Here is a 55,545-nt window from a genome sequence, read left to right as displayed (position 1 = left end):
ACACCACCGCCGCCAGGGGGACGGACGCCAGCCGCTCCCCCACCGCCCGCGCCTGGGCGCGTCCCCGGTCGTTCAGGGACACCCCGGGAGTCCAGCCGGCCAGGACGGGGCCGGTCAGCTCGGTGAGGCCGTGCCGCACCAGCAGAAGCGTGGTCACGGTCCCGACTCTACGCAAGATCCGGTGCGGACGATCACCCCGGCCCCGCGCGCCCGCGGGAGCCCGCCGCGCCGCGGGGCGGCGAGAGGGCCGCGGGACGACCGGGCGCACGGCCCGCCGCACCGACGTCGCAGCCGGTGACCGCTAGTCTGCGCAGCTATGGAATTGCGTCACCTCGGGCGGAGTGGGCTTGTGGTCTCCCGGCTGGGACTGGGCACGATGACCTGGGGGCAGGACACCCCTCCCGAGGAGGCCGCCGCGATGCTGACCGCCTTCGTGGAGGCCGGGGGCAACCTGGTGGACACCGCCGACGTCTACGGCGACGGCGCCAGCGAGCTGGTGCTGGGCCGGCTGGTGCGGGAGGTGGTGCCCCGCGAGGACCTGATCATCGCCACCAAGGCCGCGATCCGCCCGGACGGCCGTTACGACGGGTCCCGCCGGCATCTGCTGGCCGCCTTGGACGCCTCCCTGGACCGGCTCGGCGTCGACCACGTGGACCTGTGGCAGCTGCACGCCTACGATCCGGCGACCCCGCTGGAGGAGACCCTGTCCGCGTTGGACGAGGCGGTGGCCTCCGGCCGCACCCGCTATGTGGGGGTCTCCAACTTCGCCGGCTGGCAGCTGGCCAAGGCCGCCGCCTGGCAGCGGGCCTGGCCGGGCCGCGCCCCGATCGTGTCCACCCAGATGGAGTACTCGCTGCTGCACCGGGAGATCGAGCGGGAGGTGCTGCCGGCCGCCGAGGACGCCGGGGCGGGGGTGCTGCCGTGGTCCCCGCTGGGCCGCGGCGTGCTGACCGGCAAGTACCGCACCGGGATCCCGGCCGACTCGCGCGCGGCCACCGCCCGGTACGCCGAATTCGTCCGCCCCTATCTGGGCGAGCAGAGCCGGCTGATCGTGGAGTCGGTGGTCACGGCCGCCGAGGGGCTGGGCGTGTCGCCGCTGGCGGTGGCGCTGTCGTGGGTACGGGACCGTCCGGGGGTGACCGCCCCGATCGTCGGCCCGCGCACCCCGGCCCAGCTGACCGCGATCCTGGCGACCGAGCAGGTGACCCTGCCGGAGGAGATCCGCGATGCCCTCGACGACATCTCCGATGTCTGAGCCGGCTCTCGACCCCGCCCTGGCGGAGCTGTTCGCGATCGCCGGCGCTCCGGAGGGATATGCCCGGCGGGCCGCCGACCGGCTCGGCGCGCGGGCGGCCGAGCTGTTGCGGGAGGACCCGTGGCGGCTGCTGCGGGTGCCGGGGGTGCGGCCCGACCAGGCCGACCACTTCGCCCGCCGGGTGCTGGAACGGCTGGGCGAGCGGCCGCGCCCCGACGATCCGCGGCGCGGCCGGGCGCTGGTGGTGCACGTGCTGACCGAGGCGGCGCGCCGGGGGCACACCGCGATGACGCCGCAGGCGGTCCGGTCGGCGCTGGGCGCGCTGCGGGCGCCCGACGCCGACCGGGCGATCGAGGCGGCGCTGGACGGGGCCGAGGTGGTGCCGCTGCTGGAGGAGCCCGACTTCGACGCGCCGGAGGGGGAGGAGCCGCCCGAGCCGGAGGAGTCGCTGGGACTGGCCCGCTACGCGCTGGCCGAGGAGGCCGCGGGCGAGGGGCTGCGGCGGCTGACGGCGACCGCCGGGCCGCTGCTGCCGGAGGAGACGGTCCGGTCGCTGCGCGCGGAGCTGCCCGAGGACCGGGCGCTGGCGTTCACGGCGGCGGACCGGACGGGTGTGAGCGTGCTGCACGGCGCCCCCGACGACGTGGAGCAGACCGCCCTGCTCATCGCGCGGGGGTTCGCCGGGCAGGGGGTGGACGTCGCCGTCGTCTCCGCCACGATGACGGCGGCGCGGCATCTGGGCGCGGGCACCGGGCTGTACGGCCTGCTGGAGGCCTCGTGTCCGCCGGGGGCCGCGGCCGGGACGGTGGCGTTCGGGCGGGACGGGCGGCGTCCGCTGGAGGCCGGACTGGTGATCGTCCCGGACGCGCAGGCGCTGGACGTGGAGGCGGTCGGCGCACTGGTGGAGGCGTGCGCCGACGGGACCCATCTGGTGCTGGGCGGGGATCCGGCGGCGCTGCCGTCGGCGGGGCCGGGCCGGGTGCTGGCGGATCTGGCCGCCTCCGAGACCGTCCCGGTGATCGACCTGGCGCCGGGGGACGGCCCGCTGGCCGAGTTCACCGGCGCGGTGCGCAACGGCGGGCTGGCGACGGTGGAGGCGCCGGACCGGGAGGTCGTGGTGGTCCCCACGCGGTCGGAACGGGAGGCGGTGCACCGTGCGGTCCAGCTCGTCACCGACTCCATCCCGCGGGCGCTGGGCATTCCCGCCCGGGACGTCCAGGTGGTGACGCCGCTGACCGGAGGCGAGGCGGGGGCCGGGGCGCTGAACGCCGCCCTCAAGGCGCGTCTCAACCCCGGTCCCGGGGTGTGCGGCGGATTCGACCCGGGGGACCGGGTGATCGTCGCGGTGCCGGTGGAGGGGGTCGCGGCGGGCGAGATCGGCACCGTGGCCGACGCCTCCCCCGCCGGGCTGCGGGTGGCGTTCGGAGCGGACGGGGACCCGGTGGCGGTGCCGGCGACGGCGCTGTCCCGGCTGCGGCACGGCTGGGCCGCCCCGATCGCCCTGGCACGGACGGCCCGTCCGCCGGCGGTGGTGGCGGTGCTGCCGCAGGAGGCGGCCGGGGCGCTGTCGCGCCCGCTGGCGGTGACCGCGTTCGGCCTGGCCCGGCGGCATCTGTCGGTGGTGCACAACGCCGGAGCGGCCCTGGCCCGGGCGGTCCGCGAGGAGACCGGCGCGCCCCGCGAGACCCGGCTGGTGCGGCTGCTGCGGCAGTGAGCCGCCGGCCGGGGCCTCGGGAGCCCGGGACCCTGTGGAGCTCGGCGCGGGGACGCCGCGACCGGGCCGCCGATGAGCCCTCAGCGAGCCCTCAGCGAGCCGTCGATGAGCCCTCGATGAGCATGGCCTTTCTCCGATCGCTTCTTTAGACTTGTCGTCAACAGCGGCCTCGCAGAGGAGGGCGATGTCCCAGCGCACGCGGTTGCGGCGGATCGGTACGGTGGCCACGGCGATGTCGGCGGGGGTCATGGCGATGGCGATCGGGGCGGCCCCTGCTCTGGCGGCCGACCCGTGCCCCCCGGGGACCGACCTGGAGAGCACGCTGAAGAACTGGGAATGCCAGTGGAACAACTTCTGGAATCCGCGTCCCACGGCCTCCCCTTCGGCCCCCTCCCCCGCCCCGGCGAAGACCACGACCACCGCGCCCAAATCGAGCGCGTCGACCGGGCCGCGCACGTCCGGCTCCGGTGAGAAGACGACCACTCGGTCGCAGCGCAAGGGCGCCCGGAAGCCCTTCCGGGCGCCGAGCCGGACGTCCGTCGGCGGCCTCGCGACCGACATCCCCACGGTGAACGGCGACCTGCGCTCGTACGAGGCCCCGAAGGCGCCGAAGCTGTCGTCGGCGCTGCCCGCTCCGCAGGTGGCGCCCGATGCCCCTCCGCCCGTGGACCGGACGCTGGAGCAGACCCGGATCGCCCCGCTGGCCGCCGCCGGACCGCGGCAGGGCGACCGGATGACGTGGGTGGCGATCGCCTCCGGCGCCGCCGGCATGGTGGGGGCGCTGCATCTGAGCGTGCTGTCCCGCAGCCTGCGCCGCCGGGCGCTCGGCTAGCCGGCGGGACGCGGCGAGGCCCCGTCCGCGCATCGGGCGGAGCCGGGGAGAGGACGGGGAAGAAGGCGGACGCGCCGGCGCCCCCGAGCCTTGGGGGAGGGCGCCGGCGAACGCCCGGGCGGCACCGCTCGGGCGTTCAGGCGCCGACCGCGTGGACGCCGCCGTCCACGTGCACGATCTCCCCGGTGGTCGCGGGGAACCAGTCCGACAGCAGCGCCACGCACGCCTTGGCGGCCGGCTCGGCGTCGGCGACGTCCCAGCCGAGCGGGGCGTGCTTGGGCCACAGGTCGCGCATCTCGTTGAAGCCGGGGATGCTCTTGGCCGCCATGGTGCCCAGCGGGCCAGCGGCGACCAGGTTGACCCGGATGCCCTGCGGGCCGAGGTATTTGGCCAGGTAACGGGCGGTGGACTCCAACCCGGCCTTGGCCACGCCCATCCAGTCGTACACCGGCCAGGCCACGCTGGAGTCGAAGTCCAGCCCGACCACCGACCCGCCGTCCTTCATCAGCGGCAGACAGGCCATGGTGAGGGACTTCAGCGAGTAGGTCGACACGTGCACCGCGGTGGCGACGTCCTCCCACGGGGTGTCCAGGAAGTTGCCGCCCAGCGCGGTCTCGGGCGCGAACCCGATCGCGTGGACCACCCCGTCCAGGCCGTCCAGGTGCTCGCGGACCCGGTCGGCCAGCCCGGCCAGGTGGTCGGCGTCGGTGACGTCCAGCTCGATGACCGGGGGCGGGTCGCCCTCCAGCCCGGACGGCAGCCTCTTGGCGATCCGCTGGGTCAGCGTGGGCCGCGGGTAGGCGGTCAGCACGATCTGCGCGCCTTCCAGCTGGGCCAGCCGCGCCACGTGGAAGGCGATCGAGGCGTCGGTCAGGACGCCGGTGACCAGGATCCGCTTGCCTTCGAGAATGCCCATCTCAGTGCCCCATCCCCAGTCCGCCGTCCACCGGGATCACGGCCCCGGTGATGTAGGAGGCGTCGTCGCTGGCCAGGAACCGCACCGCCTTGGCGACCTCCTCCGGCTCGGCGATCCGGCCGAGCGGCACCAGCGACTTGATCGTCTCCCGGCGCTCCTCGCTGAGCGCGCGGGTCATGTCGGTGTCGACGAAGCCGGGCGCGACCACGTTCACGGTGACGTTGCGGGAGCCCAGCTCGCGCGCCAGCGATCGGGCGAAGCCCACCATCCCGGCCTTGGCGGCGGCGTAGTTGGTCTGCCCGGCCGATCCCATCAGGCCCACCACCGACGACACCAGCACGATCCGGCCGTAGCGCTTGCGCATCATCTGCTTGGCGGCGCGCTTGGCGACCCGGAAGGCCCCGGTCAGGTTGGTGTCCAGGACGGCGGTGAAGTCCTCCTCGCTCATGATCGCCAGCAGGGTGTCCCTGTTGATCCCGGCGTTGGCGATCAGCACCTGCACCGGGCCCTGTTCTGCCTCGACCTTGCCGAACGCCTCGTCGACCTCTTCGGCGCTGGTGACGTCGCACTTGACCCCGAACAGGCCCTCGGGCGGCTCCCCGGAGCGGTAGGTGACGGCCACCGCGTCGCCGGCGGCGGCCAGCTCCCGGGCGATCGCCAGGCCGATCCCGCGGTTGCCCCCCGTCACGAGGACGGACCGACTCATCTGCTACCTCCTGGATGTCCCCGCGCGGCGCACGGCCCGCGGAAGGCGCTGCATGGCAGGCGGGCCGGTGCACGGACCGGCGCTCATCAGCGCTCGAGACTAGTGGCGGGGCCGCTCGCGAGGAGATGTGGCATCCCGACAAGAACCCTCCGGTGTCTTTGTACGCCGGTAAGTTCGAGGGCGTGCACGAGATCGATCCTGCCTTCACCGCGCTGCCGTTGCGCGCGCTGGCCGACGCGGCGCTGACCCGCGCCCGCGAGCTGGGCGCCGCGCACGCCGACTTCCGTCTGGAACGCATCCGCAGCCAGACGCTGCGGCTGCACGACGCCAACCTGCAGACCGCCTTGGACGCCGACGACCTGGGATTGTCGGTCCGCGTGATCAAGGACGGCACCTGGGGGTTCGCCGCGGGGGTGGACCTGACCGCCGACGGGGCGGTCAAGGTCGCCGAGCAGGCGGTCCGGGTCGCGGAGGTGGCCCGCCCGGTCAACCGCGAGCCGATCGAGCTGGCCCCTGAGCCGGTGCACGGCGAGCGGACCTGGGTCTCGTCCTATGAGATCGACCCGTTCACGGTGGCCACCGCCGACAAGGTGGCGCTGCTGGAGGAGTGGAGCCGGCGGCTGCTGGCCGACGAGCGCGTCGACCACGTGGACGCCGCGCTGCTGCAGGTGCGGGAGAACAAGTTCTACGCCGACCTGGCCGGGACGGTCACCACCCAGCAGCGGGTGCGGCTGCATCCGGTGCTGGAGGCGGTGGCGGTCGCCGACGGGCGGTTCGACACGATGCGGACGCTGGCCCCGCCGGTCGGCCGCGGATACGAGTGGCTGACCGCGGGTCCCGAGTCGGGCGCCTGGGACTGGGACGGGGAGCTGGCGCGGTTGCCGGAGCTCCTGGCCGAGAAGCTGGCGGCGCCGTCGATCGAGCCGGGCCGCTACGACGTGGTGATCGACCCGTCGAACCTGTGGCTGACCATCCACGAGTCGATCGGGCACGCCACCGAGCTGGACCGGGCGCTGGGGTACGAGGCGGCGTACGCGGGCACCTCGTTCGCCACGCCCGACAAGCTGGGCGAGCTGCGCTACGGGTCGCCGGTGATGAACGTGACCGGGGACCGGACCGCCGAGCACGGGCTGGCCACCATCGGCTACGACGACGAGGGCGTGCAGACCCAGGAGTTCCCCATCATCACCGAGGGCCTGTTCGTCGGCTACCAGCTCGACCGGCGGATCGCCCACCTGGCCGGGCGGGAGCGCAGCAACGGCTGCGCGTTCGCCGACTCGGCCTCCAGCATGCCGCTGCAGCGGATGGCGAACGTGTCGCTGCAGCCCGCCCCGGACGGGCCGTCCACCGAGGAGCTGATCGCCGGGGTGGAGCGCGGCCTGTACATCGTCGGCGACAAGAGCTGGTCGATCGACATGCAGCGGTACAACTTCCAGTTCACCGGGCAGCGGTTCTACCGGATCGAGGGCGGGCGGCTGGCCGGTCAGGTGCGGGACGTGGCGTACCAGGCCACCACCACCGACTTCTGGAACTCCCTGGAGGCGGTGGGCGGCCCGCAGACCTACGTGCTGGGCGGGGCGTTCAACTGCGGCAAGGGCCAGCCCGGGCAGGTCGCCCCGGTCAGCCACGGATGCCCGTCGGCGCTGTTCCGCGGCGTCAACATCCTCAACACGATGAAGGAGGCCGGCCAGTGACCCCGCAGGAGACCGTGGAGAAGGCGCTGTCGCTGTCGCGGGCCGACGAGTGCGTGGTGATCGCCGAGGAGTCCGGCACGGCCAACCTGCGGTGGGCGGGCAACACGCTGACCACCAACGGCGTCACCCGGTCGCGGCGGCTCACCGTGATCGCGATGCGCAGGTCGGGGGACGGCGTGGCGGCCGGGGCCGTGTCGCGGTCCGCGGTGCAGGACGCGCAGATCGAGGACGTGGTGCGCGAGGCCGAACGGGTCGCCGCCGCCAGCGGTCCCGCCGAGGACGCCGCGCCGCTGATCACCGACGTCCCCGCGGAGATCGCCGACGGCGGGTCGTGGGACGAGCCGCCCGCCGAGACCGAGATCGGGGTGTTCTCGGACCTGGCCCCGGCGCTCGGCGAGGCGTTCGCGGAGGCCGAGGCCGCCGGGCGGCGGCTGTACGGGTTCGCCAACCACATGGTGACCTCGACCTACCTCGGCACGTCCGGCGGGCTACGGCTGCGGCACGATCAGCCGACCGGGCTGGTGGAGCTGAACGCCAAGCTGGCCGGGGCCTCCGGCGGCGGATCGGCGTGGGCGGGGGTGAGCACCCGCGACTTCACCGACGTGGACGTGCACGCCCTGACCGGCGATCTGGCCCGGCGGCTGGAGTGGAGCCGCCGCCGGGTGGACCTGCCGGCGGGGCGCTATGAGACGATCCTGCCGCCCAGCGCGGTCGCCGACCTGATGGTCTATCTGTACTGGAGCGCGGGAGCGCGCGACGCCCACGACGGGCGGACGGTGTTCAGCGCGCCGGGCGGCGGCACCCGGGTCGGCGAGAAGCTGGCCGATCTGCCGGTCACGCTGTCCAGCGACCCGACGGCGGCGGGGCTGGAGTGCGCCCCGTTCGTGATCGCGCACGCCTCCGGCCCGACCGCCTCGGTGTTCGACAACGGGCTGCCGATCGGCGCCGTCGACTGGATCAGCGATGGCACGCTGGCGGCGCTGATCCAGACCCGGCACTCGGCGGGCCTGACCGGGCTGCCGCTGACCCCCGGCGCGGACAACCTGATCATGCGGGGGCCGGCCGGCGCGTCGGCGTCGCTGGAGGAGATGGTGGCGCGCACCGAGCGCGGGCTGCTGCTGACCTGCCTGTGGTACATCCGCGAGGTGGACCCGCAGACGCTGCTGCTGACCGGGCTCACCCGCGACGGGGTGTACCTGGTGGAGGACGGCGAGGTGGTCGGCGAGGTCAACAACTTCCGGTTCAACGAGAGCCCGGTCGACCTGCTGTCGCGGATCACCGACGTCGGCGCGACCGAGCGGACCCTGCCGCGGGAGTGGTCGGACTACTTCACCCGGGCCGCGATGCCGCCGGTCCGGGTGGCCGACTTCAACATGTCGACGGTCAGCCAGGCCTCCTGACCGGATCGGACGGGCCGCCGCGGGCCCCGCCGTCGAAGGCGCCCGCGGCGGCCCGTCCGGCGTTCAGGCGTCCTCGAGCCGGAAGCCGACCTTCAACCCGACCTGGAAGTGCGCCACCCGGCCCTCATCGATCTGTCCGCGGATTTCGGTCACCTCGAACCAGTCCAGATGCCGCAGGGTCCGGGCGGCCCGGGCGACGCCGTTGCGGATGGCCTGCTCCACCCCTTCCGGTGAGGTTCCGACGATCTCGGTCACCCGGTACGTGCGGTCGGTCATGAGTGCTCCCCGATGTCGTGGTGCGCACCGCCTGCGCCTAACGTGGATGTGTGAAGGTGTTTCCCCGCAGACGCGCCGACGTGTACACCGTCACCGACGCCCCGGTGCCGTTGTCCCAGGACATCGGGTACCGCCAGCGGCGCTATCTGCTCTCCATGGGCGTCCGCACGGTGTGCTTCGTGACGGCCGTGATCGCGGCGGCGGCGGGGGCCCCGTTCTGGGTGGCGCTCCTGCTGGTCGTCGGGGCGACGGTCCTGCCGTACGTGAGCGTGGTCATGGCCAACGGCGGGCGGGAGCCGCAGCCGCGGATGGAGCCGACCGACGATCCGGCCGGCTCGGCCCCCCGTCTGGGGACAGACCGAAAGCAGATTTCCGGACCTCCTCCGGAAATCGGTGCATGACTTTTCCTTGACTAACCGCAGGGGGATCGGGTGTACGATTTATTCCGGCGCTCTGGTCCCCCGTCGGAGCGCTCATACCGGTGTTCCGGGCCCCCGTCGGAACACCGATGATGATGCGACGCCGGGTGGATTGCCCCCGTATCCACCCGGCGTCGCCTTTCCTGCCCGGCCCTCCGCCCCGCTCCGCGATCGACGCGCGGCATGCCGTCCGCAGGGCGCTCCATGGTCCGATCCGGCGGAGGATTTTGCTCGGATTTCACCGGCCCGCTACCCCGCCACCGCTCGGCGCAGCTCCTCGCGCAGCACCGCCCCCTGGAGCAGCAGCTCCCGCTGCACGGCGGCGGCGGGCACCTCGCGGGGCGGCCTCCCGGTGCGCACGGCCAGCGCCGCGCAGACGCCGGCGGCCTGACCGGTGGCCATGGAGATCGGCATGATCCGATAGGACGAGTGCGCCACATGGGTGCCGGAGATGCAGCGCCCGGCCACCAGCACGCGCTCCACCCCGGCCGGCTGCAGACACCGCAGCGGAATGTCGTAGAACTCCCCCAACGGCAGCCGGCGCAGCGTCGTCCCGCTCCCCCGGGGGTTGTGGATGTCGACCGGATAGGCGCCGTGGGCGATCGCGTCGTCGAACTTGCGGGCGCCCAGGACCTCCTCGCCGGTGAGCACGTGATCGCCGATGATGCGGCGGGTCTCGCGCACGCCGATCTGCACCCCGCTCTGGACCACGTAGGCGTCCTCGAACCCCGGCACCCGCCTGCGCAGGAAACGGGCGATCTGCTCCATCTGCCGACGTCCCGCGCACTCGGCCCGGGTCAGGTCCCACACGCTGGTGCCCAGCGCCCCGGTCACCCGGGTGCTGTTGACGCTCACCTCCCGCGGATGAGGGGTGGCGAAGAACAGCAGATCCTCTCGGGGCAGCTCCAGCTCGCCGGCGGCGGCGGCCTGCTCGATGAGCTCCCACAACCCGTGCACGCCGCGCCACTGGTCGGGGTGCTCGCGCACGTACTCGGCGAACCGCGGCCGGGCGAACTCCACCATCCGGAACATCAAGGTCATCGGCTGGACCAGCCCGTCCTCGGGGCGGCCCACCTCGTACCGGGCGCCGGCCGCCGCGGCCACGTCCCCGTCCCCGGTGCAGTCGATCACCACGTCGGCCTCGATGACGATGGGGCCGGACTTGGTCTCGAACACCACCTGCCGGGTGTCGGGGCCGGTCAGCACGTCCGAGGCCAGCGAGTGCAGCAGCAGCTCGACGCCGGCCTCGTCCAGCAGCTCCAGGGCGACCAGCTTGAACTGCTCGGGATCGAACGGCACCGTGTAGCCGGTCCGCACGGTCGGGGCGACGGCGCCGCCGCGCCCGGCGAGCCGCTCCAGCAGCCGCCACAGCGCTCCCCCGACCAGCGGGTCGCCCTCGCCGTGGTCGGTGGGCAGCAGCCGGACCTCCTCGCCGGGGGTCTGCTGCCGCTTCTCGTTGTGGAACGACATCAACGGCATGACCAGGGCGGCGGTGGCGTTGCCGCCGAGGAATCCGTACCGCTCGGCCAGCACGACGCGGGCTCCGGCGGACGCGGCGCCCAGCGCGGCGCCCAGTCCGGCCGGTCCCCCGCCGACCACGAGCACCTGGGTGCGGGCGCCGTAGCGGGCCCGGCGGGGAGGCAGCGTGACGTGCACCGCGTCCGCGGGCGGTCGCAGGGGCGGCATGGGGGGTTCTCCTCGGGATCAGTCAGCCGATCTTGTCGATGAAGTCCCCGAAGCGTTCGCAGGTCGCCCGGGCCCGCTCACGGAGTGCGGCGACCCGCTCGCGCAGCACGGGCATCCGCTCGTCGTGCTCATCCCACAGCCGATCCACCTCGGCCAGCAACGGTCCGGCCTCCGAGCGCGCCACGCCCGTCAGCGCGGGAGCGCCCACGACCTGCGCAAAGTCGAAGACCTTCCCAGCGTACGGCAGGGGCAGGAACGGTACGCCCGCCAACGCCATGAAGATCAGGAAGTGCAGCCGCATCCCCACCGCCAGATCCAGGTGCCGGGCCAGCCCGAGGATCTGCGCCGGGCGGTAGCGGCCGTACAGGATCCGCCCGCGGCGGGCGGCGGTCATGTGCGACAGCACGGCGTGAGAGTGCCGCACGTCGTCGGCCTCCATCGGGACGAACAGCAGATGGGCGTCCAGCCTGCGCACCAGGAAGTCGCCGACCTCGCCGAGCAGCGCGTGGTAGCTGTCGACGTCCAGATGCTCGGCGGCGCGGCCCGGCTCGCGCACCGACATGCCGATCAGCCGGCCGCCCGGCCGGACGCCCTCGTCGCGGAGCATCTCGTGGGTGAACGGCTCCGGCTCCAGCAGCATCGCCGGGTCGGCGGTCACCGTGATGGCCCGAGTGACCCCGACGTCCTCCAGGACGAGCTTGGACTCCTCGTCCCGCACGGTCAGATCGGTCAGGTCGTTCATCACCTCGCGGACGATGCGCCGGTCCTCGGCCTCCCGCAGCGGCCCGACGCCGATCGCGTAGGCGAAGGTGGGGACGCCGTGCTCCTGGGCGTCGCGCACCAGGCGCAGATAGCCGGCGGCCTCGCCGTCGTAGATGATGCCGCCGCCCCCGATCACCAGCCCGTCCAGCCGCCGGATGGAGCCGAGCGTGTGCTCACGCCCCACCCGCTGCCAGGCGACCGTGGCGGCGACCCGGTGGTGGGCGCGGGTGTGCTCGGGATTGCGGCTGAACACCACGGGCCGCCCGGCGGGCCGGTGACGCCGCAGGCAGCCCAGTACGCATTCCAAGATGGCCTCATCACCGAGGTTCAGGCCCCCGTAGGAGCCCAACAGACCGATCGCGGGAGACCGGTCGTGGAGCGTGGGCTCGGTCATCGTCCTCCACGGGGTCCTCTCCGTGCTCCGGGAGGCGGCCGTGATGCTCGGCGGCCGAACGCGCGGTCGACCGGCCGCCGGGAAGGTCCGCCCCGCCGCCGCTCGTGCTCCGGGCCTCGCTCAGCCCCTGGTGCCCGCGGTGACCAGCTGGCGGATGTCCGGCGGCAGGCTTTCTTCGACCTTCTCGGTGATCCGGCCCTCGGTGGCCTGGTGCACGATCTCCAGCACGGCGCGGATCAGGTAGGCGGCCCTGGGTCCGTCCACGCCCGCGCGGGCCGCGACCCGCTCGACGAAGTCGTGCCGGTCGAAGCGCTCGCCGGTGCCGGCCCCGCCGTACACCTCGGTGCGGCGCAGATGCTCGCCGATCTCGTGGGGCAGCTGCGCGGCGAGCTTGTCGGCCAGTCCTTCGGGCACCCGTTCGCCGAGCGTCTCCAGGACGGCCCGGCACGCCCGCTCCGACTCCCCTCGGCTGGCCAGCCGGGCACGGTGCTGCACCAGGCCGATGAACTGGTCATGCTGCATCTCGACCGCTCCCTTCCGGATTGGTCCTCGGCGAGTTGACTCGGTGCCCGCTGCCGGCCGGAACTAACCGGCTTCCTCCGGGCCGCCGAAGCGCCCGCCGGCTCGCGCGAAGGGGCGGCGTCCCGACTCCGCACGCCGGGCGATCCGGCGGAACGGCCTCCGGGCGACGGTCTTCTCGTCCTTCCGGCGGGCGGGGCGGTCACGGCGGTCCCCTCCGGCCGAGGAGCCGCTCTGCCTCCGGCCGCGGACGGACAGCGCCCCGGGGGCGGGGGCGGAGGGCCCGGGCCGCCGGCGGGCGTCTGTCGCACGCGACGCGGAGACGACGGCCCGACGCCTTTACGTTGTAGATCATTTGGTGGGCTCGGGGACTCCGATGATGTCCTCCACCGAGCGCATCCACAGCTCCTCGAGCAGCCGCGACTGCCGCTCGGCCCGCTCGATCAGCCGGTCCAGCCGCTCGCGGTCCAGCCGCCGATCATGGTCGGCGACCGTGCGCAGCAGCCGCCAGCCCGACAGTTTCCCCTCCACCCCGAGCCGCATGATCTCCAGCTCGATCACGCTGCTCAACGGCGAACGGGACAGGAAGCGGCCGTTGGGCTTGAGCCGTCCGAGCTTCTCCCCCAGCCAGCCCGCCAGCGTCATCCAGCGCCGCACCGGAACCCCCAGCGTCGTCATCATGGTCCGCAGCGTCCGGCGGTCCTCGGCGATCTCGGTGCTCAGCCGGGCCAGCTCCGGCCCTGCCGGCGTGCCCTGATGCGCCCGGGCCAGCCGCCGCGCCAGCTCGGTGCCGGCGGCCGCCCCCGCCAGATGGTCGTTGAGGTAGATCTCCAGCAGCTTCGGCTCGGCCGGCACCCCCGTCGCCCGTCGCCGGCGCAGCCGTCGCCTCACCGCCTGATCTCCCACGTTCCCTCCAACCGTCAGATCCCCTTGGCCCTGCACATGCCACCAAAACCGCCGTTCATGCATGACGTCCGCGCACGAACGTCGGGCACGAGGGGTGCGCATCGCCGCGCGCCGCAGGCCAGACTGAAGCCGTGAACGCGAGCGAACAGACCGCCGAGCCGCTGCTGTGCTCGGCCAAGGGCTGCCGGCGGACCGCGGCGTGGGCGCTGCGGTGGAACAACCCCAAGATCCACGCCCCCGAGCGCCGCAAGGTCTGGCTGGCCTGCGCCGACCACCGCGAGCACCTGTCGGCCTTCCTCGGCCGCCGCGGCTTCCTGCGGGAGGTGGTGCCGGTCGAGGAGCTGACCGAGGACGACGGCTGAGGGCCCGCCGTCAGGAGCTGGCGACGGGCCGGTCGGCCCAGCTCTCCGCCAGGTCGGTGATCCGCGCGGCGGCGTCCCGGGCGGCGTCGCCGCGGCCCACCGCCAGGCCGAGCAGATAGGCGGTCAGCGGCGCGGCGGGACGCGCCACGCCGTGCGCCACGTCCCGTGCCAGGTCCAGGACCAGGTCCCGGTCGATCTGCTCCCGGTCCAAGCCCAGCTCCCGGCAGACCGCCTCGATCCACTCCTCCAGCATCCGACCCTCCGCGATGCGTCGTGCCTGTCCCAGTGCTTCCGGTGTGTCACAGTCGTACCAGGGGGGCGGCCCCTCCGCCGCGACCCTCACCCGGGCGGGCCGCAGCGGCTCCAGCAGCCCCCGCAACGATCCGCCCGCATACCCCTCCAGCGCCGCGTGCAATCGCCCGGTGCTCCAGCACCCGATCAGCCATTGCTCCCGCCCGCCGGCGTCCACCAGCACCGCGCCCGTCCCCCGCCGGGCCGCCGCCCCGCGCAGCTCCGTCACCTGACGGCTCCGCAGGAACGGCAGATCCGCCGCCAGCAGCACCGTCCACGGCGCCGTCACCTCGGCCAGCCCCGCCCGCAGCGCCGGCACCGGCCCGCCGCCCGGCGGGTCCTCCCGGACGAACACCGCCCCGGCGGGCTCGGGGCGGTGAGGCCCCACCACCACCAGCCGGCCGGCGCCGGCGACGGCGTCGGCCGTCCAGGCGATCAACGAGCGTCCGGCGACCGTCTCGGCGGGCTTGTCCGCACCGCCCATCCGGCGGGCCGATCCGCCGGCGAGGATCACGGCGTCGAAGGCGTCGCCGATCACGCCGGTCACCCGCCGATGGCGGACATGGGGCGGGCGGGCCGGAGGAAGCCGGGGTCGTCGATGCCGTGGCCGGCCTTCTTGCCCCGGACGGCGGCGCGCCAGCGTTCGGCCAGCTCCTCGTCGGTGGCGCCGGCGCGCATGGCGGCGCGCAGGTCGGTCTCCTCGGTGGCGAACAGGCAGTTGCGGATCTGGCCGTCGGCGGTGAGGCGGACCCGGTCGCAGGCGCCGCAGAACGGCCGGGTGACCGAGCCGATCACGCCGACCCGGGCGGGGCCCCCGTCGACCAGGAACCGTTCGGCGGGGGCGCTGCCGCGGGCCTCGGACTCCTCGGGGGTCAGGTCGAACTCCTCCGACAGCAGGTCCAGGACCTCCTCGGCGGTGACCATGTCCGAGCGGCGCCAGGCGTGCTGGGCGTCCAGCGGCATCTGCTCGATGAACCGCAGCTCATAGCCGTGCTCCAGGCAGTACCGCAGCAGCGGGACCGCCTCGTGCTCGTTGAGGCCGCGCATCAGCACCGCGTTCACCTTGACCGGGCGCAGCCCCGCCTCGGCGGCGGCGCGCAGCCCGGCCAGCACGTCGGGAAGCCGGTCCCGGTGCGCCAGCCGCCGGAACGTCTCCGGGTCCAGGGTGTCCAGCGAGACGTTCACCCGGTCCAGGCCCGCCTCGGCCAGCACCGGGGCCAGCCGGTCCAGGCCGATCCCGTTGGTGGTCAGGGAGATCTGCGGGCGGGGCTCCAGCGCGGCGGTGCGGGCGACGATGTCCGGCAGCCCGCGGCGCAGCAGCGGCTCCCCTCCGGTGAAGCGGACCTCGGTGATGCCCAGCCGCGTCACCCCGAGCGTCACCAGCCGCACCACCTCGTCATCGGTGAGCAGCTCGGGTTTGGGCAGCCACGGCAGGCCCTCCGGCGGCATGCAGTACGAGCACCGCAGGTTGCACCGGTCGGTGAGGGAGACCCGCAGGTCCGTCGCGACCCGGCCGAAACCGTCGACCAGCACGGGCGGCCCCTTCCTGTCGACATGGACCGTCCCACTGTATTCGGGCGATTGACGCGCCGGCGCCGCGCGGGGCACGGTTGATCCCCATCCGGCGCACGAGGAGGATCGCGATGGACACGCCGCGGGAATGGGAGTTCGCGGGACGCAACGGCGCGATCGCCGCCCGCTCCTGGCCCCACCCCGACCCCCGCTACCTGGCCGTCCTGGTGCACGGGTACGGCGAGCACCTGGGCCGGTACGGGCACGTGGTGCGGACGCTGGCCGAGCACGGGGCGAGCGTGTGCGGGCTGGACCACATCGGGCACGGCCGGTCGGCCGGGGAGCGGGTGCTGATCACCGACTTCGAGGACGTGGTGGCCGATCTGCACACCCTGGTCACCGACGCCCGCGCCGACGCCCCGGAGCTCCCGGTGGTGCTGATCGGCCATTCGATGGGCGGGATGATCGCCGCCCGGTACGCGCAGCTGCACCGCGACCGGCTGACGGCGCTGGTGCTGTCGGGCCCGGTGCTGGGCCGCTGGGAGGCGCTGGAGGCGCTGCTGGGGCTGGAGGAGATCCCCGAGATCCCCATCGACCCGACCACCCTGTCGCGGGATCCGGCGGTCGGAGAGGCCTACGCCGCCGACCCGCTGGTGTGGCACGGGCCGTTCAAACGGCCGACGGTGGAGGCGCTGGACCGCTGCATCAAGACCATCAACGAGCACGGTTCGCTAGGGGACCTGCCGACGCTGTGGGTGCACGGCGAGGACGACCGGCTGGTGCCGCTGGAGGGCACCCGGACCGGGATCGAGGCGATCCGCGGCTCGGACCTGACCGAGAAGATCTATCCGCAGGCCCGGCACGAGGTGTTCAACGAGATCAACTCGGCCGAGGTGCTGGGCGATGTGATCGCCTTCGTCGATCGCGTTCTGCGCGCTTCAGCTCGCTGAGCAGCTCCTGTCTGCGCTCGGGCGGGAGGGCGCGGCGGTCGGTGTCGGTGAGCGCGCCCTCCATCGCCCACAGCAGGGCGTGGTCCAGATCCGGCGCACCGGCGTCGCGCAGGTCCAGCCAGGCCTGCACGACGCCGCGTTCGGCCAGGTCGTCGAGGGTCTCGATGCCGATCAGGGCGAGCCGTTCGGCGGAGCCGGGATCCAGGTTGCGGCAGTTGGCGATCGACTTGTCCCTCCCCCGTTCGATCGCGCCGCACTGCCGCCAGATCCGCACCCGCCGTTCGAAGGGGTCGGCGGGCGGGTGCGGGCGGGCCAGCACGTCGGCACGGGCGCGGCGGGCGACGCCCACGTCCCGGCGGAACGTCCGGAAGATCTGCACCTCCCCCGGAGGGCCGTATTCCCAGGGTCCGAGGTAGCAGTAGTCCATGCCGCGGGCGTTCGTCACGCGCAGGCGGTCGATCGACTCCGCCCAGCGGCGCAACTGATCGGGCCGGTGGGCGAGGAAGGAGATCAGGCCGCCGGGCATCCGGGTGACCCGGCTGCGGTCGGGGCCGGACCGGTGGTCCGGATGGCGCTCCCAGAACGGCCGCCGATCGGCCCGTGCGGCGTCCAGCCCGTGGGTGCGCCAGCGCACCGTGCCGTCGGGCGCGGAGCGCAGCGGCAGCCGGGCGGCCAGCGCGCGGGCGGCCCGCCGGTCCAGCGCGGTGTGCCAACCGGGCACGATCACGAACGGGTCGGCCGGGTCGGCGTCGAACGGGGTCGGCACCAGGAACGGCCGGTCGACCAGCACCAGCGTGCCGGGGCGGGACTGGTGGGCCAGGCCCCACATCAGCCGGGCCAGCAGCCTCGCCCCGCGCTGGTCGGACAGGACGTGCCAGGTGTCGTGGAAGCGGTTGGTGCTGAACCGCACGGCGGTGCCGGGACGCAGTCCGATCACCGTGTACTCGCGTCCGGCCAGTCGCAGGACGCGGCGGTGGAGCTTGAGGCCGTCCCCGACGGCCCGCGCGTTGGCGGGCCGCTGCCGTGCGGCGCCCCTCGCCATCTCAGCCCTTGACGCAGATCAGCTGCCGCAGGTGCGCCTCGACGCGGACCAGGTCGGTCTGGGCGGCGATCACCGACTCCAGGTCCTTGTAGGCGCCGGGGATCTCGTCCAGCACCCCCGCGTCCTTGCGGCACTCCACCCCCTGCGTCTGGGCCCGCAGGTCCTCCACGGTGAAGGTCTTGCGGGCCTTGTTGCGGCTCATCCGCCGGCCGGCGCCGTGCGAGGCGGAGTTGAACGCCCGCGGGTTGCCCAGGCCGCGCACGATGTAGGTGCCGGTCGCCATGGAGCCGGGGATGATGCCCAGGTCGCCGTTCCCCGCCCGGATCGCCCCCTTGCGGGTGACCAGCAGCCTGACGCCGTCGTACTCCTCCTCGGCCACGTAGTTGTGGTGGCAGGAGATGTGCTCGTCCCACCGGATCGTGCGGCCGCCGAAGAACCGCGTCACCACGTTCTGGGCGAGCGCCATCATCAGGGCGCGGTTGCGCCGCGCGTACTCCTGCGCCCAGAACAGGTCCCGGCGGTACTCCTCCATCTCGGGGGTGCCGCTCAAGAACACCGCCAGGTCCTTGTCGGGCAGGTCCTGGTTGTGCGGCTGTCGGCGGGCCACCTCGATGTGCCGCTCGGCCAGCTCCTTGCCGATGTTGCGGGAGCCGGAGTGCAGCACGATCCAGATCGCGCCCTCGTCGTCGGTGCACACCTCCAGGAAGTGGTTGCCGCCGCCGAGGGTGCCCATCTGGGCGCGGGCCCGGCCGAACCGGCCGCGCACCGAGGGGATCAGCGCGTCGAACCCCTTCCAGAACTCGTACCAGCCGCGCTCGCGCAGCCCGGGCACCGCCGAGGGGTCGACCGGGGTCTTGTGCGCGTTGTGGCCGACCGGGATCGCCTTCTCCAGATCGGACCGCAGCCGGGACAGGTCGTCGGGCAGGTCCTCGAGGGTGAGGCTGGACCGGACGGCGGTCATGCCGCAGCCGATGTCCACCCCCACGGCGGCCGGGGACACCGCGTCGCGCATCGCGATCACCGAGCCGACGGTGGCGCCCTTGCCGTAGTGCACGTCGGGCATCACCGCGACGCCGTGCACCCACGGCAGCTCGGCCACGTTGCGCAGCTGCTCGAGGGCCGCCGACTCGACCTGCGCCGGGTCGGTCCACATGCGGATCGGAACACGACCGCCGTCGAGGGTCGTGTACGGCATCTCCCCAGCCCCTTCCCGTATGCGGACGCCAATCGCCGCGCGGTTCCGCGGCCAGATCAATGACGCCAGAGACGCCGCCCGGAGGGCAACCGGTTTTCCCTCCGCTCAGCGGGCGCGCACGCGCCGGTGGTCGCCGTCGCGCTCGGTCAGGCCGCGCCGGTCCAGATGCTCCAGCAGCGGGATCGCCACCCGGCGGCTGGTGCCGAGCGCCTGCTTGGCCTGGGCGACGGTGAACGGCTGGGGCAGCTCGGCCAGCACCCGGGCTGCCTGCTCGTCGGCGCCGGCCGGCAGCACCACCCCTTCGTCCAACCGCAGCACCGCTCCGGCGGCCACCGCGGCGGCCAGGGTGCGGCCGGTCAGCCCCAGCTCGGCCAGCCGCCCGGCGTCGGGGGCGCGGAACGGGGCGGCGGCGACCTCGGCGCGCAGCCGCCGCACCGCCTCGACGACCTGGGGCGGCGGCCCGGTGCGCGGGCCGTGCACCCGGCCGCCGTCCAGCCGCAGCGGCGGGCGGACCAGCTCGGCCACCAGCCGCCGGGACGGCAGGCCCAGCCGCAGCCGGGCGGCCTCCAGGGTGATCCCGGGGGCCAGCGGCTGCTCGGCCGCCTGCCGGGCGACCTCCTCGGCGAGACGGCGGCGCAGCCGCTCCCAGTGGTCGGGATCGGCCAGCCAGTCCGGTTCGATCCGGATCGCGCCGGAGGGCGGCGCGCAGCCCATGATCGTCAGCTCGCGTTCGCGCAGCACCCCGTGCCGGCGCAGCAGCAGCTCGCCGCCGGGCCGATCCGGCCAGGCCGCCAGCTCCCGGGCGCGTCGGGCCCCCGCGCCGCGCCGCACCAGCGGGGGCGGCTGCACGTCCAGCACCCGGACCCCGGCGACGGAGCGGCGGCCCGGGTCGCGCAGCAGGGCCCGATCGCCGACGTGCAGCGGGATCCGGGCGTTGAGGGTGAGCCGGGCGGTGTCGGGGCCCAGCGGACGCAGCCGCACCGGAACGGCGGCCGAACCGATGTGCAGGATCATCTGGCGGGGCAGCCGTCCGGACGCCTCGGCGGAGCCGATCCGCACGTCGACGCAGGTGGTCATGGTCCATTGGTCGGGGCCGACCAGCGCCATGCCGCGCCGTACCCGGTCGTGGTCGACGCCGCGCAGGTTGACCGCGACGCGCGCCACCCCGCGGACCGTCTCGACGGGCTCCTTCAGCGACTCCAGCGCCCGGACCCGCACCCGGCGGCCCTCCGGGGTCAGCACCAGTTCGTCGCCGACCGAGATCGTGCCGGCGGGGAGGGTGCCGGTGACGACGGTGCCGCTGCCCTTGACGGTGAACGCCCGGTCCACCCACAGCCGGACCGGGGCGTCCGGGGCGGGGACCGGCAGCCGGGACGTCAGCCGGTCCAGCGCGGCGGTCAGCTCGGGCAGCCCTTCGCCGGTGACGGAGCTGACCGCGACGGTCTCCACGCCGCGCAGCCCGGTGCCCTCCAGGCGGGCCCGGGCCTGCCGCAGCGCCGGGGTGGGGTCGGCCAGGTCGGCTCGGCTGATCACCAGCAGGCCGGAACGGACGCCGAGGGCGTCGAGGGCGGCCAGATGCTCCTCGGACTGGGGCATCCAGCCCTCGTCGGCGGCGACCACCATCATCACGGCGGGGACCGGGCCGACGCCGGCGAGCATGGTGGTGACGAACCGCTCGTGCCCGGGGACGTCCACGAACGCCACCCTCTTCCCCGAGGGCAGGGCGGTCCAGGCGAACCCCAGCTCGATGGTCAGGCCGCGGCGGCGCTCCTCCTCCAGCCGGTCGGGCTCCATCCCGGTGAGCGCCCGCACCAGCGCGGACTTGCCGTGGTCGACGTGCCCGGCGGTGGCGACGACCTGCATCAGGCCTCCCCGCGGGCGACGGCCGCGACGGCGCGGGCCAGCGGCGCGTCCTCGTCGGGCGGCACGGCGCGCAGGTCCAGCAGCAGCCTGCCGCGCGCGACGCGGCCGACGATCCCGCGCTCCCGCAGCGGCCCGGCGTACTCGCCGGGCAGCGCGACGGCGGCGCTGGGCAGGGTGACGCCGGGGGCTCCTCCGCCGCCGACGGCGGCCTCGCTGTCGACGGCGTCGGCGGCCACGCCGTGCGCGGCCAGCTCCTTGGCCAGCTGCTCGGCCCGCCGGCGCAGCTCGACGACGTCGGTGCGCAGCGCTCGGGTGACGGGCGGCTCGGGACCGCGCACGGTGGCCTCCAGGGCGGCGAGGGTGAGTTTGTCGACGCGCAGCGCCCGGTACAGCGGATGCCGCCGCAGCCGGGCCACCGCCTCGGCGCGGCCGAGGATCAGCCCCGCCTGCGGGCCGCCGAGCAGCTTGTCCCCGCTGGCGGTGACCAGGTCGGCGCCGGCGGCCAGCACGGTGGCGGCGTCCGGCTCGTGCGGCAGCCGCGGCTCGGGCGCCAGCAGGCCGGAACCGATGTCCACCACGACGGGCGCCGGCAGGGCGGCCAGTTCGGCGACCGGGGCCTGGGCGGTGAACCCCTCGATGCGGAAGTTGGACGGGTGGACTTTGAGGACGAACCCGGTGTCGGGGCCGAGGGCGGCGGCGTAGTCGGCGGTGGTGGTGCGGTTGGTGGTGCCGACCTCGCGCAGCCGCGCACCGGTGGAGACCAGCAGCTCGGGGATGCGGAAACCGTCGCCGATCTCCACCATCTCGCCGCGGCTGAGCACGATCTCGCGACCGGCCGCCAGCGCGGTGGCGGCCAGCACCAGCGCGGCGGCGTTGTTGTTGACCACGATGACGTCCTGGGCCGCCGGGCAGGCCTCGCGCAGCGCCTCCAGCGCGCCCCGGCCGCGGACGCCGCGCCGACCGGTGGCCAGGTCGTACTCCACGTCGGTGCATCCGGCGGCGGCCGCGACCGCCTCGCGGGCGGCGGGCGACAGCGGGGCGCGGCCCAGGTTGGTGTGCAGCAGCACCCCGGTGGCGTTCACCACCGGCCGCAGCGTGGCGGCGTGCGGGGGCAGGGCGGCGACGGCCGCGTCGGCGACGGCGTCGGGCGGGATCTCCCCCTCCCGGGCCCGCTGCTGCGCCCCGGCGACGGCCGCCTTCACCACGGTGCGCCCGAGCCGTTCGGCGGCCTCCACCAGGCGCGGGTCGGCCAGCACGACGTCGGTACGGGGCACCTGTCGCCTGGAGCTCACGCGAGGTAACTCTATGGACCTCGTCGGGCCTTTCAAAGCGCACGGCGCGGGTGTGCGATGCTGATCCGCATCTGCCCCGCCGAGCGCCCGGCGTCCCGTATGACGGAATCGGAGTCGTTACCCAAGTTAAGCAACTTGTATGCTGCTGCGGCGATCGACCAGGGAGGTTGCCGATGACCGCCGCCGTTCCTGCGGTGTCCGACGTCGCCGGGGGACGGAGCGGCGCGCGCCGCGGCACGGTCGCCCAGCTGGCGGCGCTGTCGGCGGCCGGTCTGGTGGTGTCGGTGCAGCAGACCCTGGTGCTGCCGCTGCTGCCGCGGCTGATGGTCGCCCTGGACGCGTCGGTCACCGCGGTCGCCTGGGTGTTCACCGTGTCCCTGCTGGCCGGGGCGGTCACCACCCCGCTGCTGAGCCGGTTCGGCGACCTGTACGGCAAGAAGCCGATGATCGTGACGGCGCTGGGGCTGCAGCTGGCCGGGTCGGTGGTGTGCGCGCTGTCCGGCTCGCTGGGCCCGCTGATCGCCGGGCGCGCCCTGCAGGGCACCTCGATGGCGCTGGTCCCGCTGGCCATCGCGTTGATCCGGGACACCTTCCCCCGGGAGCGGGTGGCCACCGCGATCGGCTTCATCAGCGCCACCATGGGCATCGGCGGAACCCTCGGGATGATCGTGACCGGGCTGGTGGCGGCCCGCACCGACAGCCACCGGCCGGTGTTCTGGATCAACGTGGCGCTGTCGGCGACGGTGCTGCTGCTGGTGGCGGCGTGCGCCCGGGACGTGGGGGCCCGGGTGGGCGGACGGCCGGACGTCCTCGGCGCGGTGCTGCTCGGCGGCTGGCTGGCCTGCCTGCTGCTGGGGATCAGCCAAGGCGACTCCTGGGGGTGGTCCTCGGCGAGGGTGCTGGGCCTGTTCGCCGCCGCGGCGGCCGGGTGCGCGGTGTGGACGCTGGTGGAGCTGCGGGTCCGCGCCCCGCTGGTCGACATCCGGCTGCTGGCCGGCGCGCAGTCGCTGGCGGCGAACCTGACGGCGCTGCTGCTGGGGTTCGCGATGTTCGCCGGGTTCACCCTCACGGCGCAGTTCATCCAGACCCCGCGCACCACCGGATACGGGATGGGCGGGTCGGTGCTGGACGTGGGACTGCTGTCGCTGCCCAGCACGGTGACGATGCTGGCGGCCTCCATGCTGGCCGGGCGGGCGGTGCTGCGGCTCGGCTCGGCGTTCGCGCTGGCGGGCGGGGCGGCGTTCACGGCGCTGAGCTTCGCCTGGCTGGTCGCATGGCACGACGGCCCGGTCGACCTCATGGTGTTCGGCGCGATCCAGGGCCTGGGCCTGGGCACGGCGTACGCGGCGATGGGCACGCTGGCGGTGCAGCACGTGCCGATGCACCAGAGCGGCATCGCCAGCGGGATCAACTCGCTGGTGCGGGTGGCGGGCGGCAGCGTCGGCGGGGCCGTCACCGCCTCGGTGCTCGCCGCCTGCACCCCGGCCGGCGCGGTCGCCCCCGAGCTGCGGGGATACGTGTGGTGCTTCGCGATCGCCGCGGTGGGCGCGGCGCTGGCGGCGGGGGTGGCCGCGCTGCACGGCGTGCGGCACCGCGGCGGAGAGCGGTCCCCGGCCCGCTGACGGCCGGGTCCGGTCGCGGCCCTTGACGAACGCCCCGCCGGGGATGCCCCATGGGGGCACGTCCCCATGACGCGCCAGCCGCACCCGTCCTGGAGGACCGCATGGGCGCCTACCCGACCGTCTACCGGCGCAGCATCTCCGACCCGGCCCGTTTCTGGGGGCCGGCGGCCCGGGACGTGCGCTGGTCGGTGCCGCCGGACCGGGTGCTGGACGACGGGGCCCCGCCGTTCTACCGGTGGTTCACCGGAGGTGAGCTGAACACCTGCGACAACGCGCTGGACCGGCACGTGGAGCAGGGCCGCGGCGACCTGCCCGCGCTGGTCGTCGCGGGCCCGGGGGGCGATGCGCGGAGCTACACGTACGCGGAGCTGACCGCGCTGACGGCCCGGTTCGCAGGGGTGCTGGCAGAGCTGGGGGTCGAAGCGGGGAACCGGGTCCTGGTCCACCTGCCGCCGGGGGCGCGCGCCGTCGTCGCGATGCTGGCGTGCGCCCGGCTGGGGGCGGTCCATGTGATCCCGGCCGATGCGGATCCCGAGCCGGAGGAGCTGGCCGCGATGATCGACGCCACCGGGCCGAAGGTCGTGGTGACCGCGGCCGGGGCCGGGACCGGCAAGCCAGCGATGGCGACGGCGCTGCGGCTGGCGACGCATCGGGCGGCGCACTGCGTGCTGTGGCGCCGGCCGGGCGCGGGGGCGGAGCCGGCGCCGCCGCGTGACGTGGACTGGGACGAGGCGATGGCGTCGGCCGGTCCGGCCCGATGCGTGCCGGTGGCCGCCACCGATCCGCTGCAGATCGTGTTCGCCCCGGACCGGACGGGGCCGCTCAAAGGCGTGGTGCGCGACAACGGCGGGTCCGCGGTGGCGCTGCGCTGGTCGCTGGAGAACCTCTACGGGGTCGGCCCCGGCGAGGCGGTCGGGGTCTCCACGGCCGTGCCCCCCGCGGCGCTGCCGGGCGCGGTGTACGCGCCGCTGCTGACCGGGAGCACGATCGTGCTGTGCCCGGCGGGCTTCGCCCCCTGGCGGACGATCGCCCGGCACCGGGTCAAGGCGATGCTGATCACCCGTGCGGAGCTGGCGGCCCTCCGCGCGGCGGGCCCGGACGGCGAGCCTCCCGCCGACTGCGACCTGACGCCGTTGCAGGCGCTGCATCTGCCGGACGGCGCGCCGGGCGGGGAGATCGCCCGGTGGACGGCGCGGGCGCTGGGCCGCCCGGCGGCCGGGGCATGGCAGGAGCCGGAGTACGGCCGCCCGCTCGCCTGCGCGCCGCATGCGCTGGAGCCGCCGCCGGTCCCGGCGGACTCGGTCGGGCTCCCGGCGCCGGGGTTCGACCTGCGGGTGCTGGACCCGGCGGGCGAGCCGGTGCCGCCGGGCGGGCAGGGGGAGCTGGCGGTCCGGCTGCCGCTGCCGCCCGGGACGCTGTCCTCGTTGTGGCGCGAGGACGACCGGTTCATGGAGCGGTACCTGTCGCGCTGTCCGGGCCACTGCCTGACCGGCGTGATCGGTCGGATGGACGAGCGGGGCCGGGTGTGGGTGACGGGGCGTTCCGGCGGCTAGACGCCCCGGTGCGACCACAGCGCGGTGACCGCGAACACGCCGACGGCGGCGAGCAGGATCTGCAGCAGCACCACCGGGAAGGGGAAGGTCCGCCCCCAGCCGAACACCGCATGGCCCAGCCAGGTGCCGATGATGGCGGCGATGACGCCGACCAGGACGGTCAGCCAGATCGACATGCGCCGCCTGCCCGGCATCACCAGCCGGCCCAGCACCCCGATGAGCGCGCCGAAGACGATGGCGGTGACGATGCCCCCGATGGCCATGAACGGTCCCCTTCCGTCGCGTCCGCAGACCGGTGCCTACCCCGGCCGGGGGGCGGAAACCGGGCGGGGCGGCGTCAGCGGACGATGAGGACGGGGCCGTCCGGGTCGCGTTCGACCAGCTCGCCGATGACGGTCGAGCCGGGCACCTCGCCGGCCACCAGCAGCCCGCCGGAGGTCTGGGCGTCGGCCAGCAGCAGCCGTTCGGACTCGGCGATCCGGCCGAAGTCGGTGTGCGGGGCGACCCAGGCCAGATTGCGGCGGGTGCCTCCGGAGACGAATCCGTCGCGGACCGCCTCGCGGGCGCCCTCCAGGTAGGGCACGGCGGCGGCGTCCACCACGGCGGCGACCCCGCTGGCGCGGGCCATCTTGTACAGGTGGCCGAGCAGGCCGAAGCCGGTCACGTCGGTGGCGGCCTCGGCGCCGGCCTCCAGGGCCAGCCGGGCGGCGACATCGTTCAGCGCCGTCATCACGGCGACCGCCTGCGGGAACGACTCGCCGGTGGCCTTGTGCCGGGTGTTGAGCACCCCGATGCCCAGCGGCTTGCTCAGGGACAACGGCAGTCCGGGGCGGGCGGCGTCCATCCGCAGCAGCCGATCGGGGTCGGCCACGCCGGTCACCGCCATCCCGTACTTGGGCTCGGGGTCGTCGACGCTGTGCCCGCCGGCCACCTGGCAGCCGGCCTTGGCGGCGACGTCGTGACCGCCGCGCAGCACCTCGCGGGCCAGCTCCATCGGCAGCGTGTCGCGCGGCCAGCCCAGCAGGTTGACCGCCATCAGCGGGCGTCCGCCGACCGCGTAGACGTCCGACAGGGCGTTGGCGGCGGCGATCCGGCCCCAGTCGTAGGGGTCGTCGACGACCGGGGTGAAGAAGTCGACGGTGGACACCACCGCCCGGTCGCCGTCGATGGACAGCACCGCGGCGTCGTCGCCCAGTCCGATCAGCATCCCCTGCTCGGGACCGGAGGCGGCGCCCAGCCCGGCGACCATGCTCTCCAGCTCGCCCGGGGGGATCTTGCACGCGCACCCGCCGCCGTGGGCGTAACCGGTCAGCCGTACGGAGGTCACCCGGTCACTATCGCACCGGGCCCGCCGCCGGGCAACGTCCGCGCCGCCCCGTGTCCCGGCGTCGTGCACGCGCACGCACGCCGAGGACGAGGGCGGGCCGCGAGGCTTGTCCGAACGACGTTCTGTGTGGTGCGATACCTCCGCTGCAAGCAATCACTGACATCGAAGGGGCGCCTTATGCAGGCGGAGATCCTCGAGCAGAGAGCCGAGTTCGAGCGGTCCATCGACGGCATGACGTTGTGCACCCGGCTGCGCGACACCGCCGAACGGCATCCGGATCTGCCCGCCTACTCCGACCGGGGGACGGACGGCGAGTGGGTCACCCTCACCTGGGGCCGGGTCCGACGCAGGGCGCTGGAGGCCGCGGCCGGGTTCGTCGCGCTCGGCCTGGCGCCCGGCGAGGTCGTGGCGCTGATGATGCCCAACCGGGCCGAGCACGTACTGGCCGACTTCGGCGTCGTGCACGCCGGAGGCACTCCCACCACCGTCTACGCCACCCTGGCCCCCGACCAGGTCGCGTTCGTGGCGGGCAACTGCTCGGCCGCCTACGCGGTGCTGGACGGGCGGGACCAGCTGAACCGGTGGCTGCCGGTGCTGGACCGGCTCCCCGCGCTGCGCAAGGTGATCGTCGTGGACGCCGCCGCCTGCCCGGACGGCGAGAAGTTCATGACCTGGGACGACTTCATGGCGCTGGGCCGGGAGCGGCTGGCCGCCGACGCCGCCGAGATCGATCGGCGCTGGCAGGCGATCACCCCCGACGACACCCTGTGCGTGCTGTACACCTCCGGCACCACCGGCAACCCCAAGGGCGTGCTGATCACCCACCGGATGGCGCTGTATGAGGCCGCGGTGTCCGAGGCGCTCTCCAACCTGCCCCCGCACAGCGTCTCGGTCTCCTACCTGCCCTACGCCCACATCGCCGACCGGGTGCTGAGCATGTACCTGCCGGCGCTGCGCGCCTCCCACGTCTACATGTGCCCCGACCCCGCCCAGCTCACCACGGTGCTGCGGGAGGCCCGGCCGCACTTCTTCTTCGGGGTGCCCCGCGTCTGGGAGAAGATCATGGCGGGCGTCCAGGCGGCGCTGGGCGGGGAGGCCGACGAGGCCAAGAAGCAGGCCGTGGCCGAGGCGATGGAGGCCGGCCGCGCCTACGTGCGGGGGCAGGAGTACGGCAACACCGTCTCCGACGAGGTCCGCGAGGCCTTCGAGAAGGCCGACGCCGCCGTGCTGAGCAACATCCGCGGGCTGCTGGGGCTGGACCGGGTGGTGCAGGCCCTCAGCGCCGCCGCCCCGCTGCCGATCGAGGTCGCCCGGTTCTTCTCCGGCCTGGGGATGCGGATCATGGACGTGTACGGCATGACCGAGACCACCGGGGCGGCCACCGGCAACACCGAGGACGCCTTCAGGCTGGGCACGGTCGGCCGGGCGTTCCCCGGCATCGAGGTCAAGCTGGCCGAGGACGGGGAGATCCTGATCCGCGGCACCACCTGCACCCCCGGCTACCTGAACCGGCCGGAGGCCACCGCCGAGCTGATCGACTCCGACGGCTGGGTGCACACCGGCGACGTGGGCGAGATGGACGCCGACGGCTTCCTGAAGATCGTCGACCGGAAGAAGGAGTTGATCATCACCGCCGGCGGGGAGAACATCGCCCCGTCCCTGATCGAGAACCTGCTCAAGGAGCACCCGCTGGTCGGGCAGGCGCTGGCCTACGGCGACCGTCGCCCGTACGTGGTCGCGCTGATCACTCTGGACGGCGAGGTCGCGCCGGTGTGGGCCGCCGCGGCCGGGATCGACGCCACCGACCTGACCGCGCTGTCGCGGCATCCGGTGGTGCTGGCCGAGATCGAGAAGGCGGTGGAGGACGCCAACGCCCGGCTGGCGCGGGTCCAGCAGGTCAAGAGGTGGCGGGTGCTGCCGACCGAGTGGACCGCCGAGAGCGAGGAGCTGACCCCGACCCTCAAGCTGAAGCGGCGGGTCGTGCACGCCAAGTACGCCGACGTCATCGAGGAGCTGTACCGGTCCTGAGCGGGGACGGCGCGGCGATGACGTAAGGTCGTCGGCGGAGGCGTGCGAGCGCCTGGTGGGCTCCCCGGCCTTCAAAGCCGGCGGACCCGAGCATCTCGGGTCGGCGGGTTCGATTCCCGTACGCCTCCGTCGCCCTCCCCCGCCTCGCCTCCCGCGTCCCCGCCCGGCCGGACCCCGGGGCGGTCAGGAGGAGCACACGTACCGCCGGACCGCTTCGAGCACCCGCTCGGCCTCGTCCGGGCCGAGCCCGCCGCCGAAGCGGGCGCGCACGTCCTCCACGAGCCGCCGCGAGGACGCGCCCTCGGCGATCTCCCGGCAGAGGGCCCGGGCGTTGCCGATCGCCGTCTCCTCGTTCGCGGCGAGGGAGGGGTCGATCTCCACCAGCGTGGTCATGTACGCCATCCGCTCGTCGGGCGCCAGGCTCCCCGGCCCGCCGCTCGAGCCGCCGGCGTCCGCGGCGGCGCTCGTCGCGGGCCCCGAGGCCGCGGGGCTCCCGGCGGCGCCGTCGTCGGATCCGCCGCCGCAGCCGGCGAGCAGCACACCGCACACCACCACAGAAGTGACCATGCGTCGCATACGGGGACGATAGCCCCGTGCGTCACCGCCGTTCCGGGCGCGAAGGCGGCACTGTGGCGATTCCCAACCCGGCTCGGGGCGCCGTGTGAGCCGACCGCACGAGCGGCGGGACCCCGCCCGGACCGACGTCCCGATCGCCGGATCCCGCGCCCCGACCGCGTGGGACGCCCGCCGGACGGGACGGCCCCTTCATGGTCAAGCCGGGCTCACGGTAGCGTCACGAACGCGTCCGGCAACGCTTGTCACGGGGAGCGGGAGATGGGTCAATTGCTTTCACGGTCCGTTCACCTCCCGACGGGGGGCACGACACAGTGGAGGCGCCCGTGCGCGAAGGACCCATGGAACGGGTCCCGATGACCCGCCCCTTCTGGGAAGCGCTCACCGACGAGGAGCGGGCGGCGCTGAGCCGGGCGGGCCGGATCCGCACCTTCCGCCCCGGCGGCGAGGCGCTCACCTTCGAGGGCGACGTCTCCGCGCACATGCTCGTCATCCTGGACGGGTGGGCCAAGGTCGTCTCCCCCACCGACTCCGGCAAGGAGGTGGTGCTGGCCGTACGGGGGCCCGGCGACATGGTGGGCGAGATCTCGGCGATGTTCGACCGGCCCCGCACCGCCACCGTACAGGCGCTGGTGCCGCTCCGCGCGCTCAGCGTGCCGGCGGCCCGGTTCAAGGCGTTCCTGGACGAGCACCCGCGCAGCTGGTGGCCGCTGATGGCGACCATCGTGGACCGCATGGGCGAGCTGGGCAACCGGCTGCGGGTGAACGCCGGCGCGGACGGCACCTGCCGGCTGGCGCACCTGCTGGTGCACCTGGCCGAGGTGTCGCTGCGGTACACCGAGCCGGGGCCGGACGGCCAGATCCCGATCCTGCCCCCGCTGTCGCAGGCCGACCTGGGCAGCTGGGTGGACGCCTCCCGGGAGACCGCCGCCCGCGGCTTCGGCGAGCTGCGCGAACGCGGGCTGGTGCAGACCGCCTACCGCAAGGTCACCGTGCTGGACCTGCCGGGACTGCGGGAGTTCGCCGCCCGCTGCGCCGAGGACTGACCCCGGCCGGCCTGCTAGCGTGCCCGTCGTGAGCGATGTGAACGACGCCGTGCAGGAATACGCCCCCACGTTCCGGATGGTCGACCTCGACGGGGACGGGTTCATCTCCGTGGAGGAGCTGAAGAGCCTGATGAAGGCGCTCGGCCAGGAGATCAGCCATGCCCGCGCGGTCGAGGTGATGGTGGAGGCCGACGGCAGCCGCGACGGGAAGATGTCGCTGGAGGAGTTCGCCGCCTTCATGACCCGGAACGCCGGGCGCTGAGGCGGACCGGTCGGCACCGGCGCGGTCGCCGGCTCCGCCGCGCCGGGCTCCTCGACGCTCCCCGACATCCCCCTGGCGCCCCGGCGAGCCGAGGCGAGGGCGGTCGCGGGACGAGCCGGCCGTTCGCGCGTCGGCCGCCCGGCCCCGGAGGCCGGGCGGCGCGGCCCGTCACGACGGCCCGGCCGCCCGCACGCCGAGGGCGGGGCGCACCGCCGCCGGACCTCCTCCCTGCGCTCCGCCCGGCCTCCCGGCGCTCCGTTTGGAACGCCCCGTGCGGGTAGTCGCTCCCCGAGGAGCGCAAGGGCGGGGTGAAGGACCGCCGGGAGGGCGGCGTGTGCGTGCGGCTCCCCCACCGCCCGCATGCCGGCGTCGTCGCCGGGTCCGCGACCCCGGAAACCGCCCGCCGCCGCAAAGCCGGCGCCGCGCCGCGGAGGCCGTCTCCCCCGGCGGCGGACACGGCCCGTGCCGGGGCCCGGTCCGACGGCGGAGGCCCGACGCCCCGCGGGGACGTGGAGGAGTGCGGATGAAAGCAGTGACCTGGCACGGAAAACGCGACGTGCGGGTCGAGCGGGTGCCCGACCCCGCGCTGAAGGAGCCGACCGACGCCATCGTGCAGATCACCACCACCGCGATCTGCGGCTCGGACCTGCACCTGTACGAGGTGCTCGGGCCGTTCCTCGCCGAGGGCGACATCCTGGGGCATGAGCCGATGGGGATCGTGGAGGAGGTCGGTCCGGAGGTCTCCCACATCAAGCCGGGCGACCGGGTGGTGATCCCGTTCAACATCGCCTGCGGGCACTGCCGCATGTGCGCCATGGAGCTGTACGCGCAGTGCGAGACCACCCAGGTCCGCGACCAGGGGATGGGCGCGGCGCTGTTCGGCTACACCCGGCTGTACGGCGAGGTGCCCGGCGGGCAGGCCGAGTACCTGCGGGTGCCGCAGGCCCGGTTCGGGCCGATCAAGGTGCCCGAGGGGATGCCGGACGAACGGTTCGTGTACCTGTCGGACGTGCTGCCCACCGCCTGGCAGGCGGTCGCCTGGGCCGACGTCCCGGACGGCGGCAGCGTGACCGTGCTGGGACTCGGGCCGATCGGGCAGATGTGCGCCCGCATCGCCCGCCACCTGGGATACCGCGTGATCGGCGTGGAACGGGTCCACGAGCGGGCGGAGATGGCCCGCCGGCACGGCGTCGAGGTGCTGGACCCCGGCCGGGTGGACGCGGCCGCCGAGGAGATCCGCGAGATGACCGAGGGGCGCGGCACCGACGCGGTGATCGACGCGGTCGGGATGGAGGCGCACGGCTCCCCCGGCGCCAAGCTCGCGCAGACGGTGACCGGTCTGCTGCCGGATCGGGCGGCGGCCGGCCTGATGGAGCGGGCCGGGATGGACCGGCTGGCGGCGCTGCACCAGGCGATCGACATCGTCCGGCGCGGCGGCACCGTCTCGATCATCGGGGTGTACGGCGGGATGACCGACCCGCTGCCGATGCTGCGGATGTTCGACAAGGGCGTCACGCTGCGGATGGGGCAGGCCCACGTGAAACGGTGGATCGACGATCTGATGCCGCTGGTGACCGACCCCGCCGACCCGCTGGGCACGGAGGATCTGGCCACCCATCGGCTGCCGCTGGAACGGGCCCCGTACGGCTATGAGATCTTCCAGAAGAAGCGGGACGGGGCCATCAAGGTTCTATTGCGACCGTGAACGAAGGGTGATCGGAAGGCTTTGCACAAGTAAGCTGGGAGTGCGGTGAGGCCCTCCGCCGAGCCGCCTGCGCCGGGAGCCTGGATCCCCGCACTCCAGGAGGCCGCCGTGTCCGCATCATCCGCCCCGCCGCGCATCATCGTCGGAGTCGACGAGTCCGACGCCTCGCGCTGGGCGCTGTCCTGGGCACTCGGCGAGGCCCGGTTGCGCGGCATGGAACTGCTGCTGGTGCACGTCGCCCCGGTGCCCTCGTACGCGGCGGCGGCCGGGGTGCCCGCCCACGGCACGGCGTGCGAGCTGCGGGAGGCGGGCAGCGAGCTGATCACCCGGCTGCTCGCCGAGCTGCGCTCCAGCGGCGGCTGCGACCCGGCCCGGGTGTCGGGCATGACGCTCCTCGGCGCGCCCGGCGACGCGCTGGTGCGGCTGGCCCGCGAGGAGGACATCCTGGTGGTGGGGCGCAGCTCGCGGAGCCTGCTGTCGCGGCTGGTGCGCCCGTCGGTGCACCGGCACTGCGCCGCCCACGCCCGATCGACGTTCATCTCCGTGGCCCCGCCGAAGATCGGGTCGCTCACCGTCCCCGGCGGCGAGGAGCGCCCGGCCCGTCGCCGGCTGTGGGGGCGCCGCCAGGGGACCGACGGCTGACCGGGGACCGTTTCCCAGGTTCTTCCCAGGATTCCCCGGCCTTGATCCCAGCCTCTCCCGGTTGGCTGGGAGGCATGAGGTTCGATGTCAAGACCACCGCCGTCGCCGTGGCGGTGACCGGTCTGCTCGGCGCCGGTCTGTACGCCGCCGTCCCCGCCCCCGCGACGGCCTCCGGGAAGGCTCCGACCGCCGTCGCGCCCGACGACCGCGCCCGCCGTCCCTTCGAGCGGCTGCGCGATCGGGGCGGACGGACCGTCCGCGGCGAGACCGTGGTGCGCCGCGACGACCGTTTCGTGACGATGGCATGGCAGAACGGCGAGATCGTCGCGGCGTCCGCCGGGTCGATCACGGTCCGCAGCGCCGACGGGGTCGCCTGGCAGTGGACGCTGGACCCGCAGGCCAGGATCCGCAAGAACGGGGAGAAGGCCGAGGCGTCCGCCCTGGCCCGGGGAGACCGGGTCAAGGTCCTCGGCGTCCGGGCCGGCACGGTCCGCACCGCCAAGGGGGTGATCGCACCGCGCCGCCCATAGCACCATCTTCCTCATGAAATCCCTCATGAGCGCGGACGACGCCGGTCGCCCGCGGCGGGTGCTGGTCGTCGACGACGAGCCCGACATCCGCGACTTGGTGCAGGTGGCGCTGCGCTTCCACGGCTTCGCCCCGGTCGCCACGGCGACCGGGGCCGAGGCCCTGCGCCTGGCCGAGCAGGAGCGGCCCGACCTCATGGTGCTGGACGTGATGCTGCCGGACCTGGACGGGTTCGAGGTGTGCCGCAGGCTGCGCGCCGCCGGACGGGACGTGCCGGTCATCTTCCTGACCGCCCGGGACACCCCCTCGGACACGGTCACCGGCCTCACCCTGGGCGGCGACGACTACGTCACCAAGCCGTTCTCGATCGAGGCGCTGGTGGCGCGGATCAGGGCGGTGCTGCGGCGGGCGGCGCCGCCGCCTCCGCCGCGGGACGAGGAGAAGGTGCTGCGGGTCGGCGACCTGGAGCTGGATGAGACGAGCTGGACGGCGCGGCGCGGCGATGCGGTCGTGGAGCTGTCGGCGACCGAGTCCCGGTTGCTGGCGTATCTGATGTGCAACGCCGGACGGGTGCTGACCCGCGCGCAGCTCGTCGAGCACGTGTGGGGCTGGGACCGGGGAGGCGACACGCAGATCCTGGAGACCTACATCAGCTATCTGCGCCGCAAGCTGCATCCGCACGGACCGCCGATCATCCACACCCGGCGCGGGATCGGCTACACGCTGCGGCCGTGAGCCTGAACGCCCGGCTGGTCGCCGGACTGCTGGCGGTGACCGGCGCAGGACTGCTGATCCTGGGCGCGGTGAGCGCGCTGGTGCTGCGCGGCTACCTGCTGGACCGGGTCGACGCCCAGCTGGAGGCTGCGCGCAAGCGGGCGGTGATCCGGCTGGTGCGACCGGGGCTGCCCGCCGAGGGGCCGGCGCCGGCCCGGTACGTGGTGGTCGGGGTGCGGCCCGACGGGGAGATCCGGGTCTACAGCGGCACGGTCCTCGATCCCTCCCCCGTCCTGGAGGAGCTGCGCCGAACGGATCCTGCGGCGCTGGCGCGGCGGGCGGCCTCCGGTGGGCCGTTCGACCTGGGGGGCGCCCGGGCGGTCGCCCGGAGGGACCGGACCGGCACGGTGGTCGTGGTGGCGGCGCCGCTGCAGGAGATCGACGCGGCGGTGCGGCGGCTGGTGCTCACCGAGCTGGTGACCGGAGCGGCGCTGATGGCGGGGCTGGCGCTGGCGAGCCGGTGGCTGATCGCGCGCGGGCTGGCGCCGCTGGACCGGATGGCCGCCACCGCGCAGGCGGTGGCGACCGGCGGGGACCTGCGCGCCCGGATGCCGGTGAAACGGCCCGACAGCGAGGTGGGGCGGCTGGCAGTGGCGATCAACGTGATGCTGGACCGGATCGCCGAGGCGTTCGCCGCCCGCGCCCGGTCCGAGCAGCGGCTGCGGGACTTCGCCGCCGACGCCTCGCACGAGCTGCGCACCCCGCTGACCACCATCCAGGGGTACGCCGAGCTGTACCGGCACGGCGCGCTGGAGGACCTGCCGGACGCGATGCGCCGCATCGAGGAGGCGGCCGGGCGGATGAACCGGCTGGTCGGGGAGCTGCTGGAGCTGGCGCGGCTGGACCGGGACGCGGGCCTGCAGCCCGCTCCGACGGATCTGGTGGCGCTGGCGCGCGACGCCGTCGCCGACGCGCAGGCGGTCGGCGCGGACCATCCGGTGACGCTGCGGGCTCCGGACGAGCTGGTCGCCGAGGTCGACCAGGCCCGCATCCGGCAGGTGCTGGCCAATCTGCTGACCAATGTGCGGGACCACACCCCGCCCGGCACCGCGGCCGAGGTGCGGCTGGCGCGACGGGCGGACGAGGTCGTGCTGGAGGTCGAGGACCGGGGGCCGGGCATGGCGCCGCAGGACGCGGCCCGGGCGTTCGACCGGTTCCACCGGGCCTCCCGGACGTCCGGCAAGGGCACCGGATTGGGCCTGTCGATCGTGGAGGCGATCGCCACGGCGCACGGCGGGCGGGCGACGCTGTGGTCGGCGCCCGGGAAGGGCACCCGGGTGCGGATCGAACTGCCGTGCCGGCCCCGGACGGTCGCTCGGCCCACGGGGCGATCGTCCGCGCCGCCCCGGCAGGGGGCGGGGTAGGCGCCGGAAGGGGAGTCGTGCGGGCGGTCGCCCGGGTCCGCCGGTGGGCCGCACCGCCGGATCGTCGGTCCTCTCCGCGCACGCGACGAGGTACGGTCGCCCCATGGGCCGAGTGACCGTCCGCAGACCGGTTCTCAAACTGAAGGTGAGCGGGGAGCCGATCCGCCGCCCCGACACCCTGGCCGTCGAGGAGCCCCTGGAGATCCGGGTGGACGGCCGACCGCTGACCATGACCATGCGCACCCCCGGTGACGACTTCGACCTGGTCACCGGATTCCTGGCGGCCGAGGGGGTGATCGCCGGACCGGGCGACGTGCGGACGATGCGGTACTGCGCCGACGCCGCCGAGCAGAACGTGCTGGACGTGACGCTGGCCGAGGGGGTGGCGCCGCCGGACGCCCTGGCCGCGCGGGCGTTCCAGACCACCAGCGCCTGCGGGGTGTGCGGCAAGCAGAGCATCGAGGCGCTGCGCACCTTCGCCCGCTACGACCTGACCGCCGACCCGGTGCGGGTGGATCCCCGGGTGCTGGCGGAGCTGCCGGATCGGCTGCGGGCCGCGCAGCGGGTGTTCGACCGCACCGGCGGGCTGCATGCGGCAGGGCTGTTCGACGCCTCGGGCGAGCTGCTGGCGATCCGCGAGGACGTGGGCCGGCACAACGCGGTGGACAAGGTGATCGGCTGGGCGCTGCGGGCGGACCTGCTGCCGCTGACCGGGCGGATCCTGATGGTCAGCGGGCGGGCCTCGTTCGAGCTGGCGCAGAAGGCGCTGCAGGCGGGGATCCCGGTGCTGGCGGCGGTGTCGGCGCCGTCCTCGCTGGCCGTGTCGCTGGCCGAGGAGAGCGGGATGACGCTGGTGGGGTTCCTGCGCGGGGAGTCCATGAACGTCTACTGCGGGGCCCGCCGGCTCCAGGTCTGATCCCGGCGTCCCCTCGGGCGTTTGTCATCGCGGCGCCAATCCCGTGGGGGAATTTGTGGCCTGACGGGCAAGACGGCGCCCCGCGGCCGGGCTTGACTGCTCTGCCTGAACTGCATGACGACCTGCACTCTTTCGGTGCCACGGCCGAGGTGAGGAGAGGACATGACGACTTCGGCGGGATCCGGCGGCGCCGCGTTCGAGATCGACGAGCGGCATCCCCCGATCAAGACGCGACGGGTGTCGTTCGACTGGTCCGACACGCCCTTGCACTGGATCCCCGGCGATCCGGTGGCCACCCACATGATCAACTCGTTCCACGTGGTGCTGCCCGAGGGCGAGAAGTGGTTCATCAACTGCGTCAAGGCCGCCCTGCCCTACGTCGCCGATGAGCGGCTGCGGAAGGAGATCAAGGGCTTCATCGGGCAGGAGATGGTGCACTCCCGCTCGCACCAGGGGGTGCTGGACGACCTGCTGGCGGCCCACGGCATCGACGTGAAGCCGATCACCGAGCCGGCCGCGCGGGGCAACGCCGAGTGGACCGCCCGGATGGCCGAGCTGGAGCGGCGGCGGCCCCGGCTGTTCCGCAAGCGGCTGCTGTTCGAGCTGGGGGCGGTGGCGGCGATCGAGCACTACACCGCGGTGCTCGGGCAGTGGGTCATGGACAACGACCGGCTGGACGCGGCCGGGGTGGACCCGATGATGCTGGACCTGCTGCGCTGGCACGGCGCCGAGGAGGTCGAGCACCGGTCGGTGGTGTTCGACGTCTACCGGCACCTGGGCGGCGGATACCTGATGCGGGCGGCCTCCTGGGCGGTCGCGCTGTTCTTCCTGTACTGGGCGCTGATCGGGGGGACCCTGCTGTTCCTCAAGCAGGACCCCTACGTCAAGGGCGAGGTGACGCCGTGGCGGGTGTACCGCTCCTACCGGCGCTCGGTGCGCAAGGGGCTGATCCCCGGGATCTTCAAGCTGCTGCTCGGCCAGGCCCCGGTCTATCTGCGCCCCTCGCACCACCCGTCGAAGGTGTGCTCGACCCGGCAGGCGCTGGAGTACCTGATGCGCTCCCCCGCCGCCCGCGCCGCGGGGTACGCCCCGTACTGACCGCGGCGGCGCGGCGCGTCGCTTGACCCGCGGAGCCGCCGTGCGATTCATTGACCCGGTGTCCAATGCTTCGGTGGTGCGCGACGAGGTGGTGACCGCGCCCGGCGGGGTGCGGCTGGCCGTCCGGCGGCAGGGCGACCCCTCCCGGCCGATCGTGCTGCTGGTGCACGGTTATCCCGACACCAAGGCGGTGTGGGACGAGGTCGTCGACGCCCTGGCGGAGCGCTTCCACCTCGTCCGGTACGACGTGCGCGGCGCGGGGGACTCCTCCCGCCCGTCCGGGGTCGAGCCGTACGCGTTCGAGCACCTGATGGCCGACCTCGGCGCGGTGCTGGACGCGGTCGCCGGGGATCGCCGCGTCCATCTGGTGGGCCACGACTGGGGGTCCATCCAGGGGTGGGAGGCGGTCTGCACGATGCCCGGCCGTTTCGCCTCGTTCACCTCGATCTCGGGGCCGTGCCTGGACCATGTGGGGCAGTGGATGCGGACGCGGCTGGCCGGACGGTCGGCGCGCGGGCTGCGGCAGGCGGCGGGCCAGGCGCTGCGGTCGGCCTACATCGCGTTCTTCCGGGCTCCGGTGCTGCCGGAGGCGATGTGGCGGGCGGGCGGCGGACGCCTCTTCACGGTCGCGCTGCGCGGCGAGGGCGTGCGGCCCCGGCCCGGACATCCGGCGCGGACGCTGACCGACGACGCGGTGGCGGGGCTGGGGCTGTACCGGGCCGACATGCGCGAACGGCTGCGCCGCCCCCGCGACCGGCGCACCGACGTGCCGGTGCAGGTGATCGTGCCGACCCGGGACCTGTTCGTGTCCCCGCACCTGGTGGCCGGGCTGGCGGAGCGGGCCCCGGACCTGTCGCTGCGGACCGTCCGGGCGGGTCACTGGGTGCCGCGCACCCATCCCGACGTGATCGCCCGCTGGGTCCGCGAGCACGTCACCCGGGTGGAGGGCGGGCCGCTGACGGAGGAGGAGCGGCGCGCACTGGAGCGGGCGCGGGTGCGCTCCCGGGCGTGAGGGCGGCGCCGCGGTTCGCCGCTCAGGTCCCGGACGCCCGCGGCGGCGGAGAGGCCGGGAGCGGCTTGATCTCCAGCGCCGGGATGAACACATGCGCCAGGGGCCCGATGGTCACCGCGTACAGCAGGGTGCCGATCCCCACCGTGCCGCCCAGCAGCCAGCCGGCCGTCACGACGGTCACCTCGATGCCGGTGCGGACCACGCGGATGGAGTGGCCCCGGGCCGCCAGCCCGGTCATCAGGCCGTCGCGCGGGCCCGGCCCCAGGCCGGCGCCGATGTAGCAGCCGGTGGCGAATCCGCCGACCAGGATCGCCGCGATCAGGTACGCCCAGCGCGCGGCGGTCGGCTCCGGATCGGGCAGCACCGCCAGGAACAGGTCGGCGAACAGCCCGACGAAGATCACGTTGCTGACGGTGCCGAGGCCGGGCCGCTGCCGCAGCGGGATCCACAGCAGCATCACCACCGCTCCGGCGATGATGATCCAGGCTCCGATGGACAGCCCGAACCGCAGCGCCAGGCCCTGATGGAACACGTCCCAGGGGTCGTTGCCCAGCCCGGAGGCCACCTGCAGGGCGATGCCGAGACCGTAGAGGGCCAATCCGCCGTACAGCTGGACCAATCGCCGGATCCACAGCCCCGTCCGCCCGCCGGACGGCCCGTGGCGGCGCCGGTCCGTCGATCCGGACCGGTTCGCGGCCGGACCCGGTCCACCGCGGGAATCGGCGCCGAGCCGGGACGCGCGGAGCGCGTGAGCGATCACCATGGACGTCGTTCCTCACCGAGACTTGAGGCCACTTGCGGAAAACCGATCCCAGGGTGGACCGGATTGGCTTGCCATTTAAGAGCCAATCAATGAAAGTGGCCTGTATGAGCACCCGCCACATCAGCGGACCGCAACTGGCCCGGCTGCTCGGAGCCCCGCCGCGGGAACGGCCCTACTACACCGCCCTGGCCCGGGCGGTCCGCGGTCTGATCCTGGGCGGACAGCTGCCGCCGCGGGTCCGGCTGCCCGCCGAGCGGGACCTGGCCGCCGCCCTCGGCGTCAGCCGCACCACGGTCACCGCCGCCTACGACGCACTGCGCGCCGAGGGCTACATCGCCAGCCGGCAGGGGGCCGGGAGCTGGACCGCGCTGCCGCAGACGCCGCCGGCCACGACCCGCCAGGCCGTCACCCGCTTCGGCATCGTCTCCGCCCCCGCGGGCGACACGGAGACCATCGACCTGGGATGCGCCGCGCCCCCCGCACCCGCCGTCTTCGCGGAGGCGGCCGCCGAGGCCGTCGCCGAGCTGCCCGAGTACGCCCGCGGCGCCGGATACGAACCGGCCGGGCTGGCGGTGCTGCGAGAGGCGATCGCGGCCCGCTACACCGAACGGGGCGTCCCCACCCGGGCCGATCAGATCATGGTGACCACCGGCGGGCAGCAGGCGCTCTCCCTGATCGTCCAGACCCTGCTGAACCCCGGGGATCCGGTGCTGGTGGAGCGCCCCACCTACCCGCACGCCCTGGACGCGTTGCGCCGCCGGGGCGCGCGGCTGGTGCCGGTGGGCGTCACCGGCGGCTGGGACCTGGAGCTGCTGGCGGCGAGCATGCGGCAGGCCGCGGTCCGCGCCGCCTATGTCATCCCCGACTTCCAGAACCCGACCGGCCACCTGTTGGACGACGCCGGGCGGGCCGCGCTGGTGGAGGCGGCGCGGGCGGCCGACGCGTTCCTCATCGTCGACGAGACCTTCGCGGAGCTGGGACTCGACCCGGACGCCCCCCGGCCGCTGCCGGTGGCCCGCCACGACGCCGGCGGCCGGGTGATCAGCGTGGGTTCGGCCTCCAAGCTGATGTGGGGCGGCCTGCGGGTCGGATGGATCCGGGCCACCGCCCCGCTGCTGCGCCGGCTGGTGACCACCCGCGAGTCCGTGGACATCGCCGGGCCGGTGGTCGACCAGCTGATCACCGCCCGGCTGATGGAGCGGATCGAACAGATCCGCGCCGAACGCGCACGGGCCCTGACCGCCTCCCGCGACGCCCTGGCCGGCGCGCTGCGCGAGCTGCTGCCGGACTGGCGGTTCACCCTCCCCGGCGGGGGCATGATCGTGTGGGCGCGGCTGAGCGCCCCGGTCGCCACCCTGGTCGCCGAAGCCGCGTGGCGGCGCGGCGTCCGCGTGGTGCCCGGCCCGGCGTTCGCGGTCGACGGCGTCCTGGAGGACTGCCTGCGCCTGCCGTACGTGCTGCCGCCGGACCGGCTGCGCACCGCGGTCGAGCGGCTGGCCGGCGCCTACCGGGAGATCGAGACGGCCCCGCCGCCCCGGCCTCTCCCCGCCTACGTCTGAGCGCCCCGGGAGCCGGTCCCCGGCCGCCGCGCGCGACCGGCCCGCCCGGCCTCGGGGATCGCCTCTCGCGGGACGTCCCGGTCGCCCGGGCGGCACCGCCCGCCGCGGGCCCGTCTCCCCGGCGCGGTCGCGGCCGCCGGCCCGGTCGGGGCGTCACCCGTGCAGATAGCCGACCAGGTGCTCGCGCTCGGTCTCCAGCTCGTCGATGGCGCTCTTGACCACGTCGCCGATGCTGACCAGGCCGACCATGCGACCGTCGGAGACGACCGGCACGTGCCGGATGCGATGCTCGGTCATGGTCTTGCGCAGGTCGTCCACGGCCTCGTCGGGGGCGCAGGTGCGGACCTGCTCGGTCATGATCTGGGACACGGGGGCGTCCAGCAGGGCCGCACCGCGCTCGTGCAGCCGCCGGACCACGTCCCGCTCGGAGACGATCCCGGCGATCGCGGCGCCGTCCGGAGAGACCACCACCGCGCCGATGTTCAGCTCGGCCAGCCGGGCCAGCAGCTCCCGGACGGTCGCGTCGGGGCGCACCGTGGCGACCGCATGACCTTTCTTCCGCAAGATGTCGCTGATGCGCATGGACCACACTCCGCCAGGGATAGGGTGCAAGGCTCTTGCTGACACCGTCGCACGTTCCGGCCGTGCGGAAAAGTCCCACGTCGGAGGGTGTTCGGCGGACCGTTCCAGGGCGCCGCGGCGATCCGCCTCCGCCCGCCTCGCGCCGGGCCCGTGGCGCGGGGCGGGCGCGGTCGAGGCCGAGGCCCGCGCCCGGCGTTCAGCCCAGCCGCAGCCGCACCGCCTGCTCGGCGGCGTCGGCCAGCAGCCGGCCCGCGTCCGCGATCATCTCCGCGGTGCCGCGCGGCCCGTCGGCGATGCTGAACGCCGCCGTCAGCCCTCGGGCGTGCAGCCCGGCCAGCGGGCCGGCCACCGTTCCGGCCAGCGCCACCACCGGCACCCCGGCGCGGGCGGCCCGTCCGGCGACCACCGACACCACCTTCCCGGCGGCGCTCTGGGCGTCCAGCCTCCCCTCCCCGGTGATCACCAGGTCCGCCCCGGCCACCGCGGCGTCCAGCCCCACCAGGTCGGCGACCAGCTCCCCGCCGGGGGCGGTCTCGGCTCCGAGCACCCCGACCAGCCCGCCGCAGGCCCCGCCCGCGGCCCCGGCGCCCGGCAGATCGTGCACCCGGACGCCGAACCGGGCGGCGATCACGTCGGCGAGCCGGGTCAGCGCCGCGTCCAGCTCCCGCACCTGCTCGGGCGTGGCGCCCTTCTGCGGCCCGAACACCGCCGCCGCACCGTCCGGCCCGACCATCGGGTTGGTGACGTCGCAGGCGACCCGCAGCCGCGTCCGGCGGATCGGCTCGGGCACGCCGGAGTCGTCGATGTCGGCCAGCCGCGCCAGCGCCCCTCCCCCGGGCGGCAGCTCCGCACCGTCGGCGCCGATGAACCGGACGCCCAGCGCGCGCAGCAGGCCGGCGCCGCCGTCGCTGGTGGCGCTGCCGCCCAGGCACACCAGCACCTCCTCGGCCCCCCGCCGCACCGCGTCGGCGATCAGGGCCCCGGTGCCGGCGGTGTCGGCGCGCAACGGGTCGCGTTCGTCCTCGGCGACCAGCGGCAGCCCGGAGGCGGCGGCCAGCTCCACCACCGCCGACCGGCCGTCGCCCGACAGCCCGTAGCGGGCGCGGACCGGGCGGCCCAGCGGGTCGGTGCACTCCAGCCACGCCTCGGTGCCGCCGAGCGCGCCGAGGAAGCAGTCCACGGTGCCCTCGCCGCCGTCGGCCATCGGCACCCGCACCACCTCGGCGTCGGGCACCGCCCGACGCACCCCCTCCTCGAGGGCCGCGCACACCGCGGCGGCGTCCAGGCTGCCCTTGAACGAGTCGGGGGCGAGCACCACGCGCATCCCGGCGGGCCCCTCAGGACTCGGCGGCCAGGGTGCTCAACGCGTCCACGAAGTCGCGCGGCAGCCTCAGCGCCCCGTCCTCGTACCGGGTCTCCAGCAGGATCATCTCTCCGCCGCGCCGCCAGAACAGGTGCGGGCTGAGCGACCCCGGCCCCTGCTCGTACGCCTGATGCGCCTGCACCTGCAGCTCGTGCGCCGCCGCCAGCACCATCCGGTAGCCGGCGCGCGGCCGGATCGGGTGGGCCATGATCAGGCTGCGGTTCGGTGCGATCACCAGCGCCCCGCAGGGGCCGATGTCCAGGTACTCCTCCAGCCAGGCCAGATGAGTGGCGGCGTAGAAGCTCCAGCCGTGCAGCGCAGCCACCGGCGCCCCGCCGAGCGTCGAGTCCTCGACCTGCAGCGGGCCGTCGGCGCGCACGTTGGCCCGGCCCAGCATGAACAGCGCGTCCCCGGACACCGGCCAGCCGTTCATCTCGTCGACGGTGACCGTGCGGACCGTGGTGGGGGTGTCCACCACCACCGCCTCGATCAGCCCGGGCGCGAACGGCCGGGACGCCAGCATCCCGTTGTCGGCCTCCGCCGGGTAGATGCGGGTCCGCAGCAGATGCTGCGCCAGCTCGAAGTTCGACAGGTCCAGCGGCTCCTCGATCGCGGTGACGATCGTGGAGATGTGGTCCGACACCAGTGCGGGCCAGTCGTCACGCGGCACCTGCCGGGCCAGCTGACGCAGGTTGCGCATGCTGACGTGCAGCCGGCTGGCCCCCTCCAGCAGCATGATGTCGCCCGGCATTCTCCGGCAGGCGTACCCGAGGCTCTCCGCCACGAGGACGACGAGCGAGTCCAAGGTGCCGTCCGCCTCGTTCAGAGCGCCCCCGTGCATCCCACCCCTCCTTGCTCCGCAACGGATAGAGCTTGGCAGGCGAAGGTCACGAAGGAAAGTCCCGCCGATCACGAAGCGCCGTCGATCGGCGCGCCCGCGATGGCCCGCACCAGTCGGGGCAGCGAGTCGGAGATCGGTTCGCGCACCACCGCGTCGGCGAGGGGGTCATAGGGGGTGGGCTCGGCATTGACGATCACCAGCCGGGCCCCGTGCTCGACCGCCTCCGGGCACAGCCCGGCGGCCGGGTGCACGGTCAGCGAGGTGCCCACCGCCAGGAACAGGTCGCACTCGCGCGCCGCCCGCACCGCGGCCTCCAGCACGTCCGGCTTGAGCGCCTGCCCGAACGAGATCGTCGCCGACTTCTGGATGCCGCCGCACTCCAGGCAGAGCGGATCCTCCTCGCCCTGCTCCACCCGGCGCAGCACCCGGCGCATCGGGGTGCGCGCCCCACAGGCCAGGCACTCGGCCTCGTGCATGGTGCCGTGGATCTCGATCACCAGGTCCGGGCTCGACCCGGCGGCCTGGTGCAGCCCGTCGATGTTCTGGGTGACGACGGCGCGCAGCCGGCCGGTGCGCTCCAGCTCCACCAGGGCGGCGTGGCCGGCGTTGGGGCGGGCGGTCAGCCCGGGGTGGTTCAGTCGGGCCTGCCAGGAGCGGCGCCGCACCGCGGGGTCGGACAGGTAGGCGTCGATGGAGGACAGCGCGGCGGCGGCCGGATCCTTGGTCCACACGCCCTGCGGCCCGCGGAAGTCGGGGATGCTGCTGTCGGTGCTGATGCCCGCGCCGGTCAGCACGGTGATCGAACGGGCCTGCGGCAGCCATGCGGCGAGGGAGTCGGGCAGGTCCATGCCCCAAGATTAAGGTCCGGGCGCCGGACCTGCGGTGGTGCGTCCGGCTCGTCTCACCCGCCCGACCTCGTCACGGTCGGTAATAAGTCCACGTCACGACGCGGCGCAGGCCGCGGAACCCGGCCACGAGTGGGAGACTGGAGGTCGCTATGAGGCCCACCCCGCACATCCTGGTGATCAACGGCACCAAGGTCCGCCGGCCGGTGTTCATCCTGGGCGCCCCGCACTCGGGGACCGAGCTGCTGGCCCGCGCCGTGAAGAGGTCGCCGGGCTTCCACCTGACGCACGGCCGTCCCGAGCTGCTCCGGGTCACCTACGCCTTCGCCCGCCGCCCGGCCATCGCCGGCGAGCGGGGCCGGGGCGCGGCCCGGGTGCTGCGCGACGCCTACGCCACGACATGGCAGCTCACTCCGCAAGGGTGCGCGCAGTGCCCGCCGGAGTGCCGCGCCGCGGCGGGGCTGCCGCCCGCCGACTCCCCCGCCGCCCGGACCGCCCCGCAGACCTGCGAGCGGCCCCGCGGGGTGTACCGGTACGCCGACGCCGCCCCCGACCTGCTCTACAGCGCCGACGTGCTGCTGGACGCGTTCCCCGACGCCCAGCTGCTGCAGGTGATCAGGGACGGCCGGGACGTGGTGGCCGACATGCTGAACGACGAGCGCTGCCTGGCCTGGTTCAAGCCCGGGGTGGCCAACCTGGACGAGGTGTTCCCCAACCCGTTCCTGGGGGTGGAGGAGCCCATCGATCGGGACCGGTGGCCGAAGGCCGCCCCGGCGGTCAAGTGCGCGCTGCGGTGGCGCGGCTCGGTGCGCCTGTCGGCGCGGCTGCGCGCCCAGACCCCTGAGGATCAGCTCTACACGGTCCGGTACGAGGACCTGGTGACGCGTCCGGAGGAGGTCACCGAGCGGGTGTCGGAGTATCTGGGCGCGCAGATCACCCCGTTGCCCAAGGCGGAGCTGGTGCGGATCGCCGACCGCGGTCCCGGCGCCGTGGGGGCCTGGCGCGACCGGCTGACCCCCCGGCAGCTCGTGCAGGTGGAGCGGGTCGCGGGCCGGGAGCTGCGCCGCCTGGGCTACACCCTCAGTGTCGCCGGATGAACCGGTCGAGGCCCGGGACGTGGGGGGCGACCCAGCCGATCACCATGCCGGCGGCTCCCAGGCCGAGGAACAGGATGGCGTACCGCCCCGCCCCGCTGCGCAGCGGGTTGCCGACTCTGAGTCTGAAGCGGGCGGCCGGAAGGGTGGCCGGACGCATTCCGTTCACCTCCACATCGCAGTGATCGCGTCCTGACGCTGGATGAGTCTCGACCATGACGTCGTCCGATGACGGGAGGTTTGCGAACGTCTCTCGGCCGGGCTAACCTCGGCCCCCGACGTCCCGCCGGTCACGACGGTCACTGCGGTGCGGTACCCCGTCGGGCCCGTTCCCCTCGCCCGGCCGGCGGCAACGGTCGGCAATGATCCGGTCATTCGGCGGCCAGCGGGGCGGGCCGCCGGCCGTCGTCGGACCCGGACTCCTGCCGGGCGAACTGGGTGCGGTACAGGTCCGCGTACAGCCCGCCGGCCAGCAGCAGCTCCTCGTGCCGGCCGCGCTCGACGATCCGCCCGTCGTCGACCACCAGGATCTGGTCGGCCTCCCGGATCGTCGACAGCCGGTGCGCGATCACCAGTGAGGTCCTCCCGGCCAGGGCGGTCCGCAGCGCGCGCTGCACGGCGGCCTCGGACTCGGAGTCCAGATGCGCGGTGGCCTCGTCCAGGACCACCACCGAGGGGGCCTTGAGCAGCAGCCGGGCAATGGCCAGCCGCTGCTTCTCCCCGCCGGACAGGCGGTAGCCCCGCTCCCCCACCACGGTGTCCAGCCCGTCGGGCATGGCCTCCACCAGGTCCCAGATCTGCGCGCTGCGCAGCGCCTCGACGATCTCCTCGTCGGTGGCGTCCGGGCGGGCGTAGCGCATGTTCTCCCGGATCGAGTCGTGGAACAGATGGGGGTCCTGGGGGACCACGCCGACGGTGTCGCGCAGCGACTGCAGGGTGACGTCCCGCACGTCCTGCCCGTCGAGCCGCACCGCCCCCTCGGTGACGTCGTACAGCCGGGCCACCAGGTGGGTGATGGTGGTCTTGCCCGCCCCCGAGGGCCCGACCAGCGCCACCAGCTCGCCCGGCCGGGCGGTGAACGTCACATCGCGCAGCACCTGCCGGCCCGGCGCCGTGTCGGTCCGCGCGATCGACTCCAGCGAGGCCAGCGAGACCTCTTCGGCGGAGGGGTAGCGGAACCCGACGCGGTCGAACTCGACGGCGGGGGCCCGGCGGTCGTCGGCCCGGCGCAGCGGAACGGCGTCGGGCCGTTCGGCGATCATCGGCTCCAGGTCCAGCACCTCGAAGACCCGGTCGAAGCTCACCAGCGCGGTCATCACGTCCACCTGGACGTTGGACAGCGCGGTCAGCGGACCGTACATGCGGGTGAGCAGGGCGGCCAGCGCGACCAGGGTGCCGAGCTGGAAGCCGCCCCCCACCACCAGCACGCCGCCGACGCCGTACACCATCGCGGTCGCCAGCGCGGCGACGAGGGTGAGGGCGACGAAGAACACCCGTCCGTACATCGCCGAGACCACGCCGATGTCACGGACCCGTCCGGCCCGTTCGGCGAACATCCGCGACTCGTCCTCCGGGCGGCCGTACAGCTTGGCCAGCATGGCGCCGGCCACGTTGAACCGCTCGGTCATCAGCGAGCTCATCTCGGCGTCCAGCTGCATCTGCTCACGGCTGATGCGCTGCAGCCGCCTGCCCACCCATTTGGCCGGCACGATGAAGATCGGCAGCAGCACCAGCGCGATCACGGTGACCTGCCAGGACAGCCAGAACATCGCGCCGAGCACCAGCGCCAGGCTGATCACGTTGGAGACCACCGACTGCAGGGTGGTGGTCAGCGCGCGCTGGGCGCCGATCACGTCGGTGTTGAGCCGGCTGGTCAGCGAGCCGGTCTGGGCGCGCATGAAGAACGCCACCGGCATCCGCTGCACGTGGTCGAACACCTGGGTGCGCAGGTCGTAGATCAGCCCCTCGCCGATCCGCGCCGAATACCAGCGCTGCGCCAGCGAGAGCATGGCCTCCACCAGCGCCAGGCCGGCGACCGCCAGCGCCAGCCAGATCACCACGTCCGAGCGGCGCGGGAGCACGCCGTGATCGATGATCGCCTTGAGCAGCAGCGGCCCGGCCACCACGATCGCCGCCGCCAAGGCGTTCAGCAGCAGGAACAGCACCAGCTCGCGGACGTAGGGACGGGCGTATCCGGCGATCCGGCGGACGGTCCCGGGCTTGAGCTTGGCGTTGGTGACCGACCGGTCGCGGCGGTATGAGGCCATCACCTGCCAGCCGTTGCCCGGCATTCCCGGCATCCCCATCGACGCCCTCCCGCGTGATCAAGTAATCAGCCGGCACCCGGCCTCAACGTACCGAGCACCGGCCTGCTTCCCGGATCAGCTATGGGCGAAGATCCCCTTCGCCGTCCCGATTCCGGCGAAGACCGTGCGGGGCCCTCCCGTCGAGGGCCTCACGAGGAGGCCGAGAGCGCCCGCAGTCGGGCCAGCTGCTCGCGGCGTTCGGCGGCGCACTGCTCCTCGAGGGTGTTGGAGGGGGCCTGACGGAGCAGCCGTTTGGTGGCGACCGCGGCCTCGGCGTTCACCGCCAGCAGGGCCGACACCAGCTCGTCCACCGCCGTGTCGAGCTCGGCGGCGGGGACCACCCGCTCGGCCAGGCCGAGCCGTTCGGCCTCGGCGGCCGGGACCTTGCGAGCGGTCAGGCAGATGTCCATCGCCCGGTTGGGCCCGACGATGTCCACCAGCGGCTTGGTGCCGGTCAGGTCGGGCACCAGGCCCAGCGTCGGCTCCTTCATGCAGTACCAGGCGTCGTCGGTCATCACCCGCAGGTCGCAGGCCAGCGCGAGCTGGAAGCCGCCGCCGATGGCGTAGCCGTGCACCGCGGCGATCGAGACGATCTCCGGGCGGCGCAGCCACAGGTAGCCGGCCTGCAGCTCGGCGATGAAGCGGTCGGCCTCCTGGGGGTCCTCCCCGGACGGCCCCTGGTTGAACATTCCCAGGTCGATGCCCGCGGAGAAGGCCTTGCCGGCGCCGCGCACGACGACCACCCGCACCGAGCCGGGCAGCGTCTCCCCGATCCGGGCCAGGGTGCGCCACATCGCGAACGTCATCGCGTTGCGCTTGTCCGGCCGGTCCAGCGTGATCGTCGCCACCGGGCCCGCGACGTCCAGCCGCAGCCCGGCCTCCGCCAGCGTCTCGGCGGGCACCGGCGACCCGTCCTGCTCTGCCCTCGCGTCCACCAGGACGTCTCCTTTCCGTCGTGGCGGCCTGCGCGGGCCGGGCGCCCGCCCGACCGCCGCCGCGACCGAACCTTACTCGGTCACGGTGCGGCGGCGGTCCAGGCGCACGCTCGCACCGAGGCGGTGCGGCCGGACGACCGGCGCCGGCGCACCGTTCCCGGGGCGGCCTCCCGCCCCGGCGGTCAGGACTTCTTACCGCGAGTCGCGCCGCCGCGCCCGCGCAGGTTGACCCCGGATTCGGTGAGAATCCGGTGAATGAACCCATAAGAGCGGCCGGTGGCGGCGGCCAAGGCACGGATGCTCTCGCCGGAGTCGTACCTCTTCTTCAGTTCGGCTGCCAGCTTGTCGCGCTCGGCACCGGTCACGCGGGTGCCCTTCTTGAGGGTCTCGGCCACGAGTACCTCCCGTAGTGATGTGGTGACCGCTGCGTTATCCCCCGCCATGATCAGTCATTCCCGCCCGATCGGCTACCCACTACGCCAGAAAAGATCTGTCTGTTTGCCGTGCCGGTCACGCAAGTGCCACCAGATCGGCAAACTCGTCACTCCAGATGTCCTCGACACCATCGGGCAGCAAAATCACTCTTTCCGGGGCGAGCGCCTCCACCGCGCCCTCGTCGTGGGTCACCAGCACGATGGCGCCGCGGAAGGTGCGCAGCGCCGCCAGGATCTCCTGCCGGCTGGCCGGATCGAGGTTGTTGGTCGGCTCGTCCAGCAGCAGCACGTTGGCACTGGAGACCACCAGCGTCGCCAACGCCAATCGGGTCTTCTCTCCCCCGGAGAGCACTCCGGCGGGCTTATCCACATCATCCCCGGTGAACAGGAACGAACCCAAGATCTTGCGCATCTCGGTCTCGGGCAGGTCGGGCGCCGCCGAGCGCATGTTCTCCAGCACGGTGCGCTCGGCGTCCAGCGTCTCGTGCTCCTGGGCGTAGTAGCCCAACCGCAGCCCGTGTCCGGCCACCACTCGCCCGGTATCGGGCTTGTCCAGCCCGGCCAGCAGCCGCAGCAACGTGGTTTTCCCCGCGCCGTTCAGGCCGAGAACGACCACCCTGCTGCCGCGGTCGATGGCCAGACTCACATCGGTGAAAATCTCCAAGGATCCGTAGGTTTTCGACAAACCTTCGGCGATGAGCGGTGTTCGCCCACAGGGTGCAGGATCCGGAAAACGGATTTTCGCGACCCGGTCCGCCTTCCGCTCCTCTTCCACTCCGGCGAGCAGCCGCCGTGCACGACGGTCCATTTGCTGCGCCGCCTTCGCCTTGGTGGCCTTGGCGCGCATCTTGTCGGCCTGAGCCATCAGCGCCGCCGCCTGCCGCTGCGCGTTGGCCCGTTCACGCTTGCGGCGCCGCTCGTCGGTCTCCCGCTGTTTCAGGTATGCCTGCCAACCGACGTTGTAAATATCGATCACACACCGGTTGGCGTCCAGGTGGAACACCCGATTGACCACCGCGTCCAACAGGCCGACGTCGTGGCTGATCACCACCAGCCCGCCGGAGTGCGAGCGCAGGAACTCGCGCAGCCACACGATGGAGTCGGCGTCCAGGTGATTGGTGGGCTCGTCCAGCAGCAGCGTCTCCGCCCCGGAGAACAGGATCCGGGCCAGCTCCACCCGCCGGCGCTGCCCGCCCGACAGCGCGCCCAGCGGCTGCCCCAGCACCCGGTCCGGCAGTCCCAGGCTGGAGGCGATGGAGGCGGCCTCGGCCTCGGCGGCGTACCCGCCGAGCACGTGCAGCCGCTCCTCCAGCCGTCCGTAGCGGCGCACCGCCCGGTCCCGCTCGGCACCGGAGGCGGCGGCCATGGCCTCCTCGGCGGCGCGCAGCCCGCGCAGCACCTCGTCCAGTCCGCGGGCGGACAGGATGCGATCGCGCGCCGACTCCGTCAGGTCCACCTCGCGAGGGTCTTGCGGCAGATAGCCGATCAAGCCCCTGCGGGTCACCGTGCCGCCGGCGGGCAGCGCCTCGCCGGCCAGCACCTTGGTCAAGGTGGTCTTCCCGGCGCCGTTGCGGCCCACCAGGCCCACCCGGTCGCCGGGGTTGACCCGGAAGGTGGCCTTCTCGATGAGCAGTCGGGATCCGGCGCGCAGCTCGATATCGGTGGCGTTGATCACGATGACAGGGCTCCCAGGACGACGGGCCGCTCATGGACCGGTGAGGAGGCGACAGGCGGCCGGAGGGGCGTGGTCAGGACGGGACGCGCCGGGAAGCGGTCGCCACGGCGCGTCCGGAGGGCCTGTCAGATCGACAGCGGCATCCGCCCAGTGTACGGGAGCGCGGTGCGACGGCCGGGAGCCGCGGTCCCCGGCCGGGCCGCGGGAGGAGGGCCCGGCACGGCTCCGCGCCACAGGCGGCGGGACGTTCCGCGTCCGGCGCGGGCCGGGCGCCCTGGCGGTGCGGCGGTGATCCGCGCGCCGGTCACCCGGCGGCGTCCGCCGCCGGGAGCCGCCCCCGGCCGGGGTCCGCCCTGAGACCGTCGAGGATCACGGTGGCGAGGGTGTCGTCCGGCCGCGCCCCCGGACGGCACATGACGACGCTGAGCAGCTCCACGACCTCCTGCGGCGCGATGTCCGTGCGCAGCGCGCCCTCGCGCTGCGCGCCCTCGGCTATCTCGGCGTAGAGCGCGTTCAGGGCGGAGATCAGGCCGCACACCTCCGAGCGCTCGTCCTCGGCGGGCGACCAGGACTTCAGCAGGGCCAGCGGCAGCCCGACGCTGTGCTCCACGATGAGCAGCAGGACCTGCCACCGCGAGACGGGCCGCGCGGCGAACTCCCGGGCCGCCTCCAGCAGCCGCCGCACCGTGTCGGCGGCGATCTCCTCCATCAGCGCCCGCCGATCCGGGAAGTGGCGGTAGAGCGTGCCGATGCCCACGCCGGCCGCCCGGGCGATCTCCTCCATCGAGGCCGTCGGCCCCTGTTCGGTGAACGCCTCGATCGCGGCGCCGACGATGCGCGCGCGATTGCGTCGTGCGTCGGCACGCATGGCCTCGCCCCCCCAGGAATCGGAATCACGGATTCCTCTTACTGTAGGCTCGCTTATCGGAAGCGGAACATCCGATTCATGTTGGAGTGATCATGCTGCTGGGAGTGCACCTGTTCGACCTCCCGTCGGAGGTGGACGAGATCGTCGCCCGGGCGCGGGCGGCGGCCGCCGCCGGATTCCACGGCGTCTACTTCAGCCATGTCGACTCCTGGGACGCCCTCGGCCTGGCCGCGCTGGTCGCGCGCGAGGTGTCCGGGATCGAGGTCGGGACGGCGGTGACGCCCACCTATCCGACCCACCCGATGGCGATGGCCGCTCAGGCGCTCACCGCCCAGGCGGCGGCCGGCGGCCGCCTCACCCTCGGCGTGGGGCCGAGCCATCCGCCGATCGTCGAGGGCCGGTACGGGCTGCGCTACGAACGGCCCGTCCGGCACGTCCGCGAGTACCTGACGGTGCTGACGTCCCTGCTGCGGGGCGAAGAGGTGGACTTCCGCGGGGAGACGCTCAGCGCCTCCGGCGGCGTCCGGGTGCCCGTCCCCGCGCCGCCCGCCGTGCTGCTGGCGGCGCTCGGACCGATGATGCTGCGGCTCGCGGGGGAGCTGGCGGACGGAACGGTCACCACCTGGACGCGCCCGGAGGGGATCGGCGAGCACGTCGCACCGGCGATCACGCGCGCGGCGGCCGCCGCGGGACGCCCCGATCCCCGCATCGTCGTCACCGCCCTGGTGAGCGTCACCGCCGATCCCGAGGGGGTCCGCGAGCGGGTCGCCGAGAGCCTGGGCATGGCGAACGGGCTCCCCGCCTACCGGGCGATGCTCGACCGGCAGGGCCTGTCGGCGGTCCACGAGACGGTGATCGCCGGAGACGAGACGGAGGTGGAGCGGACGCTGCGGGCCTACGCCGACGCGGGGGCCACCGAACTGGCGGCCGGCCTGATCGGCGACGCCGACGACCGGCGGCGGACCTGGGAGCTGCTGTCCTCCCTGGCCGGGGGCGGGCGAACGACGGAACGCGGACCCGCCTGAGCCGCTGCGGGAGCGGGCGGGTCCGGCCGCTCCCGCGGCGGCCCGCACCGGTCCGGGGCGTCACCGCCCTCACCGGCCCGTGCGGGTCCGTGCGCGTTCTGCGGCCCCCGCCCCGGGCGACCCGGGCGGCGCGGAACGCCCCGGCCGAGCGCGTCCCGGCCGGCCGGTCACGGCCCCGGCGCCGGGACGCCCCGTCAGTCCCGTTCGACGGCCAGGCGCTGGGCGATGAAGTGCTGCAGGCGCTGCAGCCCGCCCGCGCCCAGCATGCCGATCTGCCCCTCCAGGTCCCGCAGCACCGTCTCGGTGTCCCTCACCACCTCCGAGGACTGCATCAGCACGGTCCCCTCGCCGGTGAAGTCGAACTGGTGCTCCTCCCCCGACGTCCCGCGGATCCCCAGCAGCGAACCGGCCGTGCCGAGCACGCCGCGCACATAGCTGTGGTCGTAGTGATGGCACGGCGACGGACAGTCCGCCCACCCCAGCAGCGCCTGCGGGTCGACCCGGACCGGCGGCTCCACGAAGTGCACCGGGCCGTTGGAGGCGGCGATGAACCGGCCGGTGCCGATCAGGGTGAGGAAGCCGGGGATGATCGACTGCTTGAGGTCCAGGCCTGGCTCGAAGGCCAGCAGGTTGCCCGCCCGGATGGTGAGGTTGCCGTCGGTCAGGTCGTAGGAGTTGACGTCGAAGCCCCGGTCGGCCAGCAGCAGCTTGCCCTGCCCCTGGGCCACGATCCAGTCGCGGGCGTACAGCGGCGAGTGGAAGTTCGCGGCCACCAGCGCGTCCAGCGGACCCGCCGACAGCGACTCGAAGCGGATCTGCCCGTAGTAGGCGATCATCTTGCCCTTCTGCGCGAACCACTGGCCGTTGAGGTCCACGCAGAACACGTACGGGTTGACGTTGTCGTTGGAGGGCAGGGACACCCGGTTGTAGGTGGGAGTGGTCATCGGTTCGGCTCTCGCCCTCAGATCTTCTTCTCGCTGGCCTGCACGTACACCGTGCCCTGGCCGGACAGCTCCAGCTGGAACGCCTCGCCGGAGCCCCGGCCGATCAGATCCCGCAGGCCCAGGGAGGTGCTGAGCCTGTTCTGCACGTTGCCGCGATGGGCCACGTACGCCTGCGGGTCGACGTGGACGGGGCGCTGCGGGGTGATCGGCAGCTCGATGACGCCGCCGTGCGACAACACCGCCACCGAGCCGTGGCCGGTGAGGGTGGTGGTGAACAGGCCCTGCCCGGTCACCTGGCCGCGGATCACCCCCGCCAGCCCGCCCTGCTCGCCCAGGAACATGGTCCCCGACTGCAGCGAGGCGTCATGGACCAGCAGCCGGTCGGCCTCCACGTACAGGGTGTCGCCCTGCAGGTCGATCACGGTGACGTCCAGGCCGCCGTACCCGAACATCACCGTGCCCTGGCCGGTGACGCGCATCATCGGGACGTGCTCCCCCGCCATGGCGCGCCCCAGCGCTCCGCCGATCCCGGCGCCGGCGGTGACGGTCGGCTCGAAGTAGACCTGGCCGACGTAGGCCAGCATGGCGCCGCGCCTGCTGTACAGCTCCCGGCCCGGTCCGACCGGAGCCTGGAGCATCTTGGAGTTGATCGGGCTGAAAGCGGGCATCGTCAGATCTCCAACACTCCGCCGCCGCGCTCGGCCGGCTGGACGTACACGACTCCGTGACCCTGGTAGCGGAACTGCACGCTCTCCCCCGAGCCCTGGCCGAGGACGGTGCGCCAGTTGACGTCGGTGACGAAGTCCTGCTGCAGCTGCCCTCGATGGGCGACGTAGGCGTGCGGGTCCACCTGCAGCGGCTCGCCGGGGACGACCTCCAGCGCCACGGCCGGGCCGTCGGACAGGATCGCCACCATGCCGTGCCCCTCCACCTTGGTGGTGGCCAGGCCCTGTCCGGAGCTCATGCCGCGCAACCCGACGAACTGCACCCCGGTCCGCAGCCCGGCGTCGAGGGCCAGCAGGCTCTCCGACTCCACGTACAGCGTGTCGCCCTGCAGCGGGATCAGGGTGACCTCGGCGGCCTCGTGGGCCAGGTACACGGTGCCGTGACCGGTGACCTCCATGAGCGTCATGCCCTCGCCGGCGACCCGGCGGCGCAGCGCCCCGCGCAGTCCCTCGCCCCCGGTGATCCCCTGGCGCTTGAACGTCATCTGGCCGTCATAGGCGACCATGGAGCCGTTCAGCGCCCTGATCGTCTCGCCCATGAGGTCCACGGCGAGCATCTTCGAGCCGTTCAGCCTGAATTGCGCCACAAGCCCCCAACATAACGGTCGGCCGCCGGCCGGCGCCCGGACCACCGGTGATCGGCCGTTTCCGGACGGGGGAACCCGCGACGTCCGCACCGCCGCCCGAAGGACCCGGTTCGCCGCAAAAGATCCGCTGGTCCGGAGATCGGCGGATCATGGAAGATGTCCCCATGTGGTTCGCACCCGAGCATCGCAGCGGACGGCGCTGGATCGTGCCGGGCCTGGCGCTGGCGACGGGCGTGGCGCTGGCGGTCGCGCTGACCCTGCAGGGCCGGACCGGAGCGGGACTGGCCGCGTTGGCGGTGCTGGCGGGGTACGCCGGGCAGCTGGCCTACCGGCGGAACGAACCGGCGCTGCCGCTCAGCCCCGCGTTCGGCAGCGGCCATCGGGCGCGCGTCCATCTGCGCGCCGCCGCGTTCACCGGGGACGTGACGGCGGCCGCCCTGGTCGGCGCGGTGGTGGTGCAGGCGCTGCGGGACGGGGAGTGGCTGCCCTACCTGTGGCCGGCGGCGCTGGCCGGAGTCGTCTACACGCTGTCGGCGATGATCGCCGGCAGGATCATGTAGATC

56 protein-coding genes and 1 tRNA gene (1 of these 57 running past the window's edge) are annotated in these 55,545 nt (G+C 74.1%); 26 read left to right on the top strand and 31 right to left on the bottom strand.

Annotated features, from left to right (window positions below):
* Positions 1 to 157 carry the start of an MSMEG_4193 family putative phosphomutase gene (locus EIO00_RS08185; RefSeq protein WP_140176768.1) on the bottom strand. The gene continues 539 nt to the left of window position 1, outside the view, so only the first 157 of its 696 coding nucleotides appear in the window; the start codon lies at positions 155 to 157; the stop codon falls past the left edge of the window.
* 159 nt (positions 158 to 316) lie between these two features.
* Between EIO00_RS08185 and EIO00_RS08180 the strand changes: the two genes are divergently transcribed.
* The 3 genes from EIO00_RS08180 to EIO00_RS08170 all read left to right on the top strand — a co-directional run bounded on the left by EIO00_RS08180 (position 317) and on the right by EIO00_RS08170 (position 3,801).
* A complete protein-coding gene (locus EIO00_RS08180; protein WP_140176766.1) occupies positions 317 to 1,255 on the top strand; it encodes an aldo/keto reductase in 939 nt (312 codons plus the stop codon).
* Positions 1,248 to 2,969, top strand: coding sequence for a helix-hairpin-helix domain-containing protein (locus tag EIO00_RS08175; protein ID WP_241661215.1), 1,722 nt, complete (start codon positions 1,248 to 1,250; stop codon positions 2,967 to 2,969). The genes EIO00_RS08180 and EIO00_RS08175 overlap by 8 nt, the downstream gene beginning before the upstream one ends.
* 184 nt (positions 2,970 to 3,153) lie before the next feature.
* Complete coding sequence (locus EIO00_RS08170; RefSeq protein WP_140176762.1) at positions 3,154 to 3,801, top strand: hypothetical protein; 648 nt, start codon at positions 3,154 to 3,156, stop codon at positions 3,799 to 3,801.
* Between the two features lie 136 nt (positions 3,802 to 3,937).
* On the opposite strand, the gene fabI is transcribed toward EIO00_RS08170, so the two are convergent.
* Together fabI and fabG are read right to left on the bottom strand one after the other, a co-directional pair.
* Complete coding sequence (gene fabI / locus EIO00_RS08165; protein ID WP_140176760.1) at positions 3,938 to 4,717, bottom strand: enoyl-ACP reductase FabI; 780 nt, start codon at positions 4,715 to 4,717, stop codon at positions 3,938 to 3,940.
* A gap of 1 nt (position 4,718) precedes the next feature.
* Positions 4,719 to 5,423 carry a 3-oxoacyl-[acyl-carrier-protein] reductase gene (fabG, locus tag EIO00_RS08160; RefSeq protein WP_140176758.1) on the bottom strand — a complete coding sequence of 235 codons (705 nt, stop codon included), beginning with the start codon at positions 5,421 to 5,423 and terminating at the stop codon, positions 4,719 to 4,721.
* A gap of 182 nt (positions 5,424 to 5,605) precedes the next feature.
* Between fabG and EIO00_RS08155 the strand changes: the two genes are divergently transcribed.
* Both EIO00_RS08155 and EIO00_RS08150 read left to right on the top strand, forming a co-directional pair.
* Entirely contained in the window at positions 5,606 to 7,117 is a 1,512-nt protein-coding gene (locus tag EIO00_RS08155; protein WP_140176932.1) for a TldD/PmbA family protein, read from the top strand.
* Entirely contained in the window at positions 7,114 to 8,517 is a 1,404-nt protein-coding gene (locus EIO00_RS08150) for a metallopeptidase TldD-related protein (protein ID WP_241661214.1), read from the top strand. Before EIO00_RS08155 ends, EIO00_RS08150 begins: the two co-directional genes overlap by 4 nt.
* A gap of 63 nt (positions 8,518 to 8,580) precedes the next feature.
* Here EIO00_RS08150 and EIO00_RS08145 read toward each other — a convergent pair whose 3' ends face one another.
* Positions 8,581 to 8,793, bottom strand: coding sequence for a dodecin (locus EIO00_RS08145; protein ID WP_140176754.1), 213 nt, complete (start codon positions 8,791 to 8,793; stop codon positions 8,581 to 8,583).
* A gap of 50 nt (positions 8,794 to 8,843) precedes the next feature.
* On the opposite strand from EIO00_RS08145, the gene EIO00_RS08140 reads away from it, so the two are divergent.
* The gene (locus tag EIO00_RS08140; protein ID WP_241661213.1) at positions 8,844 to 9,194 is read left to right on the top strand and encodes a DUF3099 domain-containing protein; all 351 of its coding nucleotides are present in this window, start codon (positions 8,844 to 8,846) and stop codon (positions 9,192 to 9,194) included.
* A 267-nt stretch (positions 9,195 to 9,461) separates the two neighbouring features.
* On the opposite strand, the gene EIO00_RS08135 is transcribed toward EIO00_RS08140, so the two are convergent.
* The 4 genes from EIO00_RS08135 to EIO00_RS08120 all read right to left on the bottom strand — a co-directional run bounded on the left by EIO00_RS08135 (position 9,462) and on the right by EIO00_RS08120 (position 13,479).
* Entirely contained in the window at positions 9,462 to 10,898 is a 1,437-nt protein-coding gene (locus EIO00_RS08135) for an FAD-dependent oxidoreductase (protein ID WP_140176752.1), read from the bottom strand.
* 22 nt (positions 10,899 to 10,920) lie between these two features.
* Positions 10,921 to 12,054 (bottom strand): polysaccharide pyruvyl transferase family protein, encoded by a 1,134-nt coding sequence (locus EIO00_RS08130; protein WP_140176750.1) that lies wholly within the window; start codon positions 12,052 to 12,054, stop codon positions 10,921 to 10,923.
* Positions 12,055 to 12,174: 120 nt separating this feature from the next.
* Positions 12,175 to 12,576, bottom strand: a complete 402-nt coding sequence (locus tag EIO00_RS08125) for a DUF2267 domain-containing protein (RefSeq protein WP_140176748.1) — start codon at positions 12,574 to 12,576, stop codon at positions 12,175 to 12,177.
* A gap of 348 nt (positions 12,577 to 12,924) precedes the next feature.
* Positions 12,925 to 13,479: a hypothetical protein gene (locus EIO00_RS08120; protein WP_241661212.1), complete on the bottom strand. Its 555-nt coding sequence runs from the start codon at positions 13,477 to 13,479 to the stop codon at positions 12,925 to 12,927.
* Between the two features lie 131 nt (positions 13,480 to 13,610).
* On the opposite strand from EIO00_RS08120, the gene EIO00_RS08115 reads away from it, so the two are divergent.
* Entirely contained in the window at positions 13,611 to 13,841 is a 231-nt protein-coding gene (locus EIO00_RS08115; protein ID WP_140176746.1) for a hypothetical protein, read from the top strand.
* A 10-nt stretch (positions 13,842 to 13,851) separates the two neighbouring features.
* Here the strand turns inward: EIO00_RS08115 and EIO00_RS25790 are convergent, their stop codons facing one another.
* Both EIO00_RS25790 and moaA read right to left on the bottom strand, forming a co-directional pair.
* Entirely contained in the window at positions 13,852 to 14,679 is an 828-nt protein-coding gene (locus EIO00_RS25790) for an NTP transferase domain-containing protein (protein WP_338325916.1), read from the bottom strand.
* Positions 14,676 to 15,665 carry a GTP 3',8-cyclase MoaA gene (moaA, locus tag EIO00_RS08105; protein WP_241661211.1) on the bottom strand — a complete coding sequence of 330 codons (990 nt, stop codon included), beginning with the start codon at positions 15,663 to 15,665 and terminating at the stop codon, positions 14,676 to 14,678. Before moaA ends, EIO00_RS25790 begins: the two co-directional genes overlap by 4 nt.
* 110 nt (positions 15,666 to 15,775) lie before the next feature.
* Here moaA and EIO00_RS08100 point away from each other — a divergent pair, with 110 nt between their 5' ends.
* A complete protein-coding gene (locus EIO00_RS08100; RefSeq protein WP_140176742.1) occupies positions 15,776 to 16,594 on the top strand; it encodes an alpha/beta hydrolase in 819 nt (272 codons plus the stop codon).
* Here EIO00_RS08100 and EIO00_RS08095 read toward each other — a convergent pair.
* The 4 genes from EIO00_RS08095 to selA form a co-directional block, all read right to left on the bottom strand.
* Positions 16,524 to 17,636, bottom strand: coding sequence for a TfoX/Sxy family DNA transformation protein (locus tag EIO00_RS08095; RefSeq protein WP_140176740.1), 1,113 nt, complete (start codon positions 17,634 to 17,636; stop codon positions 16,524 to 16,526). The two genes, EIO00_RS08100 and EIO00_RS08095, sit on opposite strands and share 71 nt — an antisense overlap.
* 1 nt (position 17,637) lies before the next feature.
* Entirely contained in the window at positions 17,638 to 18,831 is a 1,194-nt protein-coding gene (locus EIO00_RS08090; RefSeq protein ID WP_140176738.1) for an RtcB family protein, read from the bottom strand.
* Between the two features lie 105 nt (positions 18,832 to 18,936).
* On the bottom strand, positions 18,937 to 20,694 hold the full coding sequence (gene selB, locus EIO00_RS08085) for a selenocysteine-specific translation elongation factor (RefSeq protein ID WP_140176736.1): 1,758 nt from the start codon (positions 20,692 to 20,694) through the stop codon (positions 18,937 to 18,939).
* Complete coding sequence (gene selA, locus EIO00_RS08080; RefSeq protein WP_206664074.1) at positions 20,694 to 21,986, bottom strand: L-seryl-tRNA(Sec) selenium transferase; 1,293 nt, start codon at positions 21,984 to 21,986, stop codon at positions 20,694 to 20,696. Before selA ends, selB begins: the two co-directional genes overlap by 1 nt.
* Before the next feature lie 173 nt (positions 21,987 to 22,159).
* Here selA and EIO00_RS08075 point away from each other — a divergent pair, with 173 nt between their 5' ends.
* Together EIO00_RS08075 and EIO00_RS08070 are read left to right on the top strand one after the other, a co-directional pair.
* Entirely contained in the window at positions 22,160 to 23,608 is a 1,449-nt protein-coding gene (locus EIO00_RS08075) for an MFS transporter (RefSeq protein WP_140176734.1), read from the top strand.
* Positions 23,609 to 23,709: 101 nt separating this feature from the next.
* Complete coding sequence (locus EIO00_RS08070; protein WP_161602678.1) at positions 23,710 to 25,161, top strand: AMP-binding protein; 1,452 nt, start codon at positions 23,710 to 23,712, stop codon at positions 25,159 to 25,161.
* Here EIO00_RS08070 and EIO00_RS08065 read toward each other — a convergent pair.
* Positions 25,158 to 25,424 carry a GlsB/YeaQ/YmgE family stress response membrane protein gene (locus EIO00_RS08065; RefSeq protein ID WP_140176731.1) on the bottom strand — a complete coding sequence of 89 codons (267 nt, stop codon included), beginning with the start codon at positions 25,422 to 25,424 and terminating at the stop codon, positions 25,158 to 25,160. The genes EIO00_RS08070 and EIO00_RS08065 overlap by 4 nt on opposite strands.
* Positions 25,425 to 25,498: 74 nt before the next feature.
* Positions 25,499 to 26,557, bottom strand: coding sequence for a selenide, water dikinase SelD (gene selD / locus EIO00_RS08060; protein WP_422100034.1), 1,059 nt, complete (start codon positions 26,555 to 26,557; stop codon positions 25,499 to 25,501).
* Positions 26,558 to 26,665: 108 nt separating this feature from the next.
* On the opposite strand from selD, the gene EIO00_RS08055 reads away from it, so the two are divergent.
* Together EIO00_RS08055 and EIO00_RS08050 are read left to right on the top strand one after the other, a co-directional pair.
* Positions 26,666 to 28,516 carry an AMP-dependent synthetase/ligase gene (locus EIO00_RS08055; protein ID WP_140176727.1) on the top strand — a complete coding sequence of 617 codons (1,851 nt, stop codon included), beginning with the start codon at positions 26,666 to 26,668 and terminating at the stop codon, positions 28,514 to 28,516.
* Positions 28,517 to 28,552: 36 nt separating this feature from the next.
* A tRNA-Sec gene (locus tag EIO00_RS08050) sits at positions 28,553 to 28,645 on the top strand.
* Between the two features lie 54 nt (positions 28,646 to 28,699).
* On the opposite strand, the gene EIO00_RS08045 is transcribed toward EIO00_RS08050, so the two are convergent.
* Positions 28,700 to 29,092, bottom strand: a complete 393-nt coding sequence (locus tag EIO00_RS08045) for a DUF732 domain-containing protein (RefSeq protein WP_140176725.1) — start codon at positions 29,090 to 29,092, stop codon at positions 28,700 to 28,702.
* A gap of 323 nt (positions 29,093 to 29,415) precedes the next feature.
* On the opposite strand from EIO00_RS08045, the gene EIO00_RS08040 reads away from it, so the two are divergent.
* The 10 genes from EIO00_RS08040 (at position 29,416) to EIO00_RS07995 (ending at position 38,436) form a co-directional block, all read left to right on the top strand.
* Complete coding sequence (locus tag EIO00_RS08040) at positions 29,416 to 30,135, top strand: Crp/Fnr family transcriptional regulator (RefSeq protein WP_241661210.1); 720 nt, start codon at positions 29,416 to 29,418, stop codon at positions 30,133 to 30,135.
* Between the two features lie 28 nt (positions 30,136 to 30,163).
* Positions 30,164 to 30,397 carry an EF-hand domain-containing protein gene (locus EIO00_RS08035; RefSeq protein ID WP_277752863.1) on the top strand — a complete coding sequence of 78 codons (234 nt, stop codon included), beginning with the start codon at positions 30,164 to 30,166 and terminating at the stop codon, positions 30,395 to 30,397.
* A 523-nt stretch (positions 30,398 to 30,920) separates the two neighbouring features.
* Positions 30,921 to 32,102 carry a zinc-dependent alcohol dehydrogenase gene (locus EIO00_RS08030; RefSeq protein WP_140176724.1) on the top strand — a complete coding sequence of 394 codons (1,182 nt, stop codon included), beginning with the start codon at positions 30,921 to 30,923 and terminating at the stop codon, positions 32,100 to 32,102.
* Positions 32,103 to 32,210: 108 nt separating this feature from the next.
* Positions 32,211 to 32,744 (top strand): universal stress protein, encoded by a 534-nt coding sequence (locus tag EIO00_RS08025; protein ID WP_206664073.1) that lies wholly within the window; start codon positions 32,211 to 32,213, stop codon positions 32,742 to 32,744.
* Positions 32,745 to 32,818: 74 nt separating this feature from the next.
* The gene (locus tag EIO00_RS08020; protein ID WP_140176722.1) at positions 32,819 to 33,274 is read left to right on the top strand and encodes a hypothetical protein; all 456 of its coding nucleotides are present in this window, start codon (positions 32,819 to 32,821) and stop codon (positions 33,272 to 33,274) included.
* A 13-nt stretch (positions 33,275 to 33,287) separates the two neighbouring features.
* Positions 33,288 to 34,007, top strand: coding sequence for a response regulator transcription factor (locus tag EIO00_RS08015; RefSeq protein WP_241661209.1), 720 nt, complete (start codon positions 33,288 to 33,290; stop codon positions 34,005 to 34,007).
* On the top strand, positions 34,004 to 35,410 hold the full coding sequence (locus EIO00_RS08010; RefSeq protein ID WP_140176720.1) for a sensor histidine kinase: 1,407 nt from the start codon (positions 34,004 to 34,006) through the stop codon (positions 35,408 to 35,410). Before EIO00_RS08015 ends, EIO00_RS08010 begins: the two co-directional genes overlap by 4 nt.
* Positions 35,411 to 35,513: 103 nt before the next feature.
* Positions 35,514 to 36,326: a formate dehydrogenase accessory sulfurtransferase FdhD gene (gene fdhD / locus EIO00_RS08005; protein ID WP_140176718.1), complete on the top strand. Its 813-nt coding sequence runs from the start codon at positions 35,514 to 35,516 to the stop codon at positions 36,324 to 36,326.
* Positions 36,327 to 36,488: 162 nt separating this feature from the next.
* Complete coding sequence (locus tag EIO00_RS08000; RefSeq protein ID WP_140176716.1) at positions 36,489 to 37,424, top strand: metal-dependent hydrolase; 936 nt, start codon at positions 36,489 to 36,491, stop codon at positions 37,422 to 37,424.
* Between the two features lie 40 nt (positions 37,425 to 37,464).
* The gene (locus tag EIO00_RS07995; RefSeq protein WP_241661208.1) at positions 37,465 to 38,436 is read left to right on the top strand and encodes an alpha/beta fold hydrolase; all 972 of its coding nucleotides are present in this window, start codon (positions 37,465 to 37,467) and stop codon (positions 38,434 to 38,436) included.
* Positions 38,437 to 38,458: 22 nt separating this feature from the next.
* Here EIO00_RS07995 and yczE read toward each other — a convergent pair whose 3' ends face one another.
* Positions 38,459 to 39,070 carry a membrane protein YczE gene (gene yczE / locus EIO00_RS07990; protein ID WP_140176913.1) on the bottom strand — a complete coding sequence of 204 codons (612 nt, stop codon included), beginning with the start codon at positions 39,068 to 39,070 and terminating at the stop codon, positions 38,459 to 38,461.
* 233 nt (positions 39,071 to 39,303) lie between these two features.
* Here yczE and yczR point away from each other — a divergent pair, with 233 nt between their 5' ends.
* On the top strand, positions 39,304 to 40,758 hold the full coding sequence (gene yczR / locus EIO00_RS07985; protein ID WP_140176714.1) for a MocR-like transcription factor YczR: 1,455 nt from the start codon (positions 39,304 to 39,306) through the stop codon (positions 40,756 to 40,758).
* 153 nt (positions 40,759 to 40,911) lie between these two features.
* On the opposite strand, the gene EIO00_RS07980 is transcribed toward yczR, so the two are convergent.
* The 4 genes from EIO00_RS07980 to EIO00_RS07965 all read right to left on the bottom strand — a co-directional run bounded on the left by EIO00_RS07980 (position 40,912) and on the right by EIO00_RS07965 (position 44,392).
* A complete protein-coding gene (locus tag EIO00_RS07980; protein ID WP_140176712.1) occupies positions 40,912 to 41,340 on the bottom strand; it encodes a CBS domain-containing protein in 429 nt (142 codons plus the stop codon).
* Between the two features lie 196 nt (positions 41,341 to 41,536).
* Entirely contained in the window at positions 41,537 to 42,664 is a 1,128-nt protein-coding gene (locus EIO00_RS07975; protein ID WP_140176710.1) for a glycerate kinase, read from the bottom strand.
* Positions 42,665 to 42,677: 13 nt separating this feature from the next.
* Entirely contained in the window at positions 42,678 to 43,544 is an 867-nt protein-coding gene (locus EIO00_RS07970) for a hypothetical protein (protein WP_140176709.1), read from the bottom strand.
* 68 nt (positions 43,545 to 43,612) lie between these two features.
* The gene (locus EIO00_RS07965) at positions 43,613 to 44,392 is read right to left on the bottom strand and encodes an SIR2 family NAD-dependent protein deacylase (RefSeq protein WP_140176707.1); all 780 of its coding nucleotides are present in this window, start codon (positions 44,390 to 44,392) and stop codon (positions 43,613 to 43,615) included.
* Positions 44,393 to 44,541: 149 nt separating this feature from the next.
* On the opposite strand from EIO00_RS07965, the gene EIO00_RS07960 reads away from it, so the two are divergent.
* Positions 44,542 to 45,486 carry a sulfotransferase gene (locus EIO00_RS07960; RefSeq protein WP_140176705.1) on the top strand — a complete coding sequence of 315 codons (945 nt, stop codon included), beginning with the start codon at positions 44,542 to 44,544 and terminating at the stop codon, positions 45,484 to 45,486.
* On the opposite strand, the gene EIO00_RS07955 is transcribed toward EIO00_RS07960, so the two are convergent.
* From EIO00_RS07955 to EIO00_RS07930, 6 genes are all read right to left on the bottom strand, one after another.
* Positions 45,470 to 45,652 (bottom strand): hypothetical protein, encoded by a 183-nt coding sequence (locus EIO00_RS07955; RefSeq protein ID WP_140176703.1) that lies wholly within the window; start codon positions 45,650 to 45,652, stop codon positions 45,470 to 45,472. The two genes, EIO00_RS07960 and EIO00_RS07955, sit on opposite strands and share 17 nt — an antisense overlap.
* Positions 45,653 to 45,854: 202 nt before the next feature.
* Positions 45,855 to 47,783 (bottom strand): ABC transporter ATP-binding protein, encoded by a 1,929-nt coding sequence (locus EIO00_RS07950; RefSeq protein ID WP_422100033.1) that lies wholly within the window; start codon positions 47,781 to 47,783, stop codon positions 45,855 to 45,857.
* Positions 47,784 to 47,938: 155 nt separating this feature from the next.
* Positions 47,939 to 48,727: an enoyl-CoA hydratase/isomerase family protein gene (locus EIO00_RS07945; protein ID WP_422100032.1), complete on the bottom strand. Its 789-nt coding sequence runs from the start codon at positions 48,725 to 48,727 to the stop codon at positions 47,939 to 47,941.
* Positions 48,728 to 48,906: 179 nt separating this feature from the next.
* Positions 48,907 to 49,119, bottom strand: a complete 213-nt coding sequence (locus EIO00_RS07940; RefSeq protein ID WP_012852589.1) for a helix-turn-helix domain-containing protein — start codon at positions 49,117 to 49,119, stop codon at positions 48,907 to 48,909.
* A gap of 115 nt (positions 49,120 to 49,234) precedes the next feature.
* Complete coding sequence (locus EIO00_RS07935) at positions 49,235 to 50,833, bottom strand: ABC-F family ATP-binding cassette domain-containing protein (RefSeq protein ID WP_140176697.1); 1,599 nt, start codon at positions 50,831 to 50,833, stop codon at positions 49,235 to 49,237.
* 304 nt (positions 50,834 to 51,137) lie between these two features.
* Positions 51,138 to 51,701 (bottom strand): TetR/AcrR family transcriptional regulator, encoded by a 564-nt coding sequence (locus EIO00_RS07930; RefSeq protein WP_140176695.1) that lies wholly within the window; start codon positions 51,699 to 51,701, stop codon positions 51,138 to 51,140.
* A gap of 92 nt (positions 51,702 to 51,793) precedes the next feature.
* Here EIO00_RS07930 and EIO00_RS07925 point away from each other — a divergent pair, with 92 nt between their 5' ends.
* Positions 51,794 to 52,726, top strand: a complete 933-nt coding sequence (locus tag EIO00_RS07925) for a TIGR03564 family F420-dependent LLM class oxidoreductase (protein WP_140176693.1) — start codon at positions 51,794 to 51,796, stop codon at positions 52,724 to 52,726.
* A gap of 194 nt (positions 52,727 to 52,920) precedes the next feature.
* Here the strand turns inward: EIO00_RS07925 and EIO00_RS07920 are convergent, their stop codons facing one another.
* From EIO00_RS07920 to EIO00_RS07910, 3 genes are read right to left on the bottom strand one after another with little or no spacing between them, the layout of a single operon-like run.
* Entirely contained in the window at positions 52,921 to 53,670 is a 750-nt protein-coding gene (locus EIO00_RS07920; protein ID WP_140176691.1) for an AIM24 family protein, read from the bottom strand.
* Positions 53,671 to 53,687: 17 nt separating this feature from the next.
* Positions 53,688 to 54,338, bottom strand: coding sequence for an AIM24 family protein (locus EIO00_RS07915; protein ID WP_140176689.1), 651 nt, complete (start codon positions 54,336 to 54,338; stop codon positions 53,688 to 53,690).
* 2 nt (positions 54,339 to 54,340) lie between these two features.
* Positions 54,341 to 54,982, bottom strand: coding sequence for an AIM24 family protein (locus EIO00_RS07910; RefSeq protein WP_140176687.1), 642 nt, complete (start codon positions 54,980 to 54,982; stop codon positions 54,341 to 54,343).
* A gap of 164 nt (positions 54,983 to 55,146) precedes the next feature.
* On the opposite strand from EIO00_RS07910, the gene EIO00_RS07905 reads away from it, so the two are divergent.
* On the top strand, positions 55,147 to 55,542 hold the full coding sequence (locus EIO00_RS07905) for an ABC transporter permease (RefSeq protein ID WP_140176685.1): 396 nt from the start codon (positions 55,147 to 55,149) through the stop codon (positions 55,540 to 55,542).
* Positions 55,543 to 55,545: the final 3 nt, after the last annotated feature.

The sequence above is a fragment of the Thermomonospora catenispora genome (assembly GCF_006363815.1).
Taxonomy (GTDB): domain Bacteria; phylum Actinomycetota; class Actinomycetes; order Streptosporangiales; family Streptosporangiaceae; genus Thermomonospora; species Thermomonospora catenispora.
This window is presented reverse-complemented; position numbering and strand designations above follow the sequence as displayed.

Coding starts and splice junctions, on each gene's coding strand:
- EIO00_RS08180 (WP_140176766.1), top strand. CDS start 317: ATGGAATTGCGTCACCTCGGGCGGAGTGGGCTTGTGGTCTCCCGGCTG.
- EIO00_RS08175 (WP_241661215.1), top strand. CDS start 1,248: ATGTCTGAGCCGGCTCTCGACCCCGCCCTGGCGGAGCTGTTCGCGATC.
- EIO00_RS08170 (WP_140176762.1), top strand. CDS start 3,154: ATGTCCCAGCGCACGCGGTTGCGGCGGATCGGTACGGTGGCCACGGCG.
- fabI (WP_140176760.1), bottom strand. CDS start 4,717: ATGGGCATTCTCGAAGGCAAGCGGATCCTGGTCACCGGCGTCCTGACC.
- fabG (WP_140176758.1), bottom strand. CDS start 5,423: ATGAGTCGGTCCGTCCTCGTGACGGGGGGCAACCGCGGGATCGGCCTG.
- EIO00_RS08145 (WP_140176754.1), bottom strand. CDS start 8,793: ATGACCGACCGCACGTACCGGGTGACCGAGATCGTCGGAACCTCACCG.
- EIO00_RS08135 (WP_140176752.1), bottom strand. CDS start 10,898: ATGCCGCCCCTGCGACCGCCCGCGGACGCGGTGCACGTCACGCTGCCT.
- EIO00_RS08130 (WP_140176750.1), bottom strand. CDS start 12,054: ATGACCGAGCCCACGCTCCACGACCGGTCTCCCGCGATCGGTCTGTTG.
- EIO00_RS08125 (WP_140176748.1), bottom strand. CDS start 12,576: ATGCAGCATGACCAGTTCATCGGCCTGGTGCAGCACCGTGCCCGGCTG.
- EIO00_RS08100 (WP_140176742.1), top strand. CDS start 15,776: ATGGACACGCCGCGGGAATGGGAGTTCGCGGGACGCAACGGCGCGATC.
- EIO00_RS08095 (WP_140176740.1), bottom strand. CDS start 17,636: ATGGCGAGGGGCGCCGCACGGCAGCGGCCCGCCAACGCGCGGGCCGTC.
- EIO00_RS08090 (WP_140176738.1), bottom strand. CDS start 18,831: ATGCCGTACACGACCCTCGACGGCGGTCGTGTTCCGATCCGCATGTGG.
- selB (WP_140176736.1), bottom strand. CDS start 20,694: ATGCAGGTCGTCGCCACCGCCGGGCACGTCGACCACGGCAAGTCCGCG.
- EIO00_RS08075 (WP_140176734.1), top strand. CDS start 22,160: ATGACCGCCGCCGTTCCTGCGGTGTCCGACGTCGCCGGGGGACGGAGC.
- EIO00_RS08070 (WP_161602678.1), top strand. CDS start 23,710: ATGGGCGCCTACCCGACCGTCTACCGGCGCAGCATCTCCGACCCGGCC.
- EIO00_RS08065 (WP_140176731.1), bottom strand. CDS start 25,424: ATGGCCATCGGGGGCATCGTCACCGCCATCGTCTTCGGCGCGCTCATC.
- EIO00_RS08055 (WP_140176727.1), top strand. CDS start 26,666: ATGCAGGCGGAGATCCTCGAGCAGAGAGCCGAGTTCGAGCGGTCCATC.
- EIO00_RS08045 (WP_140176725.1), bottom strand. CDS start 29,092: ATGCGACGCATGGTCACTTCTGTGGTGGTGTGCGGTGTGCTGCTCGCC.
- EIO00_RS08030 (WP_140176724.1), top strand. CDS start 30,921: ATGAAAGCAGTGACCTGGCACGGAAAACGCGACGTGCGGGTCGAGCGG.
- EIO00_RS08020 (WP_140176722.1), top strand. CDS start 32,819: ATGAGGTTCGATGTCAAGACCACCGCCGTCGCCGTGGCGGTGACCGGT.
- EIO00_RS08015 (WP_241661209.1), top strand. CDS start 33,288: ATGAAATCCCTCATGAGCGCGGACGACGCCGGTCGCCCGCGGCGGGTG.
- fdhD (WP_140176718.1), top strand. CDS start 35,514: ATGGGCCGAGTGACCGTCCGCAGACCGGTTCTCAAACTGAAGGTGAGC.
- EIO00_RS08000 (WP_140176716.1), top strand. CDS start 36,489: ATGACGACTTCGGCGGGATCCGGCGGCGCCGCGTTCGAGATCGACGAG.
- yczR (WP_140176714.1), top strand. CDS start 39,304: ATGAGCACCCGCCACATCAGCGGACCGCAACTGGCCCGGCTGCTCGGA.
- EIO00_RS07980 (WP_140176712.1), bottom strand. CDS start 41,340: ATGCGCATCAGCGACATCTTGCGGAAGAAAGGTCATGCGGTCGCCACG.
- EIO00_RS07975 (WP_140176710.1), bottom strand. CDS start 42,664: ATGCGCGTGGTGCTCGCCCCCGACTCGTTCAAGGGCAGCCTGGACGCC.
- EIO00_RS07970 (WP_140176709.1), bottom strand. CDS start 43,544: ATGCACGGGGGCGCTCTGAACGAGGCGGACGGCACCTTGGACTCGCTC.
- EIO00_RS07965 (WP_140176707.1), bottom strand. CDS start 44,392: ATGGACCTGCCCGACTCCCTCGCCGCATGGCTGCCGCAGGCCCGTTCG.
- EIO00_RS07960 (WP_140176705.1), top strand. CDS start 44,542: ATGAGGCCCACCCCGCACATCCTGGTGATCAACGGCACCAAGGTCCGC.
- EIO00_RS07950 (WP_422100033.1), bottom strand. CDS start 47,783: ATGCCGGGAATGCCGGGCAACGGCTGGCAGGTGATGGCCTCATACCGC.
- EIO00_RS07930 (WP_140176695.1), bottom strand. CDS start 51,701: ATGCGTGCCGACGCACGACGCAATCGCGCGCGCATCGTCGGCGCCGCG.
- EIO00_RS07925 (WP_140176693.1), top strand. CDS start 51,794: ATGCTGCTGGGAGTGCACCTGTTCGACCTCCCGTCGGAGGTGGACGAG.
- EIO00_RS07920 (WP_140176691.1), bottom strand. CDS start 53,670: ATGACCACTCCCACCTACAACCGGGTGTCCCTGCCCTCCAACGACAAC.
- EIO00_RS07915 (WP_140176689.1), bottom strand. CDS start 54,338: ATGCCCGCTTTCAGCCCGATCAACTCCAAGATGCTCCAGGCTCCGGTC.
- EIO00_RS07905 (WP_140176685.1), top strand. CDS start 55,147: ATGTGGTTCGCACCCGAGCATCGCAGCGGACGGCGCTGGATCGTGCCG.